The organism is Ottowia sp. (assembly GCF_035325765.1).
Lineage (GTDB): Bacteria > Pseudomonadota > Gammaproteobacteria > Burkholderiales > Burkholderiaceae_C > Ottowia.
In genome coordinates this window covers 1-46,902 of record NZ_DAOKZG010000022.1, presented here as the reverse complement: position 1 = coordinate 46,902, position 46,902 = coordinate 1, and the positions used below count along the sequence as shown (strand labels likewise).

Annotated in this window: 36 protein-coding genes and 1 pseudogene; 16 read left to right on the top strand and 21 right to left on the bottom strand. The window is 69.7% G+C overall.

Annotated elements, in window-relative coordinates; translation table 11 throughout:
* A partial coding sequence (locus PKA16_RS09115; RefSeq protein WP_324402508.1) for a phenol hydroxylase occupies positions 1-868 on the bottom strand: 868 nt, incomplete at its 3' end.
* Positions 869-906: 38 nt separating this feature from the next.
* Entirely contained in the window at positions 907-1,125 is a 219-nt protein-coding gene (locus tag PKA16_RS09110; RefSeq protein WP_047350239.1) for a phenol hydroxylase subunit, read from the bottom strand.
* Positions 1,126-1,423: 298 nt separating this feature from the next.
* Here PKA16_RS09110 and PKA16_RS09105 point away from each other — a divergent pair, with 298 nt between their 5' ends.
* A complete protein-coding gene (locus PKA16_RS09105; protein ID WP_324402504.1) occupies positions 1,424-3,118 on the top strand; it encodes a sigma 54-interacting transcriptional regulator in 1,695 nt (564 codons plus the stop codon).
* A gap of 25 nt (positions 3,119-3,143) precedes the next feature.
* Positions 3,144-3,917: a GntR family transcriptional regulator gene (locus PKA16_RS09100; protein ID WP_324402502.1), complete on the top strand. Its 774-nt coding sequence runs from the start codon at positions 3,144-3,146 to the stop codon at positions 3,915-3,917.
* Between the two features lie 71 nt (positions 3,918-3,988).
* On the opposite strand, the gene PKA16_RS09095 is transcribed toward PKA16_RS09100, so the two are convergent.
* The 9 genes from PKA16_RS09095 to PKA16_RS09055 form a co-directional block, all read right to left on the bottom strand.
* A complete protein-coding gene (locus tag PKA16_RS09095) occupies positions 3,989-5,350 on the bottom strand; it encodes an alpha/beta hydrolase (protein ID WP_324402500.1) in 1,362 nt (453 codons plus the stop codon).
* 163 nt (positions 5,351-5,513) lie between these two features.
* The gene (locus PKA16_RS09090) at positions 5,514-6,086 is read right to left on the bottom strand and encodes a molybdenum cofactor biosynthesis protein MoaE (protein ID WP_324402498.1); all 573 of its coding nucleotides are present in this window, start codon (positions 6,084-6,086) and stop codon (positions 5,514-5,516) included.
* 10 nt (positions 6,087-6,096) lie between these two features.
* The gene (moaD, locus tag PKA16_RS09085) at positions 6,097-6,366 is read right to left on the bottom strand and encodes a molybdopterin converting factor subunit 1 (RefSeq protein WP_324402496.1); all 270 of its coding nucleotides are present in this window, start codon (positions 6,364-6,366) and stop codon (positions 6,097-6,099) included.
* Positions 6,363-7,649, bottom strand: coding sequence for a gephyrin-like molybdotransferase Glp (gene glp, locus PKA16_RS09080; protein ID WP_324402494.1), 1,287 nt, complete (start codon positions 7,647-7,649; stop codon positions 6,363-6,365). Before glp ends, moaD begins: the two co-directional genes overlap by 4 nt.
* Entirely contained in the window at positions 7,646-10,834 is a 3,189-nt protein-coding gene (locus PKA16_RS09075) for a cytochrome P450 (protein ID WP_324402492.1), read from the bottom strand. The genes glp and PKA16_RS09075 overlap by 4 nt, the downstream gene beginning before the upstream one ends.
* Positions 10,835-10,929: 95 nt before the next feature.
* On the bottom strand, positions 10,930-11,469 hold the full coding sequence (gene mobB / locus PKA16_RS09070) for a molybdopterin-guanine dinucleotide biosynthesis protein B (RefSeq protein ID WP_324402490.1): 540 nt from the start codon (positions 11,467-11,469) through the stop codon (positions 10,930-10,932).
* A gap of 43 nt (positions 11,470-11,512) precedes the next feature.
* On the bottom strand, positions 11,513-12,940 hold the full coding sequence (gene thrC, locus PKA16_RS09065) for a threonine synthase (protein ID WP_324402488.1): 1,428 nt from the start codon (positions 12,938-12,940) through the stop codon (positions 11,513-11,515).
* A 480-nt stretch (positions 12,941-13,420) separates the two neighbouring features.
* Complete coding sequence (locus PKA16_RS09060; protein ID WP_324402486.1) at positions 13,421-14,767, bottom strand: homoserine dehydrogenase; 1,347 nt, start codon at positions 14,765-14,767, stop codon at positions 13,421-13,423.
* A gap of 44 nt (positions 14,768-14,811) precedes the next feature.
* Positions 14,812-16,086 (bottom strand): pyridoxal phosphate-dependent aminotransferase, encoded by a 1,275-nt coding sequence (locus tag PKA16_RS09055; protein ID WP_324402484.1) that lies wholly within the window; start codon positions 16,084-16,086, stop codon positions 14,812-14,814.
* A gap of 76 nt (positions 16,087-16,162) precedes the next feature.
* On the opposite strand from PKA16_RS09055, the gene PKA16_RS09050 reads away from it, so the two are divergent.
* From PKA16_RS09050 to PKA16_RS09005, 10 genes and pseudogenes are all read left to right on the top strand, one after another.
* Positions 16,163-16,540: an Mth938-like domain-containing protein gene (locus tag PKA16_RS09050; protein WP_324402512.1), complete on the top strand. Its 378-nt coding sequence runs from the start codon at positions 16,163-16,165 to the stop codon at positions 16,538-16,540.
* A gap of 154 nt (positions 16,541-16,694) precedes the next feature.
* Positions 16,695-17,171 carry a peroxiredoxin gene (locus tag PKA16_RS09045; protein WP_324402482.1) on the top strand — a complete coding sequence of 159 codons (477 nt, stop codon included), beginning with the start codon at positions 16,695-16,697 and terminating at the stop codon, positions 17,169-17,171.
* A 149-nt stretch (positions 17,172-17,320) separates the two neighbouring features.
* Positions 17,321-18,985 carry a PhoH family protein gene (locus tag PKA16_RS09040; RefSeq protein ID WP_324402480.1) on the top strand — a complete coding sequence of 555 codons (1,665 nt, stop codon included), beginning with the start codon at positions 17,321-17,323 and terminating at the stop codon, positions 18,983-18,985.
* 375 nt (positions 18,986-19,360) lie between these two features.
* Positions 19,361-22,441 (top strand): formate dehydrogenase-N subunit alpha, encoded by a 3,081-nt coding sequence (gene fdnG, locus PKA16_RS09035; RefSeq protein WP_324402479.1) that lies wholly within the window; start codon positions 19,361-19,363, stop codon positions 22,439-22,441.
* Between the two features lie 3 nt (positions 22,442-22,444).
* Positions 22,445-23,353, top strand: a complete 909-nt coding sequence (gene fdxH, locus PKA16_RS09030; RefSeq protein ID WP_324402477.1) for a formate dehydrogenase subunit beta — start codon at positions 22,445-22,447, stop codon at positions 23,351-23,353.
* Positions 23,350-23,991, top strand: a complete 642-nt coding sequence (locus PKA16_RS09025) for a formate dehydrogenase subunit gamma (RefSeq protein ID WP_324402475.1) — start codon at positions 23,350-23,352, stop codon at positions 23,989-23,991. Before fdxH ends, PKA16_RS09025 begins: the two co-directional genes overlap by 4 nt.
* A 69-nt stretch (positions 23,992-24,060) precedes the next feature.
* On the top strand, positions 24,061-25,056 hold the full coding sequence (gene fdhE, locus PKA16_RS09020) for a formate dehydrogenase accessory protein FdhE (RefSeq protein ID WP_324402473.1): 996 nt from the start codon (positions 24,061-24,063) through the stop codon (positions 25,054-25,056).
* Entirely contained in the window at positions 25,056-26,516 is a 1,461-nt protein-coding gene (gene selA, locus PKA16_RS09015) for an L-seryl-tRNA(Sec) selenium transferase (protein ID WP_324402471.1), read from the top strand. Before fdhE ends, selA begins: the two co-directional genes overlap by 1 nt.
* Positions 26,506-27,312, top strand: coding sequence for an SAM-dependent methyltransferase (locus tag PKA16_RS09010; protein ID WP_324402469.1), 807 nt, complete (start codon positions 26,506-26,508; stop codon positions 27,310-27,312). Before selA ends, PKA16_RS09010 begins: the two co-directional genes overlap by 11 nt.
* A 76-nt stretch (positions 27,313-27,388) precedes the next feature.
* Positions 27,389-29,158 (top strand): annotated as a pseudogene (locus PKA16_RS09005) (HAD-IC family P-type ATPase); the annotation flags it as partial.
* Between the two features lie 610 nt (positions 29,159-29,768).
* Here PKA16_RS09005 and PKA16_RS09000 read toward each other — a convergent pair.
* From PKA16_RS09000 to PKA16_RS08985, 4 genes are all read right to left on the bottom strand, one after another.
* A complete protein-coding gene (locus PKA16_RS09000; RefSeq protein WP_324402467.1) occupies positions 29,769-30,728 on the bottom strand; it encodes a S49 family peptidase in 960 nt (319 codons plus the stop codon).
* 96 nt (positions 30,729-30,824) lie between these two features.
* The gene (locus tag PKA16_RS08995) at positions 30,825-31,205 is read right to left on the bottom strand and encodes a Rieske 2Fe-2S domain-containing protein (protein WP_324402465.1); all 381 of its coding nucleotides are present in this window, start codon (positions 31,203-31,205) and stop codon (positions 30,825-30,827) included.
* Positions 31,206-31,395: 190 nt separating this feature from the next.
* Complete coding sequence (locus PKA16_RS08990) at positions 31,396-32,058, bottom strand: HAD-IA family hydrolase (RefSeq protein WP_324402463.1); 663 nt, start codon at positions 32,056-32,058, stop codon at positions 31,396-31,398.
* Positions 32,055-33,047: an RluA family pseudouridine synthase gene (locus PKA16_RS08985; protein WP_324402510.1), complete on the bottom strand. Its 993-nt coding sequence runs from the start codon at positions 33,045-33,047 to the stop codon at positions 32,055-32,057. The genes PKA16_RS08990 and PKA16_RS08985 overlap by 4 nt, the downstream gene beginning before the upstream one ends.
* 584 nt (positions 33,048-33,631) lie before the next feature.
* On the opposite strand from PKA16_RS08985, the gene PKA16_RS08980 reads away from it, so the two are divergent.
* The 3 genes from PKA16_RS08980 to ahpF all read left to right on the top strand — a co-directional run bounded on the left by PKA16_RS08980 (position 33,632) and on the right by ahpF (position 39,418).
* Positions 33,632-36,457: an Rne/Rng family ribonuclease gene (locus PKA16_RS08980; protein ID WP_324402461.1), complete on the top strand. Its 2,826-nt coding sequence runs from the start codon at positions 33,632-33,634 to the stop codon at positions 36,455-36,457.
* 540 nt (positions 36,458-36,997) lie between these two features.
* Positions 36,998-37,567 carry an alkyl hydroperoxide reductase subunit C gene (gene ahpC, locus PKA16_RS08975; RefSeq protein WP_324402459.1) on the top strand — a complete coding sequence of 190 codons (570 nt, stop codon included), beginning with the start codon at positions 36,998-37,000 and terminating at the stop codon, positions 37,565-37,567.
* Positions 37,568-37,819: 252 nt separating this feature from the next.
* The gene (ahpF, locus tag PKA16_RS08970; protein WP_324402457.1) at positions 37,820-39,418 is read left to right on the top strand and encodes an alkyl hydroperoxide reductase subunit F; all 1,599 of its coding nucleotides are present in this window, start codon (positions 37,820-37,822) and stop codon (positions 39,416-39,418) included.
* Positions 39,419-39,512: 94 nt separating this feature from the next.
* Here ahpF and PKA16_RS08965 read toward each other — a convergent pair whose 3' ends face one another.
* The 6 genes from PKA16_RS08965 to PKA16_RS08940 form a co-directional block, all read right to left on the bottom strand.
* The gene (locus PKA16_RS08965; RefSeq protein ID WP_324402455.1) at positions 39,513-40,796 is read right to left on the bottom strand and encodes a heme biosynthesis HemY N-terminal domain-containing protein; all 1,284 of its coding nucleotides are present in this window, start codon (positions 40,794-40,796) and stop codon (positions 39,513-39,515) included.
* A gap of 11 nt (positions 40,797-40,807) precedes the next feature.
* A complete protein-coding gene (locus tag PKA16_RS08960; RefSeq protein WP_324402453.1) occupies positions 40,808-41,872 on the bottom strand; it encodes a uroporphyrinogen-III C-methyltransferase in 1,065 nt (354 codons plus the stop codon).
* Entirely contained in the window at positions 41,869-42,654 is a 786-nt protein-coding gene (locus PKA16_RS08955; protein ID WP_324402451.1) for a uroporphyrinogen-III synthase, read from the bottom strand. The genes PKA16_RS08960 and PKA16_RS08955 overlap by 4 nt, the downstream gene beginning before the upstream one ends.
* 13 nt (positions 42,655-42,667) lie before the next feature.
* Complete coding sequence (gene hemC, locus PKA16_RS08950; RefSeq protein ID WP_324402449.1) at positions 42,668-43,573, bottom strand: hydroxymethylbilane synthase; 906 nt, start codon at positions 43,571-43,573, stop codon at positions 42,668-42,670.
* A gap of 396 nt (positions 43,574-43,969) precedes the next feature.
* Positions 43,970-44,716: a LytTR family DNA-binding domain-containing protein gene (locus PKA16_RS08945; RefSeq protein WP_324402447.1), complete on the bottom strand. Its 747-nt coding sequence runs from the start codon at positions 44,714-44,716 to the stop codon at positions 43,970-43,972.
* On the bottom strand, positions 44,713-45,771 hold the full coding sequence (locus tag PKA16_RS08940; protein ID WP_324402445.1) for a histidine kinase: 1,059 nt from the start codon (positions 45,769-45,771) through the stop codon (positions 44,713-44,715). Before PKA16_RS08940 ends, PKA16_RS08945 begins: the two co-directional genes overlap by 4 nt.
* A 110-nt stretch (positions 45,772-45,881) precedes the next feature.
* On the opposite strand from PKA16_RS08940, the gene argH reads away from it, so the two are divergent.
* Positions 45,882-46,902: argininosuccinate lyase (gene argH, locus PKA16_RS08935; protein WP_324402443.1), on the top strand; the 1,021-nt coding region annotated here is incomplete at its 3' end.

Sequence of the window (46,902 nt, the reverse complement as noted above, 5' to 3'; positions counted from 1 at the left end):
CGGCATAGGTCTTGAACCAGCCGGTAATCAGCGCGCGGTTGTCGTCCGATGCGGCGGCGGCCACTTTGATGACCGCGTCCACCCAGCGTGCGCTTTCGTCGTGCCACTCGGGCATGAAGGCCGTGAGCATGGCCACCGCCGTGCCCCCCTGCACTGCCAGGTGGTCGTCCACAAAATGCGTGTAGATCAGCGGGTACAGCAGACCGTCGAGCGCCAGGTTCTGCGCCACAAACAGCTCGAACGGGTCGTTGACGACCAGCGTGTCCTCCACCAGCTTGCGCAGTCCCTGCCAGCGCGGGTCCTGCAGCCAGTCGTTCTTGCCGGCTTCCAGTGCGCCGGGCTCGCCCAGTGCCAGCCCCAGGCGCGTGAGGTACTGCGCAACCGCCAGATGGTCCATGGCATGGAACATGGCCGGTGCAGTGAACGCCGTGCCATAACCGCGTGAACAAATCGTGCAATTGTTCATGTTGGCGCCCCAGGCCGCGTGGCGCAGCGGCATGAGCACCTCGCAGGCTGCGGCGCGCTGCGCGTCGGGAATCTTGTCGATCAGGCCGCGCGACTCGACAAACTGGTAATTGGCTTCCATCGCCTCTTGCTGGCGCGCACGCGCCATGGTCCAGTTGGCGTAGTAGAACTGGCGGGGATCGCGCAGCGCATCCCAGTCGGCCAGCTTGACCGCGGTGCGCGTGGCATCGAACAGTTCAAACTCGGGCTCCCAGGTCGGGCGGTAATGGAAGTTCGCGGCGGGCTGCATGCCCAGCGTGGCTTCGTGGTACCGCGACGCGGGCTTGTCGCCCGTGTAAGCAGCCACGCGGGCGAAGGTGCTGCGCAGCGGCTGAATTTCGCGCGCCTGCAAGTCGATGTTCATGGGGCTTGTCTCCTGGTCGTGGTTGTTGGGGGCAGGGCTCAGTCATCCAGGTGGCGCACGCGGTGCGCCGCGCAAAAGGCATCGAATGCCGGTTCAGGGAGCATCAGCTCCACCGACAGCTCGGGCCATCCGATCGAGAAAGCAAACTCGACAAAGCCGTTGTCGCGGCGGCCCAGCACGCGCACAAACCGCTGCGACAGATCGCAGACGGGTTGCGGGGTGGCAGATGCGTCGGTGGCAATGGCGGTGTGGGTCATGACGGTCTCCTTTTCGGTTTTGCGCCATCTGTTTTGCACGGGCCATGCCAATGCCGGCGTTTTGCGCGCAAATATCGATAAATCCAGGGTTAATCCCTAGCAAATCGCGTCAAAGAGGCCCGCCCGCAGGTTGGCAGCCGCCGGCTGCGGCGCCCGCGGCCAGCCCGGAGCCGAGATTGCTGCACAGCAGCATGATGTTTTGATGAGACCCAGGAACCGGCCAGTTGATGAAATGGTGAAGAATCTCCCCGGGTCGATCCCGATGGACGGCCACCCGCCGTTTATCGATACTTTTTTCATGCCGGCCACCACCCTGCCCCCCTACCCGTCCGACGCCGACTTGCGCCGGCTGGTGCACTTCTCGCCCGTCGATGGGCGCATCTGGCTGGCTGATCAGCGCATGCTGCTGGTACATGCGGCGGCCTTTCAGGCGTTGCGGCGCGAGCTGGTGGCCAGCCTGGGGCCGGAGCACGCCCGCCGCTTGCTGATGCGTGCGGGCTACGCATCGGGCGAGCGCGATGCGCTGCTGGCGCGCAAGGTGCGGCCGGGCGCATCGCTGTTCGACGCCTTTGCCGTCGGGCCGCAGCTGCACATGCTGGAAGGCGCTGTGCGCGTGCAGCCGAAGGTGTTCGAGCTGGACGAGGCGGCAAGCCACTTTCACGGCATCTTTCAGTGGGATCACAGCTGGGAGGCCGAGGTGCACCAGCGCGCCTGGGGCCCGCAAGGTGCGCCCGTGTGCTGGATGCTGCTGGGCTATGCCTCGGGCTACACCAGCGCGTTCTTTCGCCGCCCGGCCCTTTTCAAGGAAGTGCAGTGCACTGCCTGCGGCCACCCGCACTGCCTGATCGAGGGCCGCTTTGAGCACGAATGGCCCGACGGCGAGCAACTGGCGCGCGACTACGACCCTGACTCCATGCTGGTGCGCCTGGGCGAGCTGCAGTCGCAGGTGGATGCGCTGCGCACCCAGCTGCAGCCCGCGGACGATCAGGGCCCGCTGCTGGGGCGCTCGCGCGCCTTCAACGACACCGTGGAGCTGCTGCGCAAGGCCGCGCCCACGCAGGTCACCGTGCTGCTGACCGGCGAGACCGGCGTGGGCAAGGAGCGCTTTGCGCGCGCGCTGCACGCCATGGGCCCGCGCGCCGACAAGCCCTTCGTGGCCGTCAACTGCGCGGCGCTGCCGGCCGAGCTGATCGAAAGCGAGCTGTTCGGCGCCGAAAAAGGCGCCTACACCGGCGCCACCGCCGCGCGCGTGGGCCGCTTCGAGCGCGCGCACGGCGGCACCTTGCTGCTGGACGAGCTGGGCGAGCTGCCCCTGCCCGCGCAGGCCAAGCTGCTGCGCGTGCTGCAGCAGGGCGAAGTGGAGCGCCTGGGCGGCACGCAGCCGCGCAAGGTGGACGTGCGCGTGATTGCCGCCACCAACGTCGATCTGGAAAAAGCCGTGGAAGAAGGGCGCTTTCGGCGCGACCTGCTCTACCGCCTGAACGTCTATCCCATCCGCATACCGGCGCTGCGCGAGCGCGCGGACGACATAGAACTGCTGGCCATGCACCTGCTGCAGCGCTACGCCGCACTGCACGGCAAGCGCCTGGCGGGCTTCACCGACCTGGCCATGACCGCCATGCGCCAGCACGCCTGGCCCGGCAACGTGCGCGAGCTGGAAAACCTGGTCGAGCGCGGCGTGATCCTGGCGCCCCACGACGACCTGGTGGACGCCGCCATGCTCTTTCCCACGTCAGCCCTGCCCACGGCCCACACCGTGAACGCCGCCGGTGCGCTGGAAAGCGAAGCGCACTGCCAGCAAAGCGCCAGTCTGTACGACACCCTGCAGGCCAGCGGCCTGACGCTGGACGCGCTGGAGGACGCGCTGATCCGCGAAGCCGTGGCGCGCGCAGGCGGCAACCTGGCCGCGGCGGCGCGCGCGCTGGGGCTGACACGCCCGCAGCTGAGCTACCGCCTGTCGCGCCTGCAAGAGCGGCCGCTGGCGGTTTCGTGAGGCGCATCCCCATCTTGCAACTGCCATGGTCAAACGCAGCTTTCACCCCTTGATTGCGCTGGCTGGCGGCCACGCCGCCGCCGATGCCAGCCTGCACGGCGCCCCCTCGCGCACGCTGATCGAGCAAACCTACGCCACGCTGCGCAGCGACATCGTCGAGGGGCGCCTTGCGCCCGGCAGCAAGCTGCGCATCGAGCACCTGCGCACCCAGTACGCGGTGGGCGCGGGCACGCTGCGCGAGGCGCTCACGCGGCTGGTCAGCGACGCGCTGGTGATCACCGAGGGGCAGCGCGGTTTTCGCGTGGCCCCCATCGCCGTGGCCGACCTGCAGGACCTGACCAACCTGCGCGTGCACATCGAGATCGACGCGCTGCGCCAGTCGATGCGCCAGGGCGGCGACACCTGGCGCGCGCGCGTGCAGGCGGCGTACCTGGAGATGTCGCAGCTGGAGCAGCCCCTGCGACCGGGCCACGCCAAATCGTGGGAAGTGCTGAACAGCAGCTTTCACGAGGCGCTGCTGGCGGGACACGATTCGCCCTGGACACTGCGCCTGCTGCGCACGCTGGGCCGTCAAAGCGAGCGCTACCGCCGCTACGCCATCAGCCTGCCCGAAAGCCAGCGCGACGTGCATGCCGAGCACCGCGAAATCTACGACAGCGCCATGGTCGGCAACGAGCTGCGCGCCGCGCTGGCGCTGGAGGCGCACATCCGCGGTACCGCCGACCTGGTGCGGCGTGCGCTCGAGAATGGCCTCGGCGGCAACGGCCAGCCGCCTGTCGCAGCCGCCGATGCGCCGTGAGGCGAGAGCATCCGGTGCATGGGGCCGCGCGTCCGGCCGGGTTCATCGACCGCCCATCGCGCCAGCACGCGTCATGACCGGTGGAAACTCTCGCGGATGCAGATCGGCGCATGGCGCTGCGCCAGTTGCGCGCGCCAGGACGTCACCGGGTTCAGCCACGGCATGGCTTCCGGCGCCATCGCCCAGGCACCCGCAACCATGCTCAGCCACGGCGCGCGCCTGAGTGCGTCGCGCAGCCACTGCGCACGGGCGCTTTCCAGCCGCTCACCCAGCATCAAGCTGCCGCTGACCCACTTCGCGCCCAGGCGCGGCGAGAACGAGGCCGGCGTCAGCGTGGGCTGGCTGTGCGGCCCCGGTGCGCCCGATGCGGCCGAGATCTCCAGCGTGCGGTTGGCGGGCGCGTCCTGAGGCTCGGGCGCCAGTGCCAGGCGTAGCGCTTCGCCGATGCGGTCCAGTGCGTCGCGCGCCATGCGCAGCAGCCCGTCGAAGTTGACGAAGCCATGAAACTGCCCAGGGTAGTGCAGCAGTTGCACGGGGACGCCGGCCCGGCGCAGGCCTTGCGCGTAGCTCAGTCCGTCGTCGCGGATCGGGTCGAACCCGGCCGTCAGCACCAGCGCCGGCGGCAGGCCGGCGAGCCGAGGATTGAGTGCCGGCGACACCCAGGGGTCCGTCACGTCGGTATTCAGCTCCTGCAGCAGGTCGCGCACCGAGTCGACCACCTGGGCCGTGAGGAGATAGCCCTCGGCGTTCTCCTGCTTGGAAGCAAATTCGTCGCGCAGGTTGGTCGCCGGATAGACCAGCACCTGCAGTCGCAGCGCGATGGCTTCCTCCTGGGTGCAGCGCTGCGCCACGGCCGCCGCCAAGTTGCCGCCGGCCGAATCCCCACCGACCGCCAGGCGCGACGCGTCGATGCCCAGCCGATCGCCGTGACGCGTCAGCCAGCGCAAGGCCGCCATGCAGTCGGCCCGGCCCGCATACAGGTTGTTCTCCGGCGCCAGCCGGTAGCGCACCGAAACAACGGCCGCGCCACTGCTGCGCGCGAGATGGCGGCAGATGGTGTCGGCGGTGGTCAGTCCCCCGATCATGAAGGCACCGCCATGAAACCAGACGAATGCCGGCAGAGGCTCGGCCCGACGCGCCGTCGGCCGGTAGACGCGCGCTTCCGCCCGGCCCGACTCGGTCGGGATGTAGAAATCCTCCACCTCGGCCACCGGATCGGCGCGGCCGCCGGCACGTGCGATCAGGTCCCAGACCCGACGTTGCCGACGGATCTCCGGCATGCTCAATGTGCCGCGCGCCGGAATGCTGAGGATGCGCAGCAGCGCGCCAGCTTCCAGGTCGACCTGGTCGGCGCGCCGGCACTCCGGCAGGCCCGGTTCGTCCGCGCGCAACTGCGTGGGGGGTGGGGTCGAAGATGATGCTGTCTGCGCCATGCCTGAAACCGTCGTTGTCGATCCGCGCACAGTGTGACACGCCTGGCCGATGCCCGCTCCACGCTGTCGCGCTCCTTGTGGGCCCAGGGGCGGCGGCGCGGTCCGCTCGCCGCGCCAAGCTCCGGGCCAGGCAATCGCGCGAACCCCGGGTGGGTGCCGCGTCTCAGGTGTTGCGCAGATCGAGGCCCCAGCGCGCCAGCGCGGCGTCGTCGCTCTCGCGCGCGTCGACCCAGTGCGCGCCTTCGGGCGTGGTCTCCTTCTTCCAGAACGGCGCCTGGGTCTTGAGATAGTCCATGATGAATTCGCAGGCCTGGAAGCTCTCGCCGCGGTTCATCGAGGCCACCGCCACCAGCACGATCTGGTCCTGCGGTTGCAGCACGCCGACCCGGTGCACCACGCGCGCCTCCAGGATGTCGAATCGCCGCTGTGCCTCGTCGATCATGGCCTCGATGGCGCGCTCGGTCATGCCGGGGTAGTGCTCGAGTTCCAATGCGATGATCTGGCCGCGCTCGCGGTTCGCCGCCGGGCCGCCCCAAGGCGCATCTGCCCCCTCGGGGGGCAGCGCACCCTGCGCAGCAGGGAGCGTGGGGGCATTGTTTCGATCGCGCACGGTGCCAATGAAGCTGCAGACGGCGCCGACGCGGCCATCGCCAGCGCGCAGCGCCGCCACCTCGGCCGCGACGTCGAAGTCCGCGTGCTGGATGCGCACGCGCGAGGCGACAGTCTGACTCGGCACCGTGCCCTCCTCAGCCACCGGTGACCGGCGGGAAGAAGGCCACCTCGACGCCTTCGGTCAACGCTTCGTCGCCGCGCGCCATGACCTGGTCCAGCGCCATGCGCACCGCGCGCTGGGGCGCCAGCGCCTCCGCATAGGCGCCACCACGCGCCGCCAGCTCCTGGCGCAGTGCGGCCGGCGTCGCCGCCCGGGTCCGCAACTCCTCGCTGCCCTGGCCCAGCGCTTCGCGCAACGCGGCAAAGTAGCGCACGCGGATCCGGATGGGTGCGGGCGCCGTCATGCCAGCAGCTCCGAAAGCGGAATGAAACGCACCAGGTCGCCGGTCGCGATGGTGCTGCCTGCCGGGTGGTCGACCAGGCCATCGGCCCAGTGCATGGATGTCAGCACGCCCGAGCCCTGGTTGGGAAACAGGTCGAGCCCGCCCTCGGCGTTGCGCCGCACGCGCAGGAACTCGCGCCGCTTGTCGGGCCGGCCGAGCTGGAAATCAGCGCGCATCGAGAGCGTCGGCAACGCCACATCGACGACGCCCTGCAGGCGCAGCAGGAACGGACGCACCAGCAGCAGGAAGGTGATGAAGCTGGACACCGGGTTGCCCGGCAGGCCGATGAAGTGCGCCGCGCTGCCGTCCGCGCGCCGCACATGGCCGCAGGCGAAGGGTTTGCCCGGCTTGATCGCGATGCTCCACAGGTCGAGCGCACCCAGTTCGCGCACGGCTGGCTTGACGTGGTCCTCCTCGCCCACCGAGACGCCGCCGCTGGTGAGCAGCACGTCGCAGTCGGCAGCGGCCGCCCGCAGCGCCTCCGTGGTGGCTGCGCGGTCATCGGGCACCACCCCCTGGTCCACCACCGCGCAACCCAACCGCTGCAGCAGCGCGCGCAGAAAGAAGCGATTGCTGTTGTAGATCATGCCCGGCTGCATGTCCTGCGGAGCCACCGTGCCCGGCGTGACCAGTTCGTCGCCGGTCTGCAGCAGCGCCACGCGGGGACGCCGCGCCACGGCCAGGCGGTCCAGTCCGACGCCGGCTGCGAGGCCGATACCGGCTGGCGTCAGGCGCTCGCCGCGCCGCAGGATGACGGCGCCGCGCGCCACGTCCTCGCCAGCCTTGCGGATGCACTGGCCGGCCTTGACGGCAACCTGGATACGCACGCACGCCCCCTCCGCCAGCGCCTGGGTCTCCTCCTGCATGACGACGGCGTCGGCGCCCGGCGGAACCGGCGCGCCGGTGAAGATGCGCGCCGCGCTGCCGGGCGCGAGCGGCGTGCCGACGCTGCCTGCGGCAATGCGCTGCGCCACCCCGAGCTCTGCGCCGGGCGCCGCGCAATCGGCCGCGTGCACGGCATAGCCGTCCATCGCGCTGTTGTCGAGCGGCGGCACGGCAAGGCCGGAGGCCACGTCGCGCGCCAGCACGCGGCCATCGGCCTCGAAGGTCGACACCCATTCGGGCTCCAGCGCCGGCGTGGCCTGCGCCAGCACCCGGGCCAGTGCCTCGTCCAGCGGCATCAAGGGGGGCCGGGCGGGCGGTCCGGACGGGGTGGCGGTGGCATCAGTGGGAGCGGAAGTCATGCAAAGACGTCTGAGACATAGCGGCCGGTTTCACGCTCGATCTTATCGGCCCAGGCCTCGGCCTGCTCGCGCGTGGCGCCGGCGGCCTCTGCGTAGATGCGCAGGAAGGTGTCGCGCACGGCCGGCGCCATGTGCTTGCCGTCGCCGCACACGTAGACGTGGGCGCCGCGCCGGAACAGCTCGGCGACATCGGCGCGGTCCTGCCACAGGCGGTGCTGCACGAAGCTCACCTCGCCCTCCGGTGCCTTGAAGAAGGCCGGCCGCACGCTGACCACGCCAGCCGCCTCCCAGGCCGCCAGTTCCTCGCGGTAGAGGAGATCGACGTCCGGATGATCGCAGCCGAAGAACAGCAGCGCCGGCCCGACGCTGCGGCCATTGCCGGCCTGGATGGCGCGCTCCTGCAGGAAGCCGCGAAATGGCGCCAGGCCGGTGCCGGCGCAGACCATCACCATTGGTGTTTCGGGCGACGCGGGCGGATGGAAGTGTTCATTCGAGGCCTTGACGGCCACCGCCACGCGCGTGCCGGGCGAGCAGTTGGCCAGGTAGGTGGACGCCATGCCGTGATAGCGTCCCTGGCCGGACAGCGCCGGCGCGTCCAGCACGGCCACGGTGAGCGTGCAGCGCCCTGCGTTCCACAGCGGCGAGGAAGAAATCGAGTACTGGCGCGCACGCGCCGGCGGCAGCATCTCCAGGAACGCGGCCAGGTCCAGCGCGCACGAGGCGTAGCGCTCCAGCAGGTCGAGCACCGAGAGGCGCCTGGCCAGCACGTCGCGCTGGTAGGCAGCGTCCCCGGCCAGCGCATTCAGCTCCGCCTGCTCGGGCGGACAGCGCGTGACGGCCGCCAGTTGCGCCACCTGCGCGCGCGTGGCGGGTTGCCCCAGCTCCACGTAGTGGAACAGCACCTCGCTGGCCGTGACCGGATGGTCCACCGGCAGCGAGGTGATGCTGCTTTCCGGCTTGCGGATGATGATCTGGCTGTCGGAGGCGAGGTCGAAGCGCCGCAGCGCGCGCATCACCACGCCGATGGGATTGTGCGGCAGCACCGCCAGGTAGTCGCCGGCGCGGTAGCTCATGCCCTCGGGCAGGCGGATGTCGATGTGGCGCTTGGAACGCGCCAGCGGCGAGTCCATGTTGACGAGCTCGCGGTTCTCCACCACTTCGCCATATTCCAGGTCGCCCACGCGCAGGATGCTGGAGCGCCCCGCCTGCATGCGCTCGACCTGCAGCTGCGTGCCACTGGGCGCCGCCTGCACCTGCTTGCCCAGCGCCCGGCCCAGCGCCGGCCACAGGCCACCGTACCACTCGTCGAAGGCTCCGAAGAAGTCGCCGCCCGAGTCGGTCTCGCCGCGCGCCAGCGCGCACGCGGCACCGGCGGCGGCCAGCGCCGCGTCCAGCCGTTTGGGCACCGCCTGGTACGTGCGTGCCCATTGCCGGTTGCCGCAGCCGAACACCGCATAGTGCACGCCCTTCAGGGCGCCGGGCGCCAGCGCCTCGGCCCAGGCAGTGAACTGGCGCGCGTTGTCGGGCGGCTGGCCTTCGTAGGAAGCGCTGACGATCACCACCGCGCCTTCGGTCGGCAGCGCGCCGCTGTGCTCGTCGAGTGGCGCCGCCCGTGCGGCGTAGCCTTGCCCCTCGGCCTCGCTGGCGATGCGCTGGGCAAAGGCTTCCGACGCGCCGGTATTCGAGCCATACAGCACCAGCAGTGGCGTTGCCCGCTCACCCGGCGCCAGCGCCACGGCGGGCGCAACGGCTACCGGCCGGGCTGCTTCGCGCGGCACGGCGCTGCGCGGCTTGAAGGCGCCGCCGCCACGGCGCTTGACGCGGAGGCGAAAGTCCAGCGGCTTGAGCGTCAGCGTCTCCTTGACCTTGAGCTGGTAGGCCGGATCCGCCTCGATCAGGTCGAAGCGCTGCAGGATCATCGACACCACCAGCATCGCCTCCTGCATCGCAAAGGGTCGGCCGATGCAGGCGCGCTGGCCGTTGCCGAACGGCTTCCAGGCGTTCGGCGGCAGCTGTTCCATCAGGCCCGGATCGAAGCGCTCGGGCCGGAATTCCTCGACATCGTCTCCCCACACCGCCGTATCCCGGTGCAGCATGGGCGTGAGCACCATCAGGGTATCGCGCCGGGTGATGGCGTACCGACCACCAATGACCGTGTCTTCGAGCGGCTTGAGAGCGAATGCCGGCGCCGTCGGCCAGATGCGCAAGGACTCCATCAGGATCTGCTCGATGTAGCGCAGGCGCCCCAGATCCTCCACGCGCGGCAGTTGATCGCCCAGAACCTCGTCGACCAGGGCGCGCGCCTTCGCCAGCACGCGTGGATTGCGGCACAGGAAGTACATGACGAAGGACAGCAGGCCACTGGTGGTCTCGTGCCCGGCGATCAGGAAGGTGACCATCTGGTAGCGGATGTTCTCGTCGGACAGCCCCTCGCCCGTGGCCGGGTCGCGTCCTTGCAGCATCAGGCCCAGCAGGTCCTTCTTGCCCGCGGCGTCCGGGTCGCGCCGCCGCTCGGCGATCAGGCGCTCGGCCACTTCGCGCATCAGGCGCAGGTCATCCTCGTACTGGCGCCGACGCCGCAGCATCAACCTGTTGGCGATGTCCGGGCGGCGGTCGCGCGCACCGGCCTCGGCCAGCGCGTCGACCATGGCGCCGACGAAGGGATGCATGCCCTCCTGGTAGAAGCTGTTGAAGCGGTAGTCGAAGGCGCACAACGCGATGGTGTCCAGCGTCAGTCGCGTCATGTCCTCGGTGACCTCGATCACGTGATCGGAACCGAAGCGCTCCCAGCGCAGCAGCATCTGGTCGGCGATGTCCAGCATCTGGTCGAACATGCCGCGCATGCCCAGCGGACCGAAGGCGGGCATCAGGATGTGGTGTGCCTTGGCCCAGTTGGGCTCTTCGGTCCGTGCGGTGAACAGGCCGTCGCCGGCAAAGTCGCGGATGTTCTTGAGCGTCGCGTGGATGCGCTTGTCGAAGCGCTTTTCGTCGCACAGCTCGTCGACCAGCTCCTGCGAGCTGACCAGGGTCAGCATCTTGCCGAACAGTTCGAGCTGGTAGATCGGTCCCATGATGCGCGCCTGGCGCATGAAACCCTGGATTGGCGCCTCGCCGTCGATCGCGCGCAGGTTGCCGATGAACGGATCGCCCTTGGGCTGGGGAATGGGAACGGTGTCGCGGGTCATGCCTGCCTCCTTGCAACGCGCAGCCGGCCCGGCGAGCAGGGATCGGCCAAGGCCGGCATGGTACGGGAAGCGGCTGCGTGCCGGGCGGCGCACGCTCAGCCGGCGTGGTGGCGCCCGGGGTCGTAGTCGAAGCGCGCGCCCTGCGTCAGCAGCCAGTCGGCCACCGCCGATGCGTCGTTCAGGTCGAGCAGCGGCAGCTCGGTCGCCTGCGGCAGGCGCTCGGGGCTGTCGGTGGCGATGGCGACGACGCATGCATCCCCAGGATACAGCGCGGCCTTGCCGGCATCGGCGCGCCAGACCTCGATCTTGGGCAGCTCGCTGGCGCGAAAGCCCTCCACCAGCACCCAGTCCACGCCACCCGACAGCTCGGCGATGAGCTGATGCACGCCGAGCTCGAGCTCATGCTCGAATTCGCGCATCAGCGCAAGGCGATGGCGCGAAGCGATCACCACCTCGAACGCACCCGCCTCGCGGTGACGATAGGTGTCCTTGCCAGGCCGGTCGATGTCGAACTTGTGGTGCGCGTGCTTGACCACCGACACGCGCAGGCCGCGCGCCCGCAGCAGCGCGATCAGCCGCTCGATCAGCGTCGTCTTGCCGGCGCCGGAATAGCCGGCAAACACCGCCACCCTCATGCCAGCGCCGCCCTGCCGTCCGGTCCTTGCACGGCGCCCGCCATCAGGCACAGGCCTCGACAATCAGATGCTTGACGCGCGTCGCATCCGCCGGCAGCACGCGCACCCGGCGCGGCAGCGTCTCGATGCCTTCGAACTGCGGTGGCCGCTCGGGTGGGTGCCCCAGCGCCTCCTCGATGGTGGCGGCGAACTTGATCGGCAGCGCCGTCTCCAGCACGATCATGGGCACGTCGGGCCGCCGGTGCTCGCGCGCCACCTTCACGCCGTCGGCGGTGTGCGGATCGATGGTGACGCCGTGCGCCTCGAACACCGCGCGGATCGTCGCCAGGCGGTCGGCGTGCGTGCTGCGGCCGCTGACGAAACCGTAGCGCGCTGCCGCTCCGGCAAAGGCCGGATCGCCGCCGAGGTCGAACTGACCCGCGGTCGCCAGCGCCTCGCCGAACAGGGCACGCACGCGCGCGCTGTCGCGCCCGACCAGATCGAACACGAAGCGCTCGAAGTTGCTCGCCTTGCTGATGTCCATCGACGGGCTGCTGGTTTCGTGCGTGTCGGCGGCGCCGCGCACCCGATACACCCCGGTGCGGAAGAATTCATCGAGCACGTCGTTCTCGTTCGTCGCCACGATGAGCCGGCCGATCGGCAGGCCCATCTGGCGCGCCACGTGGCCGGCGCAGACGTTGCCGAAGTTGCCGCTCGGCACGGCAAAGTCGACCGTCTCGTCGTCCGAGGCCGTGGCACTGAAATAGCCCGCGAAGTAGTAGACCACCTGCGCCAGCAGGCGCGCCCAGTTGATCGAGTTGACGGTGCCGATGCGCAGGCGGCGCTTGAACTCGAGATCGCTGCTCACGGCCTTGACGATGTCCTGGCAGTCGTCGAACACGCCCTCGATGGCGATGTTGTGGATGTTGGCGTCCTGCAGCGAGAACATCTGCGCCTGCTGGAAGGCGCTCATGCGTCCGTGCGGGCTGAGCATGAAGACGCGGATGCCGCGCTTGCCGCGCATCGCGTACTCGGCCGCACTGCCGGTGTCGCCGCTGGTGGCGCCCAGGATGTTCAGCGTCTCGCCGCGCCGCGCCAGTTCGTACTCGAACAGCTGGCCCAGCAGTTGCATCGCCATGTCCTTGAAGGCCAGCGTCGGGCCGTTGGAGAGGGCCTCGAGGAACAGGCCCGGCTCCAAGGCCTTCAGCGGCGTGATCTCCGGCGTGCCGAACACCTCCGCGGTGTAGGTGCGCGCACAGATGGCACGCAGGTCGGTCGGCGGGATGTCGTCGATGTAGAGCGACAGGATCTCGAACGCCAGCGCCGCGTAGCCCTGCTCGGCGTGGATGCGCCGCAACGCAGCCAGACGCACGGCGTCGACGTGCGGGTAGTGATCGGGCAGGTAGAGGCCGCCGTCCGGCGCCAGCCCCTCCAGCAGGATGTCGCTGAACGTGCGTGGTGTCGCGTCGCCGCGGGTCGACAGGTAGTTCATGGTCTGATGCGAAGGCACGATCGAACTGACAAATGACGGATGGCATCGCCGCGCTGCAGGGACACGCCCGGCAACACACCACGGGGCCGGGTCGCTGCGTTCGGGCAACGCTGGGCAAGCGCTCGCGAAGCGGCGCGCCCTGCTCCATCAGCATGCGATGCGAGGCGCGTGGAAGACTTCTTCAGCCTTGCCTTGGACCCAGTCGCCAGCACCCAGCAGGCCCGACTTGGGTGCCAGTGGCCGGGTTTTCCCCAGCCACGGTACGCGTCCTCCCTTTGGGCTGAAGAATCAGAGCAACTCCGGGGATGCTTCACGCCGAGTGCCCACCCCGCTCCATGTCATCCGCGACGCATGAAACGACACGGCGCCGCTGGCCGCGAAGCAGGCCATTCGCGGCACCCGTGGCCAGGGTCTCCCGGGCCACTGGGTGCGCCCCCCTTCCAGGGGGATGGAGCGCAGCGACACAGGGGGTGTCCCATTTCACGCCAGCTCCTCCTTGCGGATGCGCACGATCGGCGCCAGCACGGCCGGCAGCCCCTGCATGCGCGCCAGCGCCTGGTTCATGGTGCCTTCGCGCGTCTCGTGCGTCAGGATGATCAGGTCGGTGTGGTCGGGCGTCGGCTCGCCCGCGCCGGCGTCCGTGCCCGCCACCACGTCGGCCTCGCGCTGCAGCAGCGCATTGATGCTGATGCCGGCCTCGGCCAGGATTCCCGTGACCCGGGCCAGCACGCCGGCCTCGTCCTTGACACGCAGGCGCAGGTAATAACTGGTCACCACCTCGTCCATCGGCAGCACGCTGACGTTGCGCACCGCGCCCGGCTGGAACGCCAGGTGCGGCACGCGGTGCTGCGGGTCGCTGGTGGCCAGGCGCGTCACGTCAACCAGGTCGGCGATCACGGCGCTGGCCGTCGGCTCGCTGCCCGCCCCCTTGCCGTAGTACAGCGTGGTGCCGACGGCATCCCCGTTGACCACCACCGCGTTCATCGCACCCTCGACGTTGGCGATCAGGCGCCGCGCAGGCACCAGGGTCGGGTGCACCCGCAGTTCGACGCCCAGGCCTTCGCGCCTGCGCGTGAAGCCCAGCAGCTTGATCCGGTAGCCCAGCTGCTCGGCATAGCGGATGTCGGTGGCCGACAGCTGCGTGATGCCCTCCACGTGCGCCTTGTCGAACTGCACCGGGATGCCGAAGGCAATCGCGCTCATGATCGTGGCCTTGTGCGCGGCGTCGACACCCTCGATGTCGAAGGTCGGGTCGGCCTCGGCATAGCCCAGGCGCTGCGCCTCCCGGAGCACGACATCGAAGTCCAGTCCCTTGTCGCGCATCTCGGAGAGGATGAAATTCGTGGTGCCGTTGATGATGCCGGCGATCCACTGGATGCGGTTCGCCGTCAGGCCCTCGCGCAAGGCCTTGATGATCGGGATGCCGCCGGCCACCGCAGCCTCGAAGGCGACGATCACGCCAGCCTGCTGCGCCGCCTCGAAGATCTCGGTGCCATGCACCGCCAGCAAGGCCTTGTTGGCCGTGACCACGTGCTTGCCGGCGGCGATCGCCTCCATCATCAGCGTGCGCGCGATGCCGGTGCCGCCGATCAGCTCGACCACGATCTCGATGTCCGGGTTCGCAATCACCGCGCGCGCATCGGCCACGACCTGCACGCCCGGGCCGACCAGGCCGCGCGCGCGCTCGGTGTCGAGGTCCGCCACCATGGTGATCTCGATGCCGCGCCCGGCGCGCCGGCGGATCTCCTCCTGGTTGCGCACCAGCACGCCATAGGTGCCGCTGCCGACGGTTCCGATGCCCAGAAGGCCGACCTGGATGGGTTTCATGTCCGTGGTTTCTGAGATTCAGGGAAATTCGAGCGCGCCGGCGATCACGCCCGCGCGGCTTCCTTCTTGGCCGCGAGGTCGAGCACCCTGCCCGGCCGGGCCCGGCGCTGGCGGTATTGCTCGAGGAACTTCGCCAGCCGATCGATCGCCTCGCGCAGGTCGCTCTTGTGCGGCAGGAACACGATGCGGAAATGCTGCTGGTCCGGGTAGTTGAAGCCCGAACCCTGCACCAGCATCACGCGCGTGGCGCGCAGCACCTCCATGAAAAACTGGCGATCGTCCTCGATCGGGTACATCTGCGGATCCAGCCGCGGGAACATGTAGAGCGCGGCCTGCGGCTTGACGCAGGTCACGCCCGGGATCGCCGTGATCAGCTCGTAGGCCAAGTCACGCTGCAGCCGCAGGCGGCCGCGCTCGCCCACCAGGTCGTTGATGCTCTGGTAACCCCCGAGCGCCGTCTGGATCGCCCACTGGCCTGGCACGTTGGAGCCGAGCTTGAGGTTGGCCAGCATGTTCAGGCCTTCGATGTAGTCGTGCGCCGGCGCCTTGTCCCCCGACACCACCAGCCAGCCGGCACGGTAGCCGCAGGCGCGGTAGGCCTTGGAGAGCGAATTGAAGGTCAGCGTCAGCACGTCGGTCGAGAGCGAGGCCATCGCCGTGTGCGTGACACCTTCGTACAGCACCTTGTCGTAGACCTCGTCGACCAGCAGCACCAGGTCGTGCTCGCGCGCCAGTTGCACGATGCCGCGCAACAGTTCGTCGGAATACAGCGCGCCGGTCGGGTTGTTCGGGTTGATCACCACGATGCCACGCGTGCGCGGCGTGATGCGGGCGCGCATGTCGGCCAGGTCGGGCATCCAGCCGTTGGCCTCGTCGCAGCGGTAGTGCACCGGCTTGCCGCCCGCCAGGCTGGTGGCTGCGGTCCACAGGGGGTAGTCGGGCGCCGGCAGCAGCAGCTCGTCGCCGTCGTTCAGCAGCGCGTTGACCGCCATCACGATCAGCTCGCTCGCGCCATTGCCCAGGTAGATGTCGTCGATGGTGACGCCCGCGATGCCCTTTTCCTGCGTGTAGTGCATCACCGCCTTGCGCGCCGCGAACAGGCCCTTGCTGTCCGAATAGCCTGCCGAGTCGCGCAGGTTGCGGATCATGTCCTGCACCACCTCCTCGGGTGGATCGAAGCCGAACGGCGCCATGTTGCCGATGTTCAGCTTGATGATCTTCTGGCCCTCTTCCTCCATCTGGCGCGCGGCCTCGACGATCGGGCCGCGCACGTCGTACAGCACGTTGGCAAGCTTGCTGGATTTGGAAAGCGTCTTCATGGGCAAAACCTCGGGCGCGGCGCAGATCGCGGCGGAAAACCTAGAATTGGACCACATTCGCCCGACGCGCACCGCCATGAAGTTCCAGCCGGATCAGTTCGCCACCGCCATCACCGCCTATGGCCAGGGCTGGATCGCCGTGGGCGCCGAGCGCATCGAGCACAGCGTGCTGCTGCAACTGGATGGCGCGCGCACGCGCTGGCCCTGCGCACGCTTCGAAGAGCTGTCAAGCGCCCATTTCGAGCCGCTGGCTGCCAGCGCGCCCGAACTGGTGGTGTTCGGCAGCGGCCTGCGCCTGCGCTTTCCGCCGCCGGGCTGGATCCGGCCGCTGATCGAGGCCGGCATCGGCATCGAGACCATGGACACCGCCGCCGCCTGCCGTACCTACAACATCCTGGCCAGCGAAGGCCGCCGCGTGATTGCCGCCCTGCTCCTCGAAACCGGCAATGTTTGACCAGATCGGCTAAAATGAAGGCTTGGCCGCGTTTGTCGACCTCGCGTCAAGCCCACTTGCCGGACGCGCGGGTTGGCGGGCGCGCGGTGCGGGAACAGAGGCGAATGTAACCCGCGCCGCCCCTCGAAGCATAACGTCCGGAGATTGAGTCCTTATGGCGATTGTTGTCAACAAGCCCCTGCCCGAATTCGAAGCCCTCGCCACCGGCGACGTCAAAGTCACCAACACCAGCCATCTCGGTCAGGCCCTGATTCTGTATTTCTACCCGAAGGACAACACGCCAGGCTGCACCACCGAGGCCATGCAGTTTCGCGACAAGTACAAGGACTTCGTCAAGGCCGGGGCGATCGTGTTCGGGGTCTCGCGCGACAACATGAAGTCGCACGATGAGTTCAAGGCCAAGCTGGAACTGCCGTTCGAGCTGATCGCCGACACCGAAGAGAAGATGTGCCACATGTTCGGGGTGGTCAAGAACAAGATCATGTACGGCAAGAAGGTCAAGGGCATCGAGCGCAGCACGTTCCTGGTCAATGCCGAGGGCATTCTGGTGCAGGAATGGCGCGGCCTGAAGGTGCCGGGCCACGTCGAGGAAGTGCTCAAGGCCGTCAAGGTCCTGAAAAAAGCCGCCTGAGCGTGGCTGCCACCGGCGGCGTCGCCGCCTCTCCTCCCGGCTGGCCCGGCCGCCATCAGGCGCCAGTCCCGGGCTGGACCCGATAGCCGCCCGGCCGCGCCTGGCGGCTTTTTTGTCGCTCCCGGGCCGAACCCAACCCCGATCCATACATGCCCCTGCCCCCACCGCCCACCCGCCGCGGCAGCCGCCTGGCGCCCGTGCCCGCCGCGCCGCACGGCGAACGCGCCCGACCCACCGCCAAGGCATCACCACGCGCCCCGGCGCCGGCCGCGCCGGCGCCTGCGGCGCTGCTGCGCGTGCCCGAGGCACCCAGACCGGCGCCGCTCGCGCCGAAAGCGCCCAAAGCGCCGACGGCGGACACGCCCGCGACCGCGCCGCAACCGCGACCCGCACCCAAGCGTGCGACGCGCTCCAGCGCGGGCGAACCCAAACGCCTGTTCGTGCTCGACACCAACGTGCTGCTGCACGATCCGATGGCGTTGTTTCGCTTCGAGGAGCACGACATCTTCCTGCCGATGGTGGTGCTGGAGGAACTCGACGCCCACAAGAAGGGCACCACCGAGGTGGCGCGCAACGGGCGCCAGACCAGCCGACTGATCGACGCCCTGGCACGCGTCAAGGGGGCCCATATTGCCGACGGCCTCCAGCTGGACGCCACCGGCCACCGCGAAGCCAGCGGCCGGCTTTACTTCCAGACCACACCGCTGGACGCCGTCCTGCCCGCCGTCCTGCCTCCGGGCAAGGCGGACAACCAGATCCTGGGCGTGGTGGCCGCGCTCGGCCAGCAACACGCGCCGCGCCCGGTGGTGCTGGTGTCCAAGGACATCAACATGCGCGTTAAGGCCGGCGCGCTGGGCCTGACGGCCGAGGACTACGAGAACGACAAGACACTGGGCGATGACGAACTGCTCTATTCCGGCGTGCTGCAGCTCGGGCCCGACTTCTGGACGCGCCAGAGCAAGAGCGTGGAAAGCTGGCAGAACGGCAGCGCCACCTACTACCGCATCGGCGGACCGGTGGTGGGCGAGCTCCAGATCAACCAGTTCGTGTTCTTCGAGGCACCCGGCGAGCCCAGCCTGCACGCCCGCGTCACCGAGATCCAGGGCAAGACGGCCGTCCTGCGCACGCTCAAGGACTACACCCACCTGAAGAACGGCGTCTGGGGCGTGACGGCGCGCAACCGCGAGCAGAACTTCGCGCTCAACCTGCTGATGGACCCGGAGATCGACTTCGTCACCCTGGCCGGCACGGCCGGCACCGGCAAGACCCTGCTGGCGCTGGCCTCGGGCCTGACGCAGGTGCTGGACGACCGCCGCTACAGCGAGATCATCATGACCCGCGCCACCGTCAGCGTGGGCGAGGACATCGGCTTCCTGCCGGGCACCGAGGAAGAGAAGATGGGTCCGTGGATGGGCGCGCTGGACGACAACCTGGAGTTCCTCTCCAAGGGCGACGGCAGCGGCGCCGGCGAATGGGGACGCGCGGCAACCCACGAGCTGATCCGCAGCCGGGTCAAGATCAAGAGCATGAACTTCATGCGCGGGCGCACCTTCATGAACAAGTGGATCATCATCGACGAGGCGCAGAACCTGACGCCCAAGCAGATGAAGACCCTGATCACCCGCGCCGGCCCCGGCACCAAGATCATCTGCATGGGCAACCTGGCGCAGATCGACACGCCCTACCTGACCGAGGGCTCCTCGGGCCTGACCTACGCCGTCGACCGCTTCATGGGCTGGCGCCACGGCGGCCATGTGCTGCTCGCGCGCGGCGAGCGCTCGCGCCTGGCGGATTTCGCCAGCGAAGTGCTGTAGCCGCGCTGTCGACGCTGTCCGGTGCAGCGTCGTGCCCTGGCGCGCGCCGGGCGGGACCCGGCCGCACCGGGCTCGCAGCCGGTACAGCGATTCACACATGGCAGGTGCCCATGGCGTTTCGCCATGGAGTCCGATGCGCGACGCGCGGCGGCATTGCAGTGCGTGCGACGGCCGCCAGCATGGCCCGCGAGCCGTGCCTGGCCGGGCGCCTTTTCCTGGCCTTCCTGGTCTCCATGCGTGCCTGGAGGAGCGAAACGCCGCACTAGGGTTTACCTGAGTCACCAGACATGACGATAGTCATAAACTGGCCATCGGCGCATCCCCATGGGCGCATTCTTGGCCGGGGGCAATACGCCGAACCAAGGAGACCAACTCATGGACATGAACCGACGCCAGTTCTTCCGCGTCAGCGGGGCTGGGTTGGCGGCGTCGAGTCTGGTGGCCCTGGGCTTTTCGCCCACTGCCGCACTGGCCGAGACGCGCGCCTTCAAGCTGACCCACGCGACCCTGTCGCGCAGCACCTGCCCCTACTGCTCGGTCAGTTGCGGCATGCTGATCTACAAACTGGGCGATGACGCAAAGAACGTCACGGAGCACGTGATCCACGTCGAGGGCGATCCGGACAACCCCGTCAACCGCGGCTCGCTGTGCCCCAAGGGTGCGGGCGTGCTGGACATGATCAACTCGCCCTCGCGCGTCAAGTACCCCGAGGTGCGCGAGCCGGGCAGCAAGGAATGGAAGCGCATCAGCTGGGACGACGCGCTCACCCGCATCGCCACGCACATGAAGGCCGATCGCGACGCCAACTTCCAGCAGAAGAACGATGCCGGCGTCACCGTCAACCGCTGGCCCACCGTCGGCTTCCTGATCTGCAGTTCCTCCTCCAACGAATCCAGTTATCTTTCGGTCAAGGTCGCGCGCGGCCTTGGCATGATCGGCATCGACACGCAAGCTCGGGTTTGACACGCGCCGACGGTGACCAGTTTGGGTCCCACATTCGGTCGCGGAGCGATGACCAACTCCTGGACGGACATTCGAAACACCGATCTCGTCCTCGTCATGGGCGGCAATGCCGCCGAAGCCCACCCGGTCGGCTTCAAGTGGGTGGTGGAAGCAATGGAAAAGCGCAAGGCCCGACTGATCTCGGTCGACCCGCGCTTCAACCGCACCTCGGCAGTCGCCGACCTGTATGCGCCGATCCGCAACGGCAGCGACATCGCCTTCCTCGGCGGCATCATCAACTGGCTGATCTCGAACGACAAGATCCACCACGACTACGTCAAGTTCAACACCGATGCCACCTTCCTGCTGAAGCCCGGCTTCAAGCTCGAGAACGGCTTCTTCAGCGGCTACGACGAAGCGCAGCGGAAGTACGACAAGTCGAGCTGGGGCTACCAGCTCGGCGAGGACGGCTTCATCAAGACCGATGACAGCCTGCAGGACCCGCTGTGCGTCTACCAGCAGCTGAAGAAGCACTACAGCCGCTACACGCCCGAGATGGTGAGCAAGATCTGTGGCACGCCGCAGGACAAGTTCCTGAAGATCTGCGAAATGCTGGGCGAGATGTCCGCGCCCGACAAGACCAGCACCATCCTGTACGCGCTGGGCTGGACGCAGCACACGGTGGGCAGCCAGAACATCCGCACCATGGCCATGATCCAGCTGCTGCTGGGCAACATGGGCCGCCCGGGTGGCGGTGTGAACGCGCTGCGCGGCCACTCCAACGTGCAGGGCGTGACCGACATGAACGCCTACGCGGAAGTGTTCTCCGGCTACATGAGCGCGCCGACGGACAACGACACCGAGTACCAGAAGTTCCTCGCGCGCAACACGCCCCGCGGACTGCGACCGAACCAGTTCAACTACTGGAGCAACTTCCCGCGCTTCTGGGTCAGCCTGATGAAGTCGTACTACGGCAAGTCGGCGACCGCGGACAACAACTTCTGCTACGACTGGGTGCCCAAGCTGCAAGGCGGCTACGACGTCATGCACATGTTCGAGCTGATGCACCAGGGCAAGATGGCCGGCTTCATCTCGCAGGGCTTCAACCCGCTGGCGACCGTTCCCAACAAGAACAAGCTGAACGCGGCGCTGGCCAAGCTGAAGTACCTGGTGATGATCGATCCGCTGGAGACCGAGACCGCCGACTTCTGGCAGAACCACGGGCCTTTCAATGACGTCAAGCCCGAGGACATCCAGACGGAGGTGTTCCGGCTGCCGAGCGCCTGCTTTGCCGAGGAAGAAGGCACGTTCACCAATTCCAGCCGCATCGCGATCTGGAAGAACCGGGCCATCGACCCGCCGGGCGAGGCCCAGGTGGATTCGGAGATCATCGCGCGCCTCTTCATGCGCCTGCGCAGGATGTATGCCAAGGACGGCGGCACCTTCCCGGACCCCATCCTCGGCATGGACTGGCCCTATGTGCGGCCCGAGGTCCCGTCATCCGCCGAGCTGCTGCGCGAAATCAGCGGCAAGGCGCTGTCGGACGTGCTGGCACCGCCCAACCCGAACGACCCGGCGGCGCCCCGCGCGGTGCTCGTCAAGGGCGGCCAGCAGGTGCCGGGTTTTGCCATGCTGCGCGACGACGGCTCGACCGCCTGCGGCAACTGGCTTTATTCCGGTTGCTGGAGCGAGGCTGGCAACCTGACGGCCCGGCGCAGCCTGGACGATCCGTCCGGCCTGGGCGTCTACCAGAACTTCGGCTTCTCCTGGCCGGCCAACCGCCGCATCCTGTACAACCGCGCCAGCGCGGACAAGAACGGCAAGCCCTGGGCCGAGAACAAGAAGTACATCTGGTGGGACGGCAGCAAGTGGACGGGCTACGACGTGCCGGACATGCTGCCGACGGCGGCACCGGAGCTCGGCATGGGTTCGTTCATCATGACGCCCGAGGGCGCGGCGCGCCTGCACGCGGTCGGCATGGCCGATGGCCCGTTCCCCGAGCACTACGAGCCGTTCGAGAGCCCGATCGGCGTGAACCCGCTGCACCCCGACAACCCGAAGGCCACCAGCAACCCGGTGGCGCGCGTGTTCAAGGGCGACATGGATGCCTTCGGCAAGAAGGAGGAGTTTCCGTATTCGGCCACCACCTACCGCCTGACCGAGCACTTCCACACCTGGACCAAGCACGCCCGGATCAACTCCGTGCTGCAGCCCGAGGCCTTCGTGGAAATCAGCGAGGAACTGGCCAAGGAAAAGGGCATCCGGCACGGCGACAGCGTCAAGGTCAGCAGCATGCGCGGCCACATCGTCACCAAGGCGGTGGTCACCAAGCGCATCAAGCCCTGGGACGTCAACGACCAGAAGGTCCACCTGGTGGGCATCCCGTTCCACTGGGGCTTCAAGGGCCAGACCAAGAACGGCTACCTGGCCAACACGTTGACGCCATTCGTGGGAGACGCGAACTCGCAGACGCCGGAGTTCAAGGCCTTCCTCGTCAACATCGAAAAGGTGTAAGCCATGTCCAGTCTGCAAACCCAGGACGTGGTCGCCCGATCGGCCACGACGACCCCACCGCCCCAGGTACGCTCGCACGTGCCCGAGGTGGCCAAGCTGATCGACATCTCCAAGTGCATCGGCTGCAAGGCCTGCCAGGCCGCCTGCATGGAGTGGAACGACCTGCGCGATGAAGTCGGCACCAACGTCGGTGTCTACGACAACCCGGCCGATCTCACCGCCGAATCGTGGACCATCATGCGCTTCTACGAGGTCGAGGAGGAGCCCGGCAACCTCGAATGGCTGATCCGCAAGGACGGCTGCATGCACTGCGAGGATCCGGGCTGCCTCAAGGCCTGCCCTTCTCCGGGGGCGATCGTCAAGTACGCCAACGGCATCGTCGACTTCATCAGCGAACACTGCATCGGCTGCGGCTACTGCATCAAGGGCTGCCCGTTCGACGTGCCGCGCATCAGCACCACCGACAACAAGGCCTACAAGTGCACGCTGTGCTCGGACCGGGTCGGCGTCGGGCTGGAGCCGGCCTGCGTGAAGGCCTGCCCCACGGGCGCCATCACCTTCGGACCGAAGGACGACATGGTGGCCAATGCCGAGCAGCGCGTGTCCGATCTGAAGGAGCGCGGCTACAAGAACGCAGGCCTCTACAACCCGGCCGGCGTCGGCGGCACGCACGTCATGTACGTGATGAAGCACGCCGACAAGCCCGAGCTCACCGGCCTGCCGCGAAACCCGACCATCAGCCCCTGGGTATCGGTCTGGAAGGGCTGGACCAAGCCGGTGGCGCTGGCAGTGATGGCGGGCGCCGCCTTCACGGGCTGGTTCCACTACCTGCGCAAGGGCCCGCTGGAAGCGCCCGAGGATGATGAGCAAACCGCGGACCAGGGCCATGGCGGCCAAGGAGGTCAGTCATGAAGAAGACCATGCTGCAACGCTATACCGGCGCCCAGCGCTCCAACCACTGGGCTGTCGTGACCTGCTTCGTGCTGGCCGGCGTCTCGGGGTTCGCGCTGTTCCACCCGGCGCTGTTCTGGCTCACGGCGCTGGTCGGCGGGCCGCAGTGGGCGCGCATCCTGCATCCCTACCTGGGGATCGCGATGTTCCTGCTGTTCCTGGCCATGTTCTTCATGTTCGTCGGAGCGAACGTCTGGCGCAAGGAGGACTCGGCCTGGCTCGGCTCGGCCGGCAAGCTGATCTCGCAGGGCAATGCCGCGCAGATGCCGGCGGTGGGCAAGTACAACGGCGGCCAGAAACTCGTGTTCTGGATCTTCACCTTGTGCCTGATCGTGCTGCTGGCCACCGGCCTGCTGTTCTGGCAGGCCTGGTTCGCCAGCGACGTGCCGATCGGGCTGCAACGCATCGCCGTCGTGCTGCACGCGATCGCCGCCTTCGTGCTGGTGCTGGCGGTGATCGTGCACGCCTATGCCGCGATCTGGGTCAAGGACACGGTGCATGCCATGGTGCGCGGCACGGTGAGCGCGGGCTGGGCCAAGCATCATCACCCGCTGTGGTATCGTGATCAAATGCAGGGCCAGTCGGCCAAGACCAAGTGATTTTTCCCTGAACCCTCCAATGCTGCAACTGCCTGCCGGCCCCGTGCCGGCGGCAGTTCTTTTTTTGCCTTGACCTCCAGACCCGACCCCTCCAGCCTGCCCTCGCCCGAGGAAATCCTCCTGCGCTCGGGCACCGACATCCCCTCCTTCCTGCCGCCGCGCCCGGCCAGCCTGTTTGCCGAGCGCGCGCTGCGCCTGCGCGAGCGTTCGGCCAGCCACGCCATGCGCGACTACCTGCTGCTGATGGCCGTGGTGTGCGAGGCGCAGCACGCGCGCGCGCAGCGCCTGCCGGCGATCGCGCTGCCCAACGCCGCGCAGGTTGCCGCGGCGCGCGCCAGCGGTCAGCCCCTGCTGTCGGCGGTGGACTGGCCGCGCGACCCGCTCTGGCGCGCCGAACTGCACGCGCTGCTGCGCCAGGTGCTGGACAAGCTGCCGGCCGACAGCCCGGCCCGCGACGGGGTGCAGGCCGTGCTCGACATGCCCGACACCACGCTGGAGCACCAGGCCGAGCGCCTGCTCGCCGGCATCACCCTGGGCCTGGACATGGCGGCGGCGCCGCTGATCGCCGCGGGGCTCCAGCTTTACTGGACCCAACTCGTCGCGGCCACCGCGCTGGGGCAACCGGACGCCTTCGACGCCAGCGGCGAACGCACCCACTGCCCCTGCTGCGGCAGCCTGCCCACGGCCAGCATCACGCGCGTCGGCAAGGGCCTGCACGGCCAGCGCTACCTGCATTGTGCGCTGTGCAATGCCGAGTGGCGCCTCAAGCAGGTCACTTGCACGCACTGCCTCGCGACCGAGGGCATCGAATACCAAGCGCTGCAGGCGCTGGCGGCAAGCGCCCCGGCAACCGAGCGCGCCGCCATCGAGGCCGAGACCTGCAGCCACTGCCATCACTACCTCAAGATCATGCACATGGAGGGCGACGGCCACGTCGAGCCGGTGGCCGACGACCTGGCATCGGTGACTCTGGACCTGCTGGTGTCGGACGCCGGCTACACGCGCCACGGCACCAACCTGATGCTGCTGTTCGGCGAAGGCGACGCGTCCCCCGAGGCCGGCTGATGACGCCGCCCGGGCGCAGCCCGACCCAGGACGCGGCGGTCCCACGCGCCAAGCGGGTGCGGCCAACCGACTTGCCGGCGCTGGACAGGCTGCTGCGATCGGGCGGCCCGGCCGCGCTGGTGCAGGCGCACGGCCATACGCTGGTGGCGGGCGAAGCGCGTGCCCTCCTGGCCGCCGTGCGCGAGCACGCGCTGGCCGGCACGCTGGCACCCGAGGCAATCGAGATCGATGCGCTGGCCCGTGCGCTCGAGCAGCGCATCGAGGCGCGGCTCGCGCCGCGCCTGCGCCGCGTGCTCAATCTGACCGGCACGGTGATCCACACCAACCTCGGGCGCGCCCTGCTGCCCGAGGCCGCACGCGCGCACCTGCACGCCGTGCTGGCGGCCCCAAACAACCTGGAGTACGACCTCGCCAGCGGCGGCCGCGGCGAACGCGACAGCCTGGTCGAGGGCCTGCTGTGCGAGCTCACCGGCGCCGAGGCCGCGACCGTGGTCAACAACAACGCTGCCGCCGTGCTGCTGGTGCTGGCGGCGCTGGCGCACGGCCGCGAAGCGATCGTCTCGCGTGGCGAACTGGTCGAGATCGGCGGCGCCTTCCGCATGCCGGACGTGATGGCCAGCGCGGGCGCGCGCCTGGTCGAGGTCGGCACCACCAACCGCACGCATCCGCGCGACTACGAGCGCGCCATCGGCACCGACACCGCCGTGCTGATGAAGGTGCACACTAGCAACTACGCGATTGCCGGCTTCACGCGTTCGGTGGACGAGGCCGAGCTGGCGCCGATCGCGCACGCGCACGGCCTGCCGCTGGTGAGCGACCTCGGCAGCGGCGCGCTGGTGGATCTTTCGGCCTGGGGCCTGCCGCGAGAGCCGACGCCACGCGAAAAGCTGGTCGCCGGTTGCGACGTCGTCACCTTCAGTGGCGACAAGCTGCTGGGTGGCCCGCAGGCCGGCCTGATCGTCGGCCGACGCGTCTGGATCGACCGCATCCGCCAGCACCCGATGAAGCGCGCCCTGCGCCTGAGCAAGCTGCCGCTCGCGGCGCTCGAGGCCACGCTGCAGCTCTATCTGCGCCCCGAACTCCTGCCACGCGAACTGCCCACGCTGCGCCTGCTGACGCGTCCGCTGGCCGACATCGAAGCCATGGCACGCGCCATCCAGCCGGTGCTGCAGACGGCAGTCGGCAGCGCCTGGCACATCGAGGTGCAGGCCATGCAGGGGCAGATCGGCTCCGGCTCCCTGCCGGTGGAACGCCTGCCCTCGATGGGCCTGGCCATCGCGCCGAAGGGCGAAACGGGCACCGGACGCGCGCTCGAACGGCTGGCGCGCGCCTTGCGCGCCCTGCCGATGCCGGTGATCGGCCGCATTCGCGAGGATCGCCTGCTGCTCGACCTGCGCTGCCTGGAAGATGCCGAGGCGCTGACCGGCCAGTTGCACGCCCTCGACCTGGATGCAGCCTGAGCACGACACACGGGAATCGGGCCTGGCCGGCCGGCATGGCTGCCTTTACCTCGTGCCCGGCCCGCTCGACCACGGCTGCGCCAGCCAGGCGCCGCTGACGGACGTGCTGCCGCAGCAGACCCTGGCCGTGGCCGCCCGGCTCACGCACTGGATCAGCGAGAACGCGCGCAGCACGCGCGCCTTCCTCAAGCGCGTCGATGCGCTGGTGCCGCTGGCGCGCCCGCTGCAGGAAATCGAGATCACGGAACTGCCGCGCGCGGCGCACAAGCACGGCGACCATGGCACGACCGGTGCCCGCTTCGACGCGCGAGCCCTGCTGGCGCCAGCGCTCGAAGGCCACGACATCGGCTTGGCCAGCGAAGCCGGCATGCCGGCGATCGCCGACCCGGGCAGCTCGGTGGTGCGCGCGGCGCACGTGCTCGGCCTCGCCGTGCGCCCGCTGGTGGGCCCGGTGTCGCTGCTGCTGGCGCTCGCCGCCAGCGGCCTGAACGGCCAGAACTTTGCCTTCGTCGGCTACCTGCCGCAGCAGCCCGAGGCGCGCCAGCAGCGCATCCGCGCGCTCGAGCAGCACGCCCGCCGCAGCGGCCAGACCCAGCTCTTCATCGAGGCCCCGTACCGCAACCGTGCCCTGCTGCAGGCGCTGCTGCAGACCCTGCAACCCGACACCCGGCTCGCGGTGGCCAGCGGCCTCACCCTGCCCGAGGCGCAGGTGCGCAGCGAGCCGGTGCAGCAGTGGCGCCGGCAACCCGCACTGGCCAGCGAAAGGCTGCCCGCGATTTTCGCGATCGGTGCATGATCGGTGCCTGGCCTGCCGCGGCTGGCGAACCCTGCGCAGGCGGGCGCACAGCCGCGGCGCGCCAACGCCTTGCACCATGCCGGACCCGATTCCAGACCCCAGTGCAGCCGCCGGCCTGAGCAGCCGGCAAGCCACCGAGCGGCTGGCGCGGTTCGGCCCCAATGAGCTGCCCGACACCCGGCCCAGCCTGCTGCGCAACGCCCTGGCCAAGCTGTGGGCGCCGGTGCCGTGGATGCTCGAGCTGGCGGTGCTGCTCGAACTCTGGCTCGGCAAGCATGTCGAGGCGGCCCTGATCGCGGCGTTGATCGTGTTCAACGCCGTCGTCGCGCTGGTACAGGAAGGACGCGCGCGCAACGCATTGGCGGCACTGCGCTCGCGCCTGGCGCTGAACGCCACGGTGCGACGCGACGGCACCTGGGCCACCCTGCCGGCGCGCCAGCTCGTGCCGGGCGACCGCGTCAAGCTGTCGCTCGGCGACGTGGTGCCGGCCGACTGCCTGCTGCAGGCGGGCCAGGTGCTGCTCGACCAGTCGATGCTGACCGGCGAATCGGTGCCGGTCGAGGCCGGTCCCGGCGCCAGCGCCTGGGCCGGCGCGCTGGTGCGCCGCGGCCAGGCCGAAGCCCTGGTCAACGCCACCGGCGCGCGCACGCGCTTCGGCCGCACCGCCCAGCTCGTCGGCAGCGCCCACGTCATGGGCACGCAGCAGCATGCGGTGCTGCAGGTGGTGCGCAACCTGGCGCTGTTCAACGGCACGGTGATCGCCCTGCTGGGCTTGTACGCCTGGCAGCGCGGCCTGGCGCTGGTCGAGATCGAACCGCTGGTGCTCACCGCCATGCTGGCCTCGATCCCGATCGCCCTGCCCGCGACCTTCACCCTGGCCGCGGCGCTGGCGGCGCACGCACTCGCCGAACGCGGCGTGCTGGCAACGCGCCTGTCGGCGCTGGACGAAGCCGGCACCCTGGATGTGCTGTGCTCGGACAAGACCGGCACGCTGACACTGAACGCACTGCAGGTGGCGCGCATCGTGCCGGCCAGCGGCCTGGACGCGGCGCAACTGCTCACACTGGCCGCGCTGGCAAGCTCGGACGGCGGCAGCGATCCGGTGGACGCCGCCGTGCGCGCTGCCTGGACCGCCGCGGCCGGCCCCAGCCTGCCGCAACGCCTCGCCTTCGAGCCCTTCGACCCGGCCACCAGGCAGGCCCGGGCGCTCTACCGGGACGCAACCGGCCAGGAGGCCAGCGTCGCCAAGGGCGCCTACGCCACCCTCGCAGGGGCAGCGACGCCGGACGCAGAGCTGCAGGCTCAGGCACAGGCGCTGGAACGCGAGGGCCTGCGCGTGCTGGCGGTGGCCACCGGCGCCGCGCCAGCGCTGCGGCTGGCCGGACTGGTGGCGCTGGGCGACCCGCCACGCCCCGATGCCGCCGCGCTGGTGCAGCGCCTGCGCGAACACGGCGTGCAGGTGCTGATGGTCACGGGCGACGCGCCGGGCACCGCCGCCGCCGTCGCGCATGCCGTCGGCATCGGAGGCACGCTCTGGTCGCCGGGCCCGGATGCCACGCCACCGGCCGGCCATGCCGTCTACGCCGGCGTGCTGCCCGAAGACAAGTTCCACCTGGTGCGCGCACTGCAGCAGGCCGGCCACACGGTCGGCATGTGCGGCGACGGCGCCAACGACGCGCCAGCACTGCACCAGGCCCACATGGGCATCGCTGTCGCGCAGGCCACCGACGTCGCCAAGGCGGCGGCCGGCCTGGTCCTGACCACTCCCGGCCTGAGCGGCGTCATGGCCGCGATCGAGGAAGGGCGGCAGACTTTCCGGCGCGTGCAGACCTACGCGCTCAACTCGATCATCAAGAAGGTGGCCACGGTACTGTTCATCGCGCTCGGCTTCGTCATGACCGGCAACGCCATCCTCACGCCGCTGCTGATGATCATCTATCTCGTGGCGGGCGATTTCCTGTCGATGGCCATCGCCACCGACCGCGTGCAGGCCGCGCGCACGCCCAACGTCTGGCGCATCGACGCGCTGACCGGCGTTGCCGTGGTGCTGGGCCTGGCCCAGCTCGGCTTTGCCTGCGCACTGCTCGCCTGGGGCGCCTTCAGCCTGCGGCTGGAAGCGGGACGGTTGCAGACACTGGCCTTCCTGACCCTGGTGCTGGCCGGGCAGGCGACGATCTACGCCATCCGCACGCGCGGCAGCCTGTGGCAGACCCGGCCCAGCGCCTGGCTGGTCGGCGCGTCGCTGCTGGACGTCGCGGTCGGGGTGACGGTGGCGGCCAGCGGATGGTTCAGCGCGGCACTGCCCGGGCGCGTGATCGCCGGCGTGCTCGGCGCCGCCCTGCTGCTGACCCCCTCCTCGCGGCACTGCGCGCGCTGGCGGCGCGCCGGCTGCGACTGGGCTGACAGCCGGAGCCCGGCCCCCGGCCGTTTCAGCTTCCGCTGCCCGCGCCGACGGCTCAGCGCAGCGTCGGCAACAGGCGCAGGGCGCGCACCGCACCCTCGCCAAAGGCGGCGCCGAAGCGCTTGGCAAAGCGCTCGGCCAGGTTCTCCTTGTTGGTGTAGTCGACCAGCTTTTCCTGCTTGACGACGTCGCGTGCCACCGAGTCGAGGCTGCCATAGCCGTCCGCCAGCCCGAGGCCGATGGCCTGCTCGCCAGTCCAGAACAGGCCACTGAAGGTTTCGGGCGTGGCCTTCAGGCGCTCGCCACGGCCACGCTTGACGACGTCGATGAACTGCTGGTGGATCTGATCCAGCATGGCCTGCGCATAGTGCTTCTGCGTCTCGGTCTGCGGGCTGAACGGGTCCAGGAAGCCCTTGTTCGCCCCCGCCGTCAGCAGGCGCCGCTCGACGCCCAGCTTGTGCATGGCATCGACGAAGCCGAAGCCGTCCATCAGCACGCCGATGCTTCCGACGATGCTGGCCTTGTCGACGTAGATGTCGTCGGCGGCCGAGGCGATGTAGTAGGCGGCCGAGGCGCAGGTTTCCTCGACCACGGCGTAGATCGGCTTGTCGTGCAGGGCGCGCAGGCGGCGGATCTCGTCGTTGATCAGGCCGGCCTGCACCGGGCTGCCGCCGGGCGAGTTGATCAGCAGCACCAACGCGCGCGAGCCGGGGTCCTCGAGCGCGCTGCGCAGCGCCGGCAGCACGTTCTCGGCGCTGGCCTCGCCGCGGTCGGCGATCTCGCCGCGGATGCTGACGAGCGCCGTGTGCGGGCCGCTGGGCGCGGCCGCCGTGCGCCACGCGTCCGCGGCGACGGCCCAGACCAGGGCGGCGAACAGCAGCATCCACAGCAGGCTCTTCGCCATGCGCCAGCGCCGCACCGCGCGGCGCTCGCGCAGGTCGGCCTGCAGCAGCCGCTCGATCGCCTCGCGCTCCCAGTGGATCGTCTTGGCATCCGGGGTGATTTCATGGTCCATGGTGTTCCTGGTGCAGTGCTTCGCACTGTCGGGTTCAGGCCCGGGTCGCGGGCCGCAGTCCGGGGAAAGATAGCGGGTCGGCGGATCGACGCGGTTTCAGAATGCAATCGGCCGCAGGATCGCGGTCGGATGCCAGTACACCATCCCGCCCTGTTCGCTCAGGGCGATCTTGACCAGGCCGCCCTGGCACGGCCCGGCGACGCCGGCGCCGGTGTCGGGCGCATACACGGCGCCGTGCGCGGCGCACAGCAGCCACTGGCCGGTGTCGTCGAAGATGCGATTGGGCTGCCAGTCGAGCTCCAGCGCGACGTGGGTGCAGCGGTTCAGATAGGCGTGCGCTCGGCCTTCGAAGCGGATGGCAAAGGCGCGACAGTTCTCGCCTTCGTATTCGACGTCGAAGGGCACGGCCAAGCCGCCCTCCGCCAGCTCGTCGGCGCGGCACAGCGCGATTGGATCCAATGCGGTTTCAGTGGTCATGAGGCAAGCGTTTCAATTGTGCATGACGCCCGCGCCGGCCACGACGCATGGAACGGCCGTGTTCCCTTGGCCGCGAAGCAGGCCATGCCAGCGGCAGTCCTGGCCGGGGCTTCCCCGATCCCTGGCCGCGCCCCCTTGACGGGGAACGCGCAATATCGCGCGGCAGGTGGCGCCACGGGGGTGTGTCACTTCACGCGTTCTCGCTCAGCCACTGGCGCAGTTGCGCCACCGAATGGGCGACGAAGGCCGGCGCCAGCGCGGCAAAGTCGGCGGGTTCGTGGGCGCCGTAGCTGACGGCGACGCTGGCACAGCCGGCGTTGACGGCCATCTGCAGGTCGTGCGTGGTGTCGCCGATCATCAGGGTGCGCCGGGGCTCGGCGCCGAACTCGCGCATCAGCTCGTGCAACATGCGCGGGTCGGGCTTGCCGGCGGTCTCGTCCGCCGTGCGCGATCCGTCGAACACGCCGGCGAGCTGGCGCGAGGCGAGCACCTCGTCCAGGCCACGCCGGCTCTTGCCCGTGGCCACCGCCAGCCAGTGATGGCGCGCACGCAGTTCGGCCAGCAAAGACAGCACGCCCGGGAACAGGCTGATGTCGTGCTGGCGGCGCAGGTAGTGGAAGCGGTAGCGCGCCGCCAGCTCCGGGTATTTCGCCGGCGCCACATCGGGCGCCGCCTTGGCCAGTGCCGGGGTGAGTGCCATGCCGATCACGTAGGCCGCGGCCTGGTCGCTGGGCCGCGCACCGCCGACGTCGACCACCGCCTGCTGGATGCAACGCGTGATGATGGCGGTGGAATCAAACAGCGTGCCATCCCAATCGAGGCAGATCAGATCGAACTGGTGCGGGCGGCTCATGGGGACGGCACGGGGATGGGCAGATGCAGATCGGCGGGCAGTTCGGCGCGCAGTTCGATGCGCTCGCCGCTGGTAGGATGGGTGAACTGTAACCGCCAGGCATGCAGGAACATGCGGCGCAGGCCTTGCCGAGCCAGCGCCTTGTTGCGCGCGAAGTCGCCGTACTTGTCGTCGCCCGCGATCGGATGTCCCTGCGCCGCCAGGTGCACGCGGATCTGGTGCGTGCGGCCCGTGCGGATGGTGACCTCCAGCAGCGTGAAGCCGGGCAGGCGCTGGCGCACGCGGACCAGGCTGATCGAGCGCACGCCGTCCGGATCGCCGCGCGCCACGGTGCGCACGCGCCGCTCGCCGTCCTCCTGCAGGTATTTGTGCAATGGCTGGTCGATCACCTTCAACCGTTCGGGCCAGTCGCCCAGCACCAGCGCGAGATAGGTCTTGTCGATGCTGCGCGCGCGGAACTGGTCCTGCAGGTGCTTGAGCGCACTGCGCTTCTTGGCGATCAGCAGCACGCCGCTGGTTTCGCGGTCGAGCCGGTGCACCAGTTCCAGGAAGCGCGCGCCACCGGGCTGCTGGTAGCCGCGCGCGCGCCGCAGCTGCTCGATGACACCGAAGCTCACGCCCGAGCCACCGTGCACGGCGACGCCGGCGGGCTTGTCGATGGCGATCAGGACCTCGTCCTCCAGCAGCACCGGGAACTCGCGCGCCGGTGCCGCCGGTCCCGCGGACGCACCGGGCCGCTGCGCCACGCGCACCGGCGGCACGCGCACCTGGTCGCCCTCCCGCAGGCGCGTGTCGGCGCCGGCCCGGCCACGGTTCACGCGCACCTCGCCGGAGCGGATGATGCGATAGACGTGGGTCTTGGGCACGCCCTTCAAGTGGCGCAGCAGGAAGTTGTCCAGCCGCTGGCCACTGCTCTCGGCGTCGACCGGAATGATCGCCACGCCCGGGCGCGCTGGCTGGCCCACGCCCTCGGCGTTGGCACCTATAATGCGATTCACTGGCAAGTCGCCGCAAGTGGTTGAATCCGGATTGGAAGCTGCAACCCGGAAACGGGAAGTCTATTCCAGTCCCTGATTGCCGCGGCCCGCCAGTGACAAGGTCGATGCCCCCTGCACGCGAAAGCGCGCCACCGCATGCCCGGTGGCCCCGCCGGAAAAGCGCAGGAACGGTCGACGCGAAGAAACACCCGACTCGGAATACCCCGGCGCGCGGGCTGCTGCAAGGCAGGCCGGCGCGCCCGATCGAAGCGAGACACACGTGATCCTGTTGGCTTGGATGATGGCTCTGGGACGCTGGCTGCGGCTGGTGTTCGCAGCGCCCGTTCGCACGCCGGCCCGCGCGCCCATGGCGCCGCTGGCCACCGGTGCCGAACCAGCCTGCGCGTGTCTGGCACCGTTCGCCCCCATGCTGTACGCCAGGCCCCCCGAACGGGGGCGCTGAACCTGCCGACCAGCATCCGGCCAGTGTGCTGCCACACCGGTCCGGCCATTCCGTCCGTTTCAACGCGCCGTCCAGGGCATCCGGGGTTCCCGCAGGGAGCCGGGGACTGCTTTTGAATGAAGGAACACGCATCATGAAACGGATGCTGATCAATGCCACGCAGGCCGAGGAACGCCGGCTGGCGATTGTCGATGGGCAGAAGCTCCTCGACTACGAAATCGAGATCGAGGGGCGCGAACAGCGCAAGGGCAACATCTACCAGGCGGTGGTGACCCGCGTCGAACCGTCGCTCGAGGCCTGCTTCGTCGACTACGGCGAGGAACGCCACGGCTTCCTGCCGTTCAAGGAGATCTCCAGGCAATACTTCCCCGAAGGCGTCTCCGTCAGCCAGGCCAAGATCCAGGACGTCATCAAGGAAGGCCAGAACCTGCTGGTGCAGGTCGAGAAGGAAGAGCGCGGCAACAAGGGCGCAGCGCTCACCACCTTCATCTCGCTGGCCGGCCGCTACGTCGTGCTGATGCCCAACAACCCGCGCGGCGGCGGTGTCAGCCGGCGCATCGAGGGCGAGGACCGGGCCGAGCTGAAGGAGGCCATGGACCAGCTCGAATATCCCAAGGGCATGAGCATCATCGCCCGCACCGCCGGCATCGGCCGCAGCGCGCCCGAGCTGCAGTGGGACCTGAACTACCTGCTCAAGCTGTGGGACGCGATCGACGGCGCCGCCAAGGCCGGCAAGGGCGCCTTCCTGATCTACCAGGAAAGCAACCTGGTGATCCGCGCCATGCGCGACTACTTCAACAGCGACATCGGCGACATCCTGATCGACACCGACGACATCTACGAGCAGGCACACCAGTTCATGAGCCACGTGATGCCCGAGCACGCGGCCAAGGTCAAGCGCTACCGGGACAACGCGCCGCTGTTCTCGCGCTTCCAGATCGAGCACCAGATCGAGTCGGCCTACTCGCGCACCGTCACCCTGCCCTCGGGCGGCGCCATCGTGATCGACCACGCCGAGGCGCTGGTGGCGATCGACGTCAACTCGGCGCGCGCCATCAAGGGCGGCGACATCGAGGAAACCGCCACGCGCACCAACCTCGAGGCCGCCGACGAGGTGGCGCGCCAGATGCGCCTGCGCGACCTCGGTGGCCTGATCGTGATCGACTTCATCGACATGGAGGAGAGCAAGAACCGGCGCGAGGTGGAAAGCCGCCTGCGCGACGCGCTGCGCCAGGACCGCGCGCGCGTGCAGTTCGGCTCGATCAGCAAGTTCGGCCTGCTCGAGATGAGCCGCCAGCGCCTGAAGCCCGCGCTGTCCGAAGGCGCTTCCATCCCCTGCCCGCGCTGCGGCGGCTCGGGCCACGTGCGCGACACCGAATCCTCCGCCCTGCAGATCCTGCGCATCATCCAGGAAGAGGCGTTGAAGGACAACACCGCCGCCGTCAGCGTGCAGGTGCCGGTCGAAGTGGCCAGCTTCCTGCTCAACGAGAAGCGCCCCGAGATCGCCAAGATCGAGCTCAAACAGCGTGTCAACGTCACCCTGGTGCCCAACAAGACGCTGGAGACGCCACACTACAAGCTCGAGCGCCTGAAGCACGACGACCCCCGCCTGGACGACATCGATTCCAGCTACAAGCTGGCCGAGGAATTCGAGGACCCGACCCACGTCACCCGCCGCAGCCAGGAGCCGACGAACCGTCAGCAGCCCGTCATCAAGGGCGTGCTGCGCGACGAGCCGGCGCCGCTGCCGGTGCCCAAGGTGGAAGCCGAGCCGGTCCCGGCGCCGACGGCGGCGCCAGCGGTCGAAGCGGCCGCCAGTGGCGGCCTGATGGGCTGGCTGAAGAACCTGTTCGGCGTGGCCCCGCCACAGCCCGAACCCGCCCCGGCAGCGGCGCCCGCAGCAACGGCGACGGAGAAGCCGCGCGAGCGGCGCAGCGAGCGCTCGGGTGAGCGCTCGGGTGAGCGCTCCAGCCAGCGTCGCGGCGGCCGTGGCGGCCGCGGCGGCGAGCGTCGAACCGGCCCCCGTGACGAGCAGGCCGAGCGGGCCGATTCCACCGAGACGGCCGGCGGGGAAGCGCGCAAGTCGCGCGACAGCGGCCGCCGCTCCGGTGAGCGCGGCGAACGCGTGGAACGTGGCGAACGCAGCGAACGCGGAAGCCGCGAGCGCCGCGAGGAAGCCCACGCTGCAGAGAGCCGCGCGCCCGACAGCGGCGAAGCCCGACGCAACGGCAACGGCGCCGAGGCGGGACGCCCGGCGCGCGGCGAGAGCCGGCGCGGCCGCGGCCACGGACGCAGCGACGGTCCCGCCGAAGCCGAGGCCGCCGTGCCGAGCGACGCAGTCGCGCAGGTGCAGGACGCCGCCGGGACGGGTGAGTCGCAGGGCGCACCCACGGAGGAGCGACGCGAGCGCCGTTCGCGCAATGGCCGCAGCCGACGCGATGGCGGTGAGCGCAGCCAGGCCCCGGTCGCCGAAACCGAGGCTCCGGCCCCGCAGCCTGCCGCCGAGGGCGCGCCGGAGCCGGCCACGGCGCCGCGCTCCTACTTCACGCGTGGCCGCGACGCTGCGCCGGTCGTCGAAACCGAGGTGCCGACCGCACCGGAGCCGGTTGTCGCAGCCGAACCCGAGCCGGTTGCGCCCGCGCCCGCGGTCCCTGCGCCGGTGGCCATGCCGATCGAGGTGGCGCCGCCCTCCCTGGCCGAACCGGCGCCCCTGCCACGGGCGCATCGGTTTGCGCTGCCGGTGGAGCAACTCGGCCAGATCGCGGACGCCGCGGGCCTGCAGTGGGTACAGACCGACGCCGAGCGCGCCGCCGCGGTCCAGGCCGCCATCGCCGCCGAACCCGCGCCGATCCATGTGCCGCGCGAGCGCCCCGCCCCGATCGAACTCGACGAAGGTCCACTGGTCCTGGTCGAAACGCGCAAGGATCTGGGCGCGATGCAACTGCCGTTCGAACATTGAACCCGAATCCGGCAGTCGACCGCCCGTGAACGTCGTCAAGGGCGCATGAACGCTGGCGTTGACTCCCTTGACCATGTTCAGCTGTTCGATGAGGGAGCCATGTGCGCCGGCACCACCCTCGCCGTTCCATGCGGCGTGGCTCGCCGCGCTGCCCAAAGGCGCTCAGGTGCCTTGGGGGCGCGGCGCTCCCCCTTGCCTGGCACGCCGGAAGCAGCACCGGCAGGCGCACCCAACTGCCGGAATCAGGACAACGCTGAACCCGGCTGGCGTCGGCGTGACGCATGCCGGTTGCGCGATGGAAGCGCAGCGAAGGCATTGGCCATGCGTCATCCGAATGCGAGGCCGTACCATGCATCGTGGATCATGCAACCTGGCATGACGCACGCGACTGCCGTCCGATGCTCCCGCCATCGGCGGCGATTCGCGCCGATAGCGGGAGTCTAAACATAGTTTAGAGAAAATGAATTAGATTTTTTCATAGACGAAAACTATAATTTCATCACTCGACCCAGTATCTTCATCAACGCAAGGAGAGCGCATATGTCCCTAATCAACACCAAGGTCCTGCCGTTCAAGGCCCAGGCTTTTCACAATGGCAAGTTCGAGGAAGTCACCGAAAAGAACTTCTCCGACGGCAAGCAGTGGTCGGTCGTGATCTTCATGCCGGCCGCCTTCACCTTCAACTGCCCGACTGAAATCGAGGACGCCGCCGACCACTACGGCGAGTTCCAGAAGCTGGGCGCCGAGGTCTACATCGTCACCACCGACACGCACTTCAGCCACAAGGTGTGGCACGAGACCAGCGACGCCGTCGGCAAGGCCAAGTTCTACCTGGTCGGCGACCCGACGCACCAGCTCACCAACAACTTCGGCGTGCATATCCCCGAGGAAGGCCTGGCGCTGCGCGGCACCTTCGTGATCGACCCGAGCGGCACCATCAAGACCATGGAAGTGCACTCCAACGAGATCGCGCGTGATGTGACCGAAACGGTGCGCAAGCTCAAGGCCGCGCGCTACACCGCCGCCCATCCGGACGAGGTCTGCCCGGCCAAGTGGAAGGAAGGCGAGAAGACGCTCAAGCCCTCGATCGATCTGGTCGGCAAGATCTGATGACCCGCGCCGCCTGGCGGCGCCGCGATGACCTCGCCCCACTTCGATGACGCGTCCGAGGACGCCTGACGACAAACATCATGGCGCGCCAGTGCCGTCATCGAAACCGAAGGCGAAATCATTTCGTCATCCCGATCAACGGCCGAACGGCGAAGGGGCGCGTGCACCTGCCGTTCGGCTTTTTGTCGGCCCAACCAGCCGCCTGCGCTTGCCCAGAAAGCGCGGGCTGGCATCAGACAAGGAGTCACCACCATGTTGGACCAGGAAATCAAGCAACAACTCGCCGCCTATCTCGAGCGCGTGCAAGAGCCGTTCGAGATGGTGGCGACCCTGGGCGAGGACGCCAGGTCGACCGAGCTGCGCGAGCTGCTCGAGGAAATCGCCGGCATCCGCCCCGACAAGATCACGCTGCGCACCGACGGCCAGGACGCGCGCGTGCCCTCGTTCACGCTGGCGCGCCCCGGCAGCGGCACGCAACTGCGCTTTGCCGCGATCCCGATGGGTCATGAGTTCACCTCGCTGATCCTGGCCCTGCTCTGGACCGGTGGTCACCCCCCCAAGGTCGAGCCTGAGGTGCTGGAGCAGATCCGGGCACTGGACACCGACCTCGACTTCGAGGTCTACATGAGCCTGTCCTGCCACAACTGCCCGGACGTGGTGCAGGCACTGTCGCTGATCAGCATCCACAACCCGCGCATCCGGACCACCATCATCGATGGCGGCATGTTCCAGCAGGAGATCGAGGCGCGCGAGATCATGGGCGTGCCCGCGGTGTTCGAAAAGGGCAGGATGTTCCACAGCGGTCGCATCACGCTGGAGGAGATCCTGCAGAAGATCGACACCGGCGCCGCGCAGCGCGACGCCGAGAAGCTCAGCGCAAAGGCACCGTTCGAGGTGCTGGTCATCGGCGGTGGCCCGGCCGGTGCCGCGGCCGCCATCTATACCGCACGCAAGGGCCTGCGCACCGGCATCGTGGCCGAGCGGTTCGGCGGCCAGGTCAACGACACGCTGGACATCGACAATTACCCTGGCGTGCCGCACACCACCGGCCCCGAATACGCAGCCCAGCTCGGCGTGCACGTGGCCGACTACGAGATCGACGTCATGAACGCCCAGCGCGCGGCCGCGCTGGTGCCGGCGGCGCAGCCCGGCAGCCTGGTGACGGTGAAGCTGGACAACGGCGGCGAACTGCGCAGCCGCACCGTGATCCTGGCCACCGGCGCGCGCTGGCGCAACGTCGGGGTGCCGGGCGAGGACGAGTACCGCACCAAGGGCGTGGCCTACTGCCCGAGTTGCGACGGCCCGCTGTTCAAGGGCAAGGACGTGGCCGTGATCGGCGGCGGCAACTCCGGCATCGAGGCCGCGATCGACCTGGCCGGCGTGGTCAGGCACGTCACGGTGCTCGAGTTCATGCCCGAACTCAAGGCCGATGCGGTGCTGGTGAAGAAGCTCCACAGCCTGCCCAACGTCAGCGTGCACACCAACGCCCAGACCACCGAGATCACGGGCAGTGGCGGCAAGGTGGACGGCCTGAACTTCCGCCACCGCGGCGACGGCAGCGACGCCCGCGTCGAACTCGAGGGCGTGTTCGTGCAGATCGGCCTGGTCCCCAACACCGAGTGGCTGGGCGATGTGGTCGAGCGCACGAAGTTCGGCGAGATCGTGGTCGATGCGCGCGGCGCCACCAGCGTGCCGGGCGTGTTCGGCGCGGGCGACTGCACCACCGTGCCCTACAAGCAGATCGTGGTCGCCGCCGGTGCCGGCTCGACCGCCGCCCTGTCGGCGTTCGACTACCTGATTCGCACGCCCGCGCCGCAGGCGGCCGAGGCTTCGGAACTGGCGCCGGCGTGACCGGGACGACGCATGAAGGATGATCCCGCGGCGCTTCCACGAGGAAGCGCCCGCGGTATCGTCGGCTGGCAGCCCGCTCTTGCAGCGGGCTTTTTCATGCCTGCGCGGCTTCGCGCCAGGCCTGCGCCGCCGCGGCGTCGTCACCGCGCTGCTCGGCCAGGCGCGCCAGCGCGCACCAGGCGTTGCGGCGCAGCGGCTCGTCGTCCAGCGTGCGTACGGCCTGGCCCAGCAGCAGCTGGGCGCGGCCCCACAGGCCGCGCTGCACGCAGCTCATGCCCGCCAGATACTGCAGCAGTGCGTCACGCGGCGCCGCCTGCTGCGCCGTCTCGATGCGGCCGAGCCAATCCTGGTCGGACGCTTCGCGCGTGCTCGTCGCCATGGCCAGTTCAAGCACGCGCACCAGGCGCGCGCGCTGCGACTCCGTCCAGGCGTCGGGCACGGCCTGCATCTGGTCCCAGGCCGGAACCAGCCAGTCGCGCACGCGCTCCGGTGCGAGCTGCAGCGCCAGCCCGTGTTCGGCGGCGCCCAGCGCCAGTTCGGGCAGTGCGCGCTCGCGTGCGTCCAGCCCATTCCAGATCTGGAGCAGCTGCTCCGCATCGGTCGCGCGGGCAATCTGCTCGGCCGCCAGTGCGCGCAGCAGGCTGGCTGCGCCCACGGGCGAGAACGCCCCGTGCTTGGCCAGCAGGCGCGCGGTGTCCATGGCGTCGCCCAGGCGTCCTGCCTGGCGCGCCGCCTTCAGCTTCAGGCGCAGCGCTGCGGTGCGCCGCTGGGCGCCGCTGGGCAACTCGGCCAGTCGGGCCAGCGCTGCGTCCGGATCGCGCTCGTTCAGCGCCCATTGCGCCGCGCGCAGCAGCACGGCCTCGCGCAGTTCGCCGGGCGCCCGGGCGTTGGCCAGTGCTCCTTCCAGGTGCTGGTTGCGCGTGATTTCGTCCTGCAACGCATGGGCGCTTTCCGCAGCAGTCAGGTGGGCCAGCGTGCGCAGCGCCAGCAGGGTCGACGGCGACGTCTCGCCCACGGCGCGCCCGGGCTGTTCCGGCACGCGCGCCAGCACCTGTTCGGCGGCCTTGCGGGCGCGCAGGTAGCGGCCCGCGGCCAGCTGCACACGGGCGTCCAGCATCAGGATCTGGGTGGCGCGCTCGCGTTGTTGCGCGCGCCAGCGCCGCGCCTGGCGCGGCAGCTCGGCCAGCGCCGCCAAGCCGCGCAGAGCCGCGTACCAGAAGGCGAACAGGACAGCCAGCAGCAACAGCGCCAGGTTGACCGACAGGTCGACGCGGTGCGGGGGCCAGAACACCGTCACCGTGCCCTCGTTGTCGCCGGCAAACAGGGCCAGCGTCACCGCGGCAATGAACAGGCCGATCAGCCACAGGGCAGCGCGCACGGCGGACGATCCTAGCGCTCGGCCGCCGCCATCGCGTTGGCCAGCGCGACCAGGGTGTCGTCCAGTCGCGGCAGTTCGGCCGCGCGCGTGCCGCCCTGGATCTGCTGCAACAGGGTGGCTGCCGCCTGGGTGCGACGCGAGGCGGTGTCGAACCAGGTGCCGAGCGCCCGCGAAGCGGCCGACAGGTCGGCGCGCGCCGCGTCATACTGCCGCACCAGGATCGCCAGGCGCGCGCCTTGCAGCCGCAGCTTGAGATTTTCGCGCACGAAGAAGGCCTGCTCCGGACTGAGCATGCTGGCGTCTGGCTGCTCGACGCGGCTCACGCGCACCAGCGCGCGCGCCTCGTCGGCCACCGCGCCGAGCCAGCGGCGCCACCAGCTCGGGCGCTCGGGGGCCTCCTCGTCGGGCGGCGCGGCTGCCCGGCCCGGCCCGACCGCATTGGCTACCGGCAGCTTGTCGACATCACGCAGCAACTGGTCGATGCGGGCCAGCAGGCCCGCCGTGTCCGGCGTGCTGGCGTTCTGGATGCGCTCCAGGTCACGTGCCACCGCACGCACCACCGGTGCCAGGCGTGGATCGCCGGCACGCGCCAGGCGTCGGTCAGCACTGCGCAGCGCAAGCAGCAGGGGTTGTGGACTGCCGGTGAGCTGTGCCTGGTCTTGCGCCAGGCGCAGGCTGGCCTCAAGGTCGGCCGCCAGGTTTTCGTCGCGCGCACGCGCCACGGTACGCACCAGCTCTTCCATCTGGGCTCGATAGGCAGCCAGGTCCGTGACGCGGCCATCGAGCGCCGCCAGCTTGCCCAGTGCATCGCGCACCTCGGTTTCGGCCTGGCGCGCCAGCGTGCGCGCCTCGACCGAGTGGCTGACCGCCTCCGAGCTCTGGCGTGCCAGCTGTTCCTGCATGGCCGAGACCTTCTGCCACAGCAGCACCGCCAGAGCCAGCGCCAGCGCCGCCAGACCCCAGGCCAGCCAGAGCCCAAGGCCAGGAGCCCGCGGAGCGACCAGCGCAACGGGTGAGATGGCACCGCCCTGCGGCGCCACGGGGGGCGGCGATGCGGACTGCGGCTCCGGCGTCATGCCAGGGATTCTATCGACGCCAGCACGTCCGGCAGCGCCGGCCGCGTCTCCTGGACACGACCAAAACCCCAGCGGCGCGCGGCCTCGGCGATGCGCGGATGGGTCGCCAGGGCGCGCGCGCCACCCCAGTCCACACCCGGCAGCGCCTGCGCCAGGTTCTCCACCGACTCGCGGCTGCTGAACAGCCACCAGCTGCCGTCGCGGGCTGCTGCCCGTGCCCGCGCCTGCTGAAGTGCGTCCAGTCGCGCCGGAGCACGTCGGTACGCGGCCACCTGTTCAACCAGGGCTCCGGCCGCCTGCAGCTGCTGCGCCAGCCACTCGCGCCCGGCGAGCCGACCGCTGGCGTCGGCGCCGCGCACGATCAGCATGCGCCGGCCGGCCTGCACCTGCGCGGCAACACGCGTCCACAGCGCCTCGGAATCGAACTGCCCGGCATCCGCTGCCGGCGCGTCGATGCGCTCGGGCGGCCAGCCGGCCTGCAGCAGCGCCGTGGTCGTGCCCGGCCCGGGGGACCAGGCCCGCGTGCTGATCGCCGCGAGCGCCGGCTCGCCACCCGATCGCAGGAAACCGGCCACCGCATTTCCGCTGACGAACATCGCCGCGGCATAGGCACCCAGCTGCTCGCGCGCCGCGCGCAAGGTGCCCGCCATCGGCTCGGCCACGATCTCGATCAGCGGCAGTGCCTCGGCGCATACGCCCGCGGCGGCGAGTTCGCGCATCCAGGCGGACGCGCCCGGCGCCGGCCGCGTCACCAGCAGGCGCAGGGCGCGCGCACCGCTCATGGCCGCGGGCTGCTCAATGCGCCCCGCCCGCACGTAGCTCGGCGGCGACGCGAGCTCCCAGCGCCTCGGCTTCCTCGACCCCAGCCGCGTCCGCCTCAGCCCTTGCGCGCACCAGCCGCGGCGCACCGTCGGGGTCGCCCCAGGCGGCGCACAGGACCATGTGCGTGCCCTGCAGGGTGGCGTGCGCCGCCAGCGGCATCGAGCAGCTACCCCCCATGGCACGGCTGACGGCGCGCTCGGCAGCGGCGGTCAGGCTGGTGGCCGGGTCGACGAGTGGCGCCAGCGCAGTACGCAGGTCGTCGCGCTCGGCGCGCGTCTCGATGCCCAGCGCGCCCTGTCCCGCCGCCGGCAGCATTTGTTCCGGATCGAACACGTGGCGGATGCGCTCCGCCAGGCCCAGGCGCTTCAGCCCCGCGGCCGCCAGCACGATGCCGGCGTACTGCCCCTCGTCCAGCTTGCGCAGCCGCGTGTCGAGGTTGCCGCGCAATGGCTCGATGCGCAGGTCGGGCCGGAGCGCACGCAGCAGCACCGTGCGACGCAGGCTGGAGGTCCCGACCACGGCGCCGGCAGGCAGGTCCTCCAGGCGCGCGTATTGCGACGACACCCAGGCGTCGCGCGGGTCCTCGCGCGCCGGCACGCAGGCCAGCACAAAGCCCTCGGGCAGCTCCATCGGCACGTCCTTGAGCGAGTGCACGGCGAGGTCGGCGCGGCCGTCCTCCAGCGCCGTCTCCAGTTCCTTCACGAACAGCCCCTTGCCGCCGACCTTGGACAGGGTGCGGTCGAGGATCTGGTCGCCGCGCGTGGTCATGCCCAGCAGGCGTACCGCGTGGCCCTGCTGCTCCAGCAGCGACTTGACGTGCTCGGCCTGCCACAGGGCCAGGCGGCTTTCGCGGGTGGCGATGGTGATGTTCAGCGACATGGCGGCGATGCTACCGCTGAATGACGGACGACCCATGACGAATGACTTCGCCGCTGCGCGGCTTCGACCCGGATCCGGCAGTTGGAAGCACCCGCCAGTGTCGATCCCGGCGAGCCAGGCCAGACGCGAGGAGGCCGCGCACTGGTGTGGAACGCGACGAGCAACGCCGCATGGCGCGGCGCGGATGGCGCTGGCGGGTGCATGGCGCGCTCAGCCAACCGGTGAGCGTGATCGCAGCGGCCAGGTTCCGTGTTGATGCAGCCCTGGACAAGTCCACCAGCGGTCGGCTGCCGGATTCAGGTTGAACGATGAACGACCGGAGCGCGATGCCGGGTCCAGCGGTCATGTCGGCACAGCCGCCGTCATCGAAGCGCCAGCGAGGCCATTCGTCATCGATCATTCCCCCAGTGCCGCCCGCACCGCCGCGACCTGGCGGCGCGATACCGCCAGCACCTCATCCACGCCGGCCAGCTGCACCGCCCAGCCCTCGCCCTCCTCGGCATCCTGGTGGCGCACCAGGGCGCGAATCGCGGTGCGCGCCACGAGCGCGTTGCGGTGGATGCGCAGGAAACGCTCGCCATGGCGCTCCTCCAGCTGCCCCAGGCTGCCATCGAGCAGGTGGCTGGCCTCGGTGGTGCGCACCGTGACGTACTTGAGCTCGGCCTTGAAATACAGCACCTCGGCCAGCGGCAGGCGCAAGGTGCGCCCGCGCTCACTGATCAGCAGCCATTCGGACTCGGGCTCGGCCGCCGTCGTAAGTCCCGCCTGCGCCAGGCGCTCGACCTTCTGCAGCGCCGCCTGCAGGCGTTCCAGCCGCACCGGCTTGGTCAGGTAGTCGACGGCCTCGATCTCGAAGGCCTTGACCGCATGCTCGGCATGCGCGGTGACGAACACCACGGGCGGCGCCTCGGGCAGCGCGCGCCAGGCCGCGGCCAGCTGCACGCCATCGGCACCGGGCATGTGGATGTCGAGCAGTGCGACGTCGAAGGGCTGCGCCTGGCCCTGGACCAGGCTCATCGCCTGCGCCGCGTTGCCGGCCTCGCCGGCCACCAGTGCCTCGGGCGCACGGCAGTCGCCCAGCAGCGTGCGCAGGCGGCTGCGCGCCAGCGGCTCGTCGTCGACGATCAGCACGCGCAGCGTCATCCGGCCTCCTTCGCCGGCAGCGGCACCTCGATGCGCGCCTGGTAGATGTCGTCCACCAGCGCCGTGCGAAAGCTGCCTTGCAGGTCGTGCAGCAGGCGCAGCCGGTCGCGCACGTTGGCCAGGGCGATGCCCAGCCCGGCCTCGCCCTGCCCCGCCGGCACGGTGTTGGTGACCTTGATCAGCGCCATGCGGCCGCGCAGTTGGGTCGAGATGCGCAGCTGGGCGCCCCCGGGGCTGGGCTCGACGCCATGCTTGATGGCGTTCTCCACCAGCGGCTGCAGGATCAGCGAAGGCAGGCGCGCGGCGTTGGCACCGGGATCGAGCGCCCATTCGACGCGCAGGCGTTCGCCGAAGCGCAGCTGCTCGATCTCCAGGTAGCGGCGCGCGAGCTCGATCTCCTGCGCCACGGTGGAGCCGTCGTCGTGCTCGGCCAGTGCATGGCGGAACAGGTCGGCCAGGTCCTCCAGCACCAGCTCGGCCTGCGCCGGCTCCTCGCGCACCAGCGCGATCGCCGTGTTCAGCGTGTTGAACAGGAAGTGCGGCCGGATGCGCGCCTGCAGCTCGGCCAGGCGCGCCGTCGTCGCCGCCGGCACGCGCCCGCGCGCGCGCCACAGCAGGCCGGCCACCAGGCCCGCCGCCAGCAGCGCGCCGGTGCTCGCGCTGGCCAGCCAGGGCGGCGCCTCCAGCAGGCCGAGCAGCGCCAGCGTGCCGCAGGCGTAGAGCCCGGCCAGCGCGCCCAGCGCCACGCCGGCCGCCATCTGCCAGGGCCAGCGCAGCCGCGCCAGCCAGCGCTTCAGGCCGCAGGCCGTGACCAGCCACAGCAGCGTCGCCGGCAGCGCGCCGCCGGTCAGCAGTGCCACGCGCGCCAGCCAGTCGGTCGGCGAGGTCGCCGGATACATCAGGCCGGCCGCGATCACCCCCTCGACATACAGCACGGCGCGCAGGATCACGCCCACCTCGCAGGCGTCGAACACCAGCAGCGGCGCGCCCGGCGCCGGTGGGCGGGGCGGCTGCGTCAGCTCGGCGAAGCCCGATAGAATTTGCGAATCCTGCATGGACGGTATCCAGACCCGCGCCAGTGTAGGCCGACCCGGGCCGCCCCGGGCCCGATCCGGCCGCCCTGGCCGGCCGCTGGCCCCGCCAGCCGCCACTTGTTCACACCCGCATGTCCGACAACCAACTCGACAAGAAGTCCCAGGCCTGGTCGGCCCTGTTCTCCGAACCCATGAGCGAGCTGGTGCAGCGCTACACCGCCAGCGTGTTCTTCGACCAGCGCCTGGCCAACGCCGACATCGACGGCAGCCTCGCGCACGCCGACATGCTGGCTGCGCAGGGCATCATCAGCGCGCAGGATCTGGCCGACATCCAGCGCGGCCTGGCGCAGATCCGCGGCGAGATCGAGCGCGGCGAATTCGACTGGCAGCTGGCGCTGGAGGACGTGCACCTGAACATCGAGGCGCGCCTGACCCAGCTCGTCGGCGACGCCGGCAAGCGCCTGCACACCGGCCGCAGCCGCAACGACCAGGTCGCCACCGACATCCGCCTGTGGCTGCGCGGCGAGATCGACGGCATCACCGGGCTGCTGCGCCAGCTTCAAGGGGCGCTGGTCGACGTGGCGGAGCAGAATATCGACGTCATCCTGCCCGGCTTCACGCATCTGCAGGTGGCCCAGCCGGTCAGCTTCGCGCACCACCTGCTGGCCTACGTCGAGATGTTCGCGCGCGACGAGCAGCGCATGGGCGACGTGCGCAGGCGCGTGAACCAGCTGCCGCTGGGCGCGGCGGCGCTGGCCGGCACCACCTACCCGCTGGACCGCGAGCGCGTGGCGCGCACCCTGGGCATGGAAGGCATCTGCCAGAACAGCCTGGACGCCGTGAGCGACCGCGACTTCGCGATCGAGTTCGCCGCCGCCGCCAGCCTGGTGATGGTGCACATCAGCCGCCTGAGTGAAGAGCTGATCCTGTGGATGAGCCAGAACTTCGGCTTCATCCGCATCGCCGACCGCTTCACCACCGGCAGCTCGATCATGCCGCAGAAGAAGAACCCCGACGTGCCCGAGCTGGCGCGCGGCAAGACCGGCCGCGTGGTCGGTCACCTGATGGGCCTGATCACCCTGATGAAGGGCCAGCCCCTGGCCTACAACAAGGACAACCAGGAGGACAAGGAGCCGCTGTTCGACACCGTCG

Excerpts from the sequence above, each read along its gene's own strand:
- PKA16_RS09110 (WP_047350239.1), bottom strand. The coding sequence starts at position 1,125 with ATGACCCACACCGCCATTGCCACCGACGCATCTGCCACCCCGCAACCC.
- PKA16_RS09105 (WP_324402504.1), top strand. The coding sequence starts at position 1,424 with ATGCCGGCCACCACCCTGCCCCCCTACCCGTCCGACGCCGACTTGCGC.
- PKA16_RS09100 (WP_324402502.1), top strand. The coding sequence starts at position 3,144 with ATGGTCAAACGCAGCTTTCACCCCTTGATTGCGCTGGCTGGCGGCCAC.
- PKA16_RS09095 (WP_324402500.1), bottom strand. The coding sequence starts at position 5,350 with ATGGCGCAGACAGCATCATCTTCGACCCCACCCCCCACGCAGTTGCGC.
- moaD (WP_324402496.1), bottom strand. The coding sequence starts at position 6,366 with ATGACGGCGCCCGCACCCATCCGGATCCGCGTGCGCTACTTTGCCGCG.
- glp (WP_324402494.1), bottom strand. The coding sequence starts at position 7,649 with ATGACTTCCGCTCCCACTGATGCCACCGCCACCCCGTCCGGACCGCCC.
- PKA16_RS09075 (WP_324402492.1), bottom strand. The coding sequence starts at position 10,834 with ATGACCCGCGACACCGTTCCCATTCCCCAGCCCAAGGGCGATCCGTTC.
- mobB (WP_324402490.1), bottom strand. The coding sequence starts at position 11,469 with ATGAGGGTGGCGGTGTTTGCCGGCTATTCCGGCGCCGGCAAGACGACG.
- thrC (WP_324402488.1), bottom strand. The coding sequence starts at position 12,940 with ATGAACTACCTGTCGACCCGCGGCGACGCGACACCACGCACGTTCAGC.
- PKA16_RS09060 (WP_324402486.1), bottom strand. The coding sequence starts at position 14,767 with ATGAAACCCATCCAGGTCGGCCTTCTGGGCATCGGAACCGTCGGCAGC.
- PKA16_RS09055 (WP_324402484.1), bottom strand. The coding sequence starts at position 16,086 with ATGAAGACGCTTTCCAAATCCAGCAAGCTTGCCAACGTGCTGTACGAC.
- PKA16_RS09050 (WP_324402512.1), top strand. The coding sequence starts at position 16,163 with ATGAAGTTCCAGCCGGATCAGTTCGCCACCGCCATCACCGCCTATGGC.
- PKA16_RS09045 (WP_324402482.1), top strand. The coding sequence starts at position 16,695 with ATGGCGATTGTTGTCAACAAGCCCCTGCCCGAATTCGAAGCCCTCGCC.
- PKA16_RS09040 (WP_324402480.1), top strand. The coding sequence starts at position 17,321 with ATGCCCCTGCCCCCACCGCCCACCCGCCGCGGCAGCCGCCTGGCGCCC.
- fdxH (WP_324402477.1), top strand. The coding sequence starts at position 22,445 with ATGTCCAGTCTGCAAACCCAGGACGTGGTCGCCCGATCGGCCACGACG.
- PKA16_RS09025 (WP_324402475.1), top strand. The coding sequence starts at position 23,350 with ATGAAGAAGACCATGCTGCAACGCTATACCGGCGCCCAGCGCTCCAAC.
- selA (WP_324402471.1), top strand. The coding sequence starts at position 25,056 with ATGACGCCGCCCGGGCGCAGCCCGACCCAGGACGCGGCGGTCCCACGC.
- PKA16_RS09010 (WP_324402469.1), top strand. The coding sequence starts at position 26,506 with ATGCAGCCTGAGCACGACACACGGGAATCGGGCCTGGCCGGCCGGCAT.
- PKA16_RS09000 (WP_324402467.1), bottom strand. The coding sequence starts at position 30,728 with ATGGACCATGAAATCACCCCGGATGCCAAGACGATCCACTGGGAGCGC.
- PKA16_RS08995 (WP_324402465.1), bottom strand. The coding sequence starts at position 31,205 with ATGACCACTGAAACCGCATTGGATCCAATCGCGCTGTGCCGCGCCGAC.
- PKA16_RS08990 (WP_324402463.1), bottom strand. The coding sequence starts at position 32,058 with ATGAGCCGCCCGCACCAGTTCGATCTGATCTGCCTCGATTGGGATGGC.
- PKA16_RS08980 (WP_324402461.1), top strand. The coding sequence starts at position 33,632 with ATGAAACGGATGCTGATCAATGCCACGCAGGCCGAGGAACGCCGGCTG.
- ahpC (WP_324402459.1), top strand. The coding sequence starts at position 36,998 with ATGTCCCTAATCAACACCAAGGTCCTGCCGTTCAAGGCCCAGGCTTTT.
- ahpF (WP_324402457.1), top strand. The coding sequence starts at position 37,820 with ATGTTGGACCAGGAAATCAAGCAACAACTCGCCGCCTATCTCGAGCGC.
- PKA16_RS08960 (WP_324402453.1), bottom strand. The coding sequence starts at position 41,872 with ATGACGCCGGAGCCGCAGTCCGCATCGCCGCCCCCCGTGGCGCCGCAG.
- PKA16_RS08955 (WP_324402451.1), bottom strand. The coding sequence starts at position 42,654 with ATGAGCGGTGCGCGCGCCCTGCGCCTGCTGGTGACGCGGCCGGCGCCG.
- hemC (WP_324402449.1), bottom strand. The coding sequence starts at position 43,573 with ATGTCGCTGAACATCACCATCGCCACCCGCGAAAGCCGCCTGGCCCTG.
- PKA16_RS08945 (WP_324402447.1), bottom strand. The coding sequence starts at position 44,716 with ATGACGCTGCGCGTGCTGATCGTCGACGACGAGCCGCTGGCGCGCAGC.
- PKA16_RS08940 (WP_324402445.1), bottom strand. The coding sequence starts at position 45,771 with ATGCAGGATTCGCAAATTCTATCGGGCTTCGCCGAGCTGACGCAGCCG.